This is a genomic window from Mesorhizobium sp. WSM4830, assembly GCF_055811495.1.
Genome location: NZ_JBVVQI010000009.1, coordinates 1 through 54,447 on the forward strand (window position 1 = coordinate 1; position 54,447 = coordinate 54,447).

The following is a 54,447-nucleotide window of genomic DNA, read 5'->3' on the forward strand; positions in this document are numbered from 1 at the left end:
GCGTATCATCAACGACGATAATCAGAAATCGCTGTTTCCCGCCATTTGAAGAGGGGGTGCATAATGAATCAGTCTTCGCTCTCGGAAGAAAGTCCTGGCTGTTCTGCGGTTCCGATCGCGGCGGACAGCGCGCTGCCGTTCTCTACAGCCTGATCGTCAGCGCCAATATGAACGATATCGACCCGCAGGCCTGGCTCGCCGACGTCCTCGCCCGACTGGCCGCCTATCCGGCCCATCGGATCGATGATCTGCTGCCGTGGAATTGGAGATCCGCAAAACTGCAGACCCAACCAGCGGCGGCCTGATCATGCAGCGCAATAAGGTGCATCACGTCTACACCGTCGAACGTGTCGCCAGGGACCTCGGCGTCAGCGAAGCGCTCGTCCACGAACTGACCCTCGGGCTGGAGCCCGAGGACGGCGTCATCTGGGTGTACGGCGCCAACGATGACGACGGGATCTTGGCCTTCACCGATGAAGGCATCGAGGAGGTCAAACTCCTCCTCCAAGAATATCATCGCGTCTCCCCATCGAAAGCTTGACCCCAGCACACCGGTGCTCAGGTCCTCATGGCCACCAAATACGCACGTCTGCGGTCTTCACCGGATGGGTACCGATCCTCAAAGGCAGCTGTTCGAGGACGACATCCATTTCGGGTGGTGCAGGCACGTAAGAGTGGCTAGTGATGAAACCAAGAACACCAAAGCCAGTTGCGTCTAAACGATACTGCGCGAGGCGAATGAACTTTACGTAGTCATCCTGCAACCACTTACCTTGTCCAGCCTTTAGCAGTTCTGGCCATTCGCGTTTATAGTCATGAACAAGATCGACGACCCACCTCACATTGTTGTTTTTTGAATGTCCAGCGTATGGAGGGTTCCCCACCACCACGGTGAACGAGGTCTGGTCTTTGGCATCGTTGGCCTTTTGCGCTTCATGAGCCAGTGCCTCAGCCATGAAGGTGAACTGCAAATCCAAATCTTGGGCCGGCTCCAGTGCATTGGTCAAGAATATCCGCGCTCGCTCGTCTGACCCAAATTTATACCCTGTCTCAACTAGTTTGAGCCCAAGCTTCATATGCGCGATGGCATAGGGCGCCATCATTAGCTCGAAGCCAGTAAGCCTTGGCAATAAATGTTTCGGGACGTAGTCGTTCCAAGCAACTTCTATCGCGGATTCGGACAGTCCCTCGTTTTTCCAGTGAGTGACCATCCGGCCATAAACAAGATCTATAACCTCCACGAGAAATGTTCCCGTACCCGTTGCAGGGTCCAGAATCTGGACAAAGGCGGAGTTCGGATCGACGTGATTGGGAATCATGATATCCTTATTACGCGCTGCCAGCTCTTGCCACGTCGTGGTATCGGCCAAACCAAGAGGCAGTTCGAATTCTTTGCGCAGTACTTCATCGACACCGCGCACAATAAAATTAACGACCGGCCGCGGAGTGTAGAAGACGCCCCGCTGCATTCGCAGCTTTGGATCGTAGGCCTTCAAAAAGTGCTCGTAAAAGTGGATTACCGGATCCTCTTTGGGATTTCGGTCGCCAAAGTCGCGCAGTACGGCGTCCATGTTGGATCGGTTTAAGACGTTGACGACGTCTCGCACCCCGAGTTCATCGAAGTCCATGCCCCTCCGGGCATCCCGCCCACCCAGCGACAGGAAAGATGCGAACAACTCCTTGAGGAAAGGATTGGTCTTTGGAATCATATCAGCGAGGTTGTCCGCCACCAGATCGGCGCCTGGCCGGGATATCTTCGCCGCAAGGAGGCCATAGGAAATGGTCTGAGCGAACATGTCCGCGAAGCCATCTTCCTGCAGATCATGAATCAAATTCTTGCGGAAAGCATCTAGCAATTGCCGCATCGGGCCGGCATTGGTTTCGGCGGCCAACAGTTCGTTCGCTCTTGCCCTGATGTTTGAGGCAAGCACGGCAAGCTGTCTGGCGAGATCCTGCGAGGTGCGCGCGACCTCGCCCAGACGCATTTCGAAGGCTGCGTTCCAGGTCTCCCGCCACGCGCCTTTGTCGCTAGGGTTGTCTGGCCAGCGCAAACGACGGCTTAAGACCTGCCCAACGTAGTCGTTGTGCAGCATTGTATCCCTTGCATTCCAGCCTAGCACATTAAGCACCGGCAGGTCTCCAGCAGCGTCTGAGAAATGGGCCAAGGCGATTTCACGGTCGCCGGATCGGCCAAAGTTGGTCACGAAGATCAGATCGTGCAGGTTCCAAGTCTGCCGATCCGGTGTCTGGGCACCGGCGCGCTTCTTCACAACAAGGGCCCGCAGGATACGGCGGAGCACGGTGACCGAGATGTTTTTTTCTTCAAACGAGATAAAGAAAATGCCCCAGGGCTGACCCGTAGTCAGTGGCCGCAACTGGTGAATCTCGCGGATTTTTGCGACTTCGTCTTTTTTCAGTCCGAGATCGTCCGCGTCGTATTCGAAAACAATGTCGTCGAAGCCATAGTCATCACCAATTGGCCAGTCCAGCTTATCTCGAAGCAGGTCGATCAGTTTCGGAAAACTTGTCACCCGCGCCAGTTGTGTGGCGGCAATATCGTCCATTGATTGACTCCCCCACGGAACCCAGCCTAGCTAAGTTCCATCCATGCCTTTAGAATTGGCTTAACGCCTAATGGCGCCTGCACCTTGCGCAAATAGGTCTTTGTAATGTGCCTTTCGACCAGCGTGCGAATATCGGACAGAGCCGGTCGCTCCATCTTCGTTAGCCGGGGTGTTTCGGGTGTGGAGCGGATCAGGTCTATGATGCCCGACGCCTCCTCCCTGACGGCGTCCGCGAGGAGATCATAGAGATACCATTTCACGTCGCCGCTGTTCGTGGTCCACTCGTCTTCGCCCGACTTTGAACTCGCATCCTTGTCAAAGGCTGGCCGTGCGTAGCAGAAAAAGACCGCCTTGCTCTTAGGCTTCGGATGCTCCTTGCCCGAGAAGATACCGTCAGGAAATGCCATAACCGATTCGGTCAGACCTGGGTAATCGCGCAACAGGTCCTGCCATTCCAGATGCATCGTCTCGTCGGCAGTGATCGTGCCTTCCATCTGCTCGTCGAAATTCCTCAGATCCTCGTAGTCATCGTCCTCGCTGAGAAGTTTACGCCCCTCGATGCCAAGCGTTTTGGAAATGCGGAGGGTCTTGTGCGACACCCTTTGATAGAGACGCAGAAGGTCGTCGAGCTCACCAGGCGGCAGGAAGTTCCAATACCCTACGGTGCCCCGCAGCAACTTCTGGTCTGGATGATCCCTGGCGATGCGCTTTTCGATCTCCGCGTTCATGCGCCGATCGACACGGCCAATGCGTTGCATCAGCCGCACTGGGTTCCAATGGAGATCATAGTTGATCAGCCGTGTTGCGTCCTGAAGGTTGAGGCCTTCGGACAGCACATCGGTCGAGATGAGTATTCGAATTTCTTCACGGCCCGCTTTCGCCAAAGCTCCACTGGTGCTTTCGTTGTAGTATGGTGAAAAGCGCTCGATGATGCGGGCGCGATCTCCCGAGGTGTTGCTGTCGATTTGATCGACGCCCTTGATGCCGGCCAGTTTAAGCTGCTCCGCCAGGTATCGCGCTGTGTCGCCGAATTCGGAGAAGATCAGCACCTTGTGCTTACTGGCCACCGGGTCTGTGTTCAGAAGCTTGATCAGCTCAGTGAGCTTCTTGTCTTGGCTCGGTTTGAAATTTTCAAGTTCATCGAGAAAGTCAGCAATCTGTTCAAGATCCTGCAGTGTATCCTGTAGAATCTCGTCGACTGCGAAATCGTCCCGCGGGAGCTTTTCGACCGCATCCAGCAGCTCGGGGGTGACCAAATCATCCTCCTCTTCCTCGGATAGCAGGTCGAGTTGTGGAGAATAGTCCAGCAGCTTGGCGTTCTTGCGCTTCCAGCGCTCCAAGGAAGACTTCTCGTGCGCCGTCTCGGCATGTATCTCAGCCCACGCAAGCAGCTTCTGAAGCAGTCGCCAGCACGACTGTCGAAAAGCTTCGGCCGAGCTTTCGAACCGCTTCAAGAAGCTGGTCCGAATGAGTGCAACCACTTGCTGCCGCCGCCCGCGTTCGAGCGCTGGGATAACATCAGGATCTCCGCCTTTGTAGTAGGCGTAAGGATTGTAGATGCCGAGAACGAAAAGCGGGGCTTGCTTCTGGAAGGCGGCTGCCACCATGTCCAGGAGCTTGCCATATGTCTGCTTGACCGAGTAGTTGATCACTTTCGGTTTGCGAGGCTCGGGGAATAGAACTTCGCCGGAACCCTCTCTCACCATGCTCTCCTTCACATAGCGCCGGCTGCGCTGGACGACGAGGGCATCGAACAAAGGATCCGCGAACAATTTGGGTGCGGCATCTGCAAGATTGAGGTCCAGCTGTTCTTCGCCTGCCGCACCGTAAATCTCCTTTTCGATAGCCTTCTCAAGCTGCCGGATGTGGCCGGGCAGCGAATGGATACCGAGTGGTGCCTCGGCGAAATGGTCTGTTTTGTGTTGGGAGAACAGCTCAACCATGTGCTGAAAGTCGAGAAGACTGTTGTTGATCGGTGTGGCTGTGAGAAGGTAAATCTGCTTGTCCTTGGCTATATCGTAAAGCCGCCAGTAGCGTGATCTGCGGCCTTCACCCTCGCTGCCCCTAGTACCGGTATTCCGGAAATGATGCGCCTCATCGACGATAATGATGTCAGCTTGGGTTCTAACTTGCTCCAGCTCATCCGCCATCTTGTCACGCGTCAGGTCAGTGTGGCTGAAGATCTTGAGGTGACTGAACCCCTTGAAGACATCAGGCAGGCGCTTTGCCAGCTCTCGTTCCCAGACGGGGCCCTTTGCCGCTTTGGGCACGAATAGCGCGACATTCAGCTGTTCGTGCTTCACGAAGCGCTCGATCAACATCAGCCCGACAAAGGTTTTGCCAAGGCCTACGCCATCACAGAGGAATGCTCCGCCGTACCGTTCGGCTCGCTTAAGAAGAGAGGCATATCCGTCGCGTTGATACTTTGCCAGAGCCGGATAAATTGACGATGAGTTCGTCTCCCATTCGCCCGCAGTTTCTTCGTGCCCCTCGAAATATTGCTGCAACGCTCGTGCGTAGACATCGAAAGGGGAGTAGCTACGAGTATGGCGCTCCACAACTGACAGGATATCGGGAGTAACGTCTTCGGCCTCGTCCCAGCGCTCTTCAAACCACTCTTGCAAAACTGCAACGGGAGTGCCTGTGATTTGAACGTTCAGCTCAATGTTTTCGGTTAACCCTGGCAATGTGAGGTTTGACGAACCAACGAGGGCCGAAGAACCCACGACCTCCAGAATTCCATGTGTGATGTAGGCCTTCGCATGGAACTTGTCTTTTCGATATACTCGGCATTCAATTTGACCTGATGCGATAGCGGTCACAATCGACCCGACTCCGCTCAGGAAGTGGTTCCTTAGCTTCTCCTGCTCAACGCTGAAGTCCAATTTTTGCTGGATGCGCTCAAGCCCAGCTTCGAACGCCCTCTTGGTACGTCGCGAGACATCATCCCCCATAAGGATGCGTATCTTTCCAACCTTCTGCCATTCGCCCTCTAAAGCCAGCAAGGCGCCGATCTCAAAATAGCCGGTTGCGATATCAATCGCCTTCGAGATCTGGCACCAATCGCGCAAGTACCTGAGAGCCTTCCATTCCTCGGCACTGTTGTCGACGATGAATAGCTCACTGCCTGACTTGTGACTCGATCTCTTGGGCATTCAGCATTCCGCCGTTGTGAGACTGGATCGCAACCTATTGCGTCATGATTAGGTGAAGCAAACCTACTCTAGGTGCCTTGTGCATCCTGCACCTTGCAATCACAAACGCTGGAGAATTGAGCGCGGAATGGTGAATACAACATGCATGTTACCTCAACCACACGACGGAAAGCAAAAGAACGGGCCCGAAACAAAAAACCATAGATAATTCTGTGGAAATTGGCGCACCCGACAGGATTCGAACCTGTGACCTCTGCCTTCGGAGGGCAGCGCTCTATCCAGCTGAGCTACGGGTGCCTTCAGGATCGGTGATCCCAAAAACGAACCAGCCGGTAAACCGGCCAGCCCCGGCTTCTTAGCGGAAGCAGGCGCCGGCTTCAACGGGCAATCGCGGGCGGGCCCAACTTGCCGTAGCAGCCTTGGGAACAGAACACTGTCCCGTCCGGCGGCTGCGCCTGCTCATTCTGTCACGGTAAGCACTGCCTTGCCGCTGATGCTGCGCTGCCGCAGCGCGTCGAGGGCCCGGCCGACGTCCCGCCACGGCACGGTCAGGACCACGCGCGTTTCCAGCCGGCCGGCTGCGATCAGCGCAAGCAGCGAGGCGATGTCGGCGCCGACCTCCGGACCGGAAGCGTAGTAGGCGAAGGTCTGCAGCCGTGCGCCTTCGTGACCCGGAACGAACTGGCGGAAGCCGATCGGCGTGAGTTCGCCGCTGCTCGAGCCGAACATGACGATGGTCCCGCCGGGCGCCACCCGTTCGATGGCGTGGGCGAGGCTGTCGCCGCCGACCGATTCGGTAATCAGCGAGAACAGTCCTTCGGCGAGCCCGATCGTTTCGACGACCTGCTCGGCTCCGAGGCCGCGGAGATCTTCGGCATGCCGGGCGGCGGCGACCGCCGTCACCGACGCGCCCTGCTGGCGGGCGATCTGGATCTGGAAACGGCCGACCGCGCCGCTTGCGCCGGTAATCAGGACCCGCTGGCCGGCCAGGTCGCCGCCGTGGCGCAGGGTTCGCAGCGCGGTCGTGCCCGCGACCGGGACAGTCGCGGCGGCGACGAAGCTGACCTCGTCCGGCAGGACGGCGAGATGGTTTGTTGGAACGGCGACATTTTCAGCCCACCCGGCCTCGTCGACCAAAGCTGCAACCCGGGCGCCGACGGCCGGCCCGGAGCCATCGGCCGCGGCGCGCTCGACGACCCCGGCGACGTCCTGGCCAGGCACCCAGCCGTTCCGGCGGATCTTGAGCAGGCGCAGTTCGCCGCGGTTCAGCGAGACAGCCCGGACTGTAACCAGCGCCTCGTGCGGGGCGGGCTCGGGCTCGCCAAGCTCGGCGAGTTTCAACCCGGTGGCGCTATCGGAAGATGTGATTAAGCCGAGCATGGTTCGTACCTTCCTGCTGCCTAGCGGACGCCAGCCTGTCTTCGTGCGCCGGGCTTGTTGGTCCGATGTTCAGAACGCAAGCAGGGCATGGCTAACTGAAAGCCCGCCTGCCGGCTCCTGTGTTACTCATCCAGCGGCCTAAACTATCGACTTTCCTGTTTGAGTAATTTAGCTATCCTGGCATTTCATCGCTAAAATCGGTCAATATGAGACAGCCCCTCCGTTACCCCTGGCCTTTCGATCCGGATGATGTCCTCGCGCCGGCAATCGCAGTGCGCGTTGACGTTACCGAGACCAGGGCAGAGGCGCCGGACCACAGCCACCGCAAAGGGCAGCTCGTCTTCGCGCTCGGCGGTGGCGTTACATGTCGCGTCCCCAGCGGCCTGTGGATGGTGCCGCCTCATTGCGCGGTGTGGATTCCGGGCCGCATGGAGCACAGCAATATTGCGACCGCCAATGCCCGGATTTTCTTCGTCTATATCGAGCCGGGAGCTGCCGACCTGCCGGACCGGTGCTGCACGCTGTCGATCTCGCCGTTGCTGCGCGAGCTCATCATCGAGCTGGCGGATCGCGGTGAGGACGATGACGCGAGGGGCGAGCTCCTGACCAGGGTACTGCTAACCGAACTGCCGCGCATGCCTGTCCAGCAGCTACATTTGCCGATCTCGTCCGAGCCGCGCTTGAGGCGCATCGCCGCGGCGTTGGCGCAAGATGCTGCCGACCGCAGCACCCTGGCGGAATGGGCCAATCGCGTTGCGCTCAGCGAAAGCAGTCTCGCACGTCTCGTGGTCAAGGAGACAGGGCTGACCTTCGGGCGCTGGCGCCAGCAATTGCACCTGATCGTCGCATTGCGCGAGTTGGCCTCCGGCGCCAGCGTGCAACAGGTTTCGGCCGATCTCGGCTATGAATCGGTCACCGCCTTCATCACCATGTTCAAGAAAGCGCTTGGCAAGCCGCCGGCAAAGTATCTCAGCAGTGTCGCGCAAAACGGCGGTTCAGCGTTTGTCGCCTGATGAGCACCCCAATCCGCGCCCACCCGGACGTCGACCGTCACTGTTCCTCGGCATACAGCAGCCGCGTCTTTGCCTCCGAGGTCGGCAACAGGCTGCGCTGGATCAGCGCCTCGACATGGTCGTTGCGCTGGCGCGCGCTGTCGGCACCCATCACCACGATGATCAGCCTGTGCCCGTCCGCATCATAGGAGGTGACGATGTTGAAGCCCGAAGCCCTGATGTAGCCGGTCTTGATGCCGTCGACGCCGCGCACCCGGCCGAGCATGTCGTTGTGGCCGCGCACCAGCCTGCCGCGGAACATGAAGTCGCTTTCGGAGAAATAGTGGAAATGCTGCGGGAAGCGGGCGTGCAGCGCCATGCCGAGCACCGCCATGTCGCGCGCGCTCGTGTGCTGGTCGCCGTCCGGCAGGCCCGAGGCATTGCGGAAAACGGTGCTGCTCATGCCGATTTGGCGCGCCTTGGCGGTCATCATGCCGGCGAACGCTTCTTCGCTGCCGCCGAGATATTCGGCAACGGCGACCGCCACGTCATTGGCCGATTTGACGACGATGGCGCGGATCGCCGAATCGACGTCGATGGTCTCGCCGCGCCTGAACCGCAGCTTGGTCGGCGGCTGCCGGGCGGCGTTGTCCGACACCGGAATTTGCGTCTCCTTGCTGATGCGGCCTGAATCCAGCGCCTCGAACAGAAGGTAGAGCGTCATCATCTTGGTCAGTGACGCCGGATAACGCGGCGCCGTCGAATTTACCTCGAACAGCGTCTTGCCGGTGCCGGCATCGATGACCATCGCGGCATATTTCTGCGGCGGCGCCGGCACCGCCAGCACGCTGTCGGGAGGCGTGACAGTCGTGCAGCCGGCAGCAAACAGCAGCAGCGCCAGCGCCGCGACGCATTTGTGGATGAACGAAAAGAAGCGGAAGGCGGACAAGTCGGTTCCGAAGGCAGGCTGTTTCTGAGACGAGGCGAAGCTATCTTAACGCAAAGGCACAGTCCATTTGGTTAATATCGGTCTGGGCCTGGATTGGTGCCCTGTCCACAGGCCGACGTGGCGCCGTCTGATGCGAATTGCCGGCCGCACCGCTTGCGCAACCGGCGGCGAGTGGGCTTTGCTGGCGCCGGCAGAATCGGTAGGTGCACATGGATACGGTCACGATCACGGCAAAAGGCATTTCGGTATCGGTCGATCTTGCCGTCGGCCATCTCGCCGACATGGCGATCGATATCGATGGCCGTCGGCTGAAGCCGCTGCATCGCGCACCCTGGGTCGACGAGCCGCGTGAGACGCTGCCGAAAGACCTTCCTGAAGGGACGGTCCACCTGTCCGGCGATTTCCTCTGCGCGCCGTTCTCGGTCAGCGACGTCGAAGCGGCACCTTTGCATGGCTGGCCGGCCAATAGTCCCTGGGACGTCGTCGCCAGCGCGGCAACGGCCGATGGCTGGCGCGCCGTCTTGCGGCTGCAGCGCCCGGTCATGGGCGCGACCGTCGACAAGATCCTGACCTTGCGCGACGGGCATCCCTTTCTCTATCAGGAGCACGTCTTTTCCGGCGGCGCCGGCGCCATTCCCGTCGCCCATCACCCGATGACGGTGATGACGGCCGGCGGCAGGTTGGCCTTCTCGCCAAAGCGCCTTGCCGCGACGCCTAGCGAGGCGCCGGAGCCCGATCCGGCTCGCGGCCGCTCGTTGCTCGCCTACCCGGCGCGAACCGCCGACCTGACGCGTTTTCCCGCCGCCGACGGCGGCACGATCGACCTGACCACCTATCGCATGGACCATGAGCGTGAAGACTTCGTCACGCTGGTCGAGGCCGATCATGACGGGCCGGGCTGGACCGCGCTGGCGCGCCAGGCGGAAGCCGATCTCGTGCTGGTGCTGAAGAACCCGGCCGAACTGCCGGTTACCATGCTGTGGGTCAGCAATGGCGGGCGCGATTATGCGCCATGGAGCGGCCGCCACCGCGGCGTGCTCGGCATCGAGGACGGCCGCACGGCCGTCGGCCACGCTGCATCGCTCGGCGACAACTGGCTGAAGCATGAAGGCGTGGCGACCGCCTTTGCGCTTTCTGAAGGGCGCAGCTTTTCGTTCCGCCATGTCATCGGCGCACTGCCATGGCCATCCAGCGAGCCGCCGCGCGACGTCACGACCTTACCGGGTCGCATGCGCATCCTGGCCGCCGACGACGCCGTGCGCGACATCGGCTTCGACAGCGATTTCCTGCGGATCGGCCAATCCGTTGCGGCCTGATTGGCGCTTCAGATTGCGGATCTCATCGACGGTTTCGCCAATCACCAGCGTCATAGGAAGGGCGCCAACATTTCGGCCAGCCCTTTCTCCCCGTCACTATACGGGGAGAAATGCCCGGCAGGGCAATGAGGGGCGGCGCGGATGTCGACAATTGGTACGGATTTGAAATTCCCCCGAACTGCCGCCAAGATGGACCCGAAAAATTGTAGCGCGGAATCACTCATGTCAGAGATCGCTCATCTCGCCGCCACCATCTTCAAGCGCGCCAGCAAGGCACCGCGCTTCATCGTTGCCATTGCCGGTCCGCCCGGCGCCGGCAAATCGACATTGTCGGCAGGCTTGCACGATCTGCTGCCGGAAGGCACGGCGGAAGTCGTGCCAATGGACGGCTTCCACTACGATGATGTCGTGCTCGAGCGACGCGGCCTTCGCGCGCGAAAAGGTGCCCCGGAAACCTTTGATTTTGCCGGCTTCGAAACGCTGCTCAAGCGCATCCGCGCCGGCGAGCCGGATATTGCAATCCCGGTCTTCGACCGCAGCATGGAGCTGTCGCGCGCCGCCGCTGCGATCATCGCCGCCGAGACCAAATTCATCCTGGTCGAAGGCAATTATTTGCTGCTCGACGAAGAGCCATGGACGCGGCTGGCGGCGTTGTTCGACTTCTCGATCTTTGTCGATGTGCCGCGCGCCGAGCTCGAGCGCCGACTGCTGGAGCGATGGCACGAGCACGGCCGGTCCGAAGAGGACGCGCGCGCCTGGATTGCTTCCAACGACATGCCGAACATCGATCGGGTGCTTGCCCGTCGGCGGCCCGCCGACCTGGTGGTCGGTGAACAGGCCTGATCTGTAAGGACTGTTCGGCCGGAACCTTAGCACTTTCAGGCCGTTATCCCGGACACGGCAATCGTGCCGCATGAGGGAACAGTTCGATGGAAACCATGGCAAGAAAGCCTGCGCCCGCCAAGGGCAGGGCAACACGATCAAAAGCCACTCGAGCGAAAACCGGCGCCGGCCCGGCAGCGGCGGCCCGCTCCAAGGAGGCGGCAAAGCCCAGCTTTGGCAAGGCAGCGCCGAAAAAGGTGATGCCTGCTGCGAGCAAGGCCGCAGCTCCCAAAGCCGCCAGCCCTAAAAAGCCGGCAAGCAGCAGAGGATCGATCGCAGGCAGCGCAATGCGCACCGTCAAAACGACGGCCAACGTCGCCGCCGGTGCCGTGCTAGCGACCGCCAAAGGTGCGGCCTCGCTTGCCGCTTCCGTAGTCGGCAAGAGCTCGAAACGCCGGACCAAGGCAAAATAGCCGGTCCAGTCAGGCTTTCGATCAGGCTCTGGCCGGAATGGTGAGGCCCCTCTGTACCGCCGGCCGGGCGAGGCCACGCTCCAGCCATGCGCCCACGCTGGGGAAGTCGTCGAAACCGACGAGTTCCCGTGCCTCGTAAAAGCCGATCAGGTTGCGCACCCATCCAAGCATCGAAATGTCGGCGATGGTGTAGTCGTCGCCCATGATCCAGCTGCGGCCCTTGAGCCTCGTTTCGAGGACGCCGATCAGCCGCCGCGACTCGTCGCGATAACGTTCCAGCGGGCGCTTGTCGGCGATTTCGCGGCCGGCGAATTTGTGGAAGAACCCGACCTGGCCGAAGATCGGCCCGATCGAAGCCATCTGGAAGAACACCCACTGGATCGTCTCGTAACGCAGCGTTGCGTCTGCCGGGACCAGCTTGCCGGTCTTGTCGCTGAGGTAGAGCAGGATGGCGCCGGATTCGAACAAGCCGATCGGCTTGCCGCCCGGGCCGTCCGGATCGATCATCGCCGGTATCTTGCCGTTCGGGTTCAAAGACAGGAATTCCGGGGTCCAGCTCTCGTTCTTGCCGATGTCGACGGCATGCGGCTCGTACGGCAGGCCAAGTTCCTCCAGCGCGATCGATATCTTCACCCCGTTCGGCGTCGGAAACGAATACAGCTGGATGCGGTCGGGGTGGCTCGCCGGCCAGCGCGTGGCGATCGGAAACGCGGACAGATCGGTCATCGAAACTCCTGGTCGGGGACCGCGCCGAGCGGCACGGTCATGGCGGGTCGCAGAGAGTTAGGCGCGACGCCTGGCGCGATCAATATGCGCATGGAAAGTTTCGCCGGCCCCGTGAAGGACCGCAAGGGGTGCGGTTACACGGCCTTGACCGCCAGCACCGCATTGGTGCCGCCGAAGGCGAAGCTGTTGCTGATCGCGGTGCGCACGGTGCGTTCGCGCGCCACGTTCGGCGTGATGTCGAGATCGCAGTCGGCGTCGGCTTCCCGATAATTGGCGGTCGGCGGCACGATGCCTTCGCGGATCGCCATCACGCAGGCGATCATTTCCAGCGCGCCGGACGCGCCGAGACAGTGGGCGTGCATCGATTTGGTCGAGGACACCGAAAGTTTGTAGGCGTGGCCGCCGAACACACGCTTGATCGCCGCCGTCTCGATCTGGTCGTTGGCCTTGGTCCCGGTGCCATGCGCGTTGAGATAGTCGACGTCCTCCGGATTGAGGCCGGCATCGACGAGGCAGAAGCGCATCGCCGCCTCCGGCCCTTCGATGGTTGGGGCGACGATGTCGGAGGCGTCGGCGGAAAGGCCGACGCCGGCGATTTCGGCAAGGATGGCGGCGCCGCGCGCCATGGCATGCTCATATGTTTCCAGCACCACCATGCCGGCGCCTTCGCCGAGCACAAGCCCTTGGCGGTCAGCCGAAAACGGCCGGCAGGTGTCCGGCGACAGGACCCGCAGGGCCTCCCAGCCCTTGAGGATGCCCCAGACCAGCGGCGCATCGGTACCGCCGGCGACCATGACGTCGGCCCGGCCGAGCCTGATCTGATCGACCGCCGAGGCAATGGCGTGGTTGGATGACGAGCAGGCAGAGGTGATGCCGAACACCGGCCCGCGCAGACCAAGATTCATGCTGACGTGGCCGGCGGCAGCGCCCGGCATTACTTTCGGCACGGTGAAGATGCCGGCGCGGTTCTTGCCTTCGAGCAGGATGGCGCGATAGTTCTCTTCGATTGCCTCCCAGCCGCAGACGCCGACGCCGACGATGGTGCCCATCCGGTAGGTGTTGGCCGCGTGCGGGTTCAATCCCGCCTGCTGTGCCGCCTCCCGCGCGGCGATCGTCGCCAGAAGGCTGAAGCGGTCCATCGAAACGACCTGCTTGCGGTCGATGCCGTGCTCGGGAAGCGCCTTGATTTCGCAGCCGACCTTGACCTTCAGATCATGCAGCAGCGGATTGTCGATCGCGCCGATTGCCGAACGGCCGGCGCGCATCTCATTCCAGATTGCCGGTGCATTGGTGCCGAGGCCACATAATCCGCCGATGCCCGTGATGACGATGCGCTTGTGCATTCAGTCAGGCTTTTTTCGCGATCAGCGCGCGAACCGCCTCGACCATGTCGCCGACATTCTTCAGATTGCTCCAGGCATCGACGGTGTTCATCTCGATTTCGATGCCATACTCTTCCTCGAGATCGAAGATAATTTCCGTCAGTTCCAGCGAATGGATGCCAAGGGCAGTCAGTTCGGTACTGGTGGTGATTTCCTCGCCGCCCGGCTCGGCGTGAGCCTTGATCTTGGCGATGATATCGTTTGCCAGCTGGTCAGCCATTCGGTTTCTTCCCCAACTCTGTCGTTTCCCGACGCCAACTGATCAGCGCCCCTTTTGTCCTCGATTACGTCGTCATCGTCGCCCTTTACCCCCGCCAGGCGCCGGTGACCGTACCAAGGTGGCTCCCTCTATAGAAACCGAAACGCTGTCAAGCAACAAGCTATATATCGACAAAGCCGCCGCAGTGCTTAACGTTGGTGTCGTGGATACGATCGCATATAGCTTGACCTCAGTCCCGCCGGCCCAGCGTGTTGCCGGCGTCGCGCGGCTTGCCTGCGACTGGAACGGAGGCCGCACGCGCCTTCGGCGCCTGTACCAGGACGGTTCGGCCAAGATCCGCATGCCGGCGGTCTCGGCCGATCCGCTCGAAGCCGTCCTGATCAACACCGCCGGCGGGCTAACCGGTGGCGACCGTCTCGCCTGGGAGGTCGATGTCGGTGCCGGCGCCGCCGCAACCATAACAACGCAGGCCTGCGAGAAAATCTACCGCGCCGCATCCGACCGTGCCGAAGTGCGGGTGCAGCTGACCGTCGGCGAAGGCGGCGACATTGCCTGGCTGCCGCAGGAAACCATCGTCTTCGACCGCTCGGCCTTTGCCCGCACGCTTGACGTGGAGCTTGCCGCCGGAGCCGAGGCGCTGATCCTGGAGGCTACCGTCTTCGGCCGCCTGGCCATGGGTGAACGGGCTTCGCAAGGCCAATTCCACGACCGCTGGCGCGTCCGCCAGGACGGGAAGCTAGTCCATGCCGAGGAGTTCCGCATCGGGCCGGACATTGCGGCCACCTTGAACCGTCCGGCGGTTGGCGGCGGTGCCGTCGCCGTGGCGACGCTGCTGATGGTGTCGCCGCGGGCAGAGGCTTTGCTCGAGCCGGCCCGGGGCATGGTCGGCGGCCAGGGCGGCGTCAGTTTCTGGAGCGTGCGGAAATCTGGCAAGCTTCTTGCGAGGCTGTTCGCCGAGGACGGCTACCAGCTCCGCAAGCGGCTGGTGCCGCTTGTCGAATTGCTCAACGGACGGGCGGGCCTGCCCAAATTATGGTCACTTTGATTTCGATTGTACCACCGCAGGAAAACGCATGAATCTAACGCCGAGGGAGAAAGACAAGCTGCTGATCGCCATGGCAGCGATCGTGGCCCGCAAGCGGCTCGAACGCGGCGTCAAGCTCAACCACCCGGAAGCGATCGCGCTGATCACCGATTTCGTCGTCGAGGGTGCCCGCGACGGCCGCGCGGTCGCCGAGCTGATGGAGGCCGGCGCCCATGTGGTCACCCGGGCCCAGGTGATGGAGGGCATTGCCGAAATGATCCACGATGTGCAGGTCGAGGCGACGTTTCCCGACGGCACCAAGCTGGTGACCGTGCACGAGCCGATCAGATAACACCGCCAAGGAGAGGAAATGCTTGAGCTGCGCCCCAACTGCGAATGCTGCGACAAAGATCTGCCGCCCGATGCGACGGATGCGGTGATCTGCACCTTCGAATGCACTTTCTGCGCCGACTGCGCACAAAACGTGCTCGGCGGCGCCTGTCCGAATTGCGGCGGCAACTTCTCGGCCCGCCCGATCCGTCCGGCAGCGCTGCTGATGAAATATCCGGCCTCCACCAGACGTGTGCTGAAGGCCGAAGGCTGCGACCCCCGCAAGGCCGCCTGATCCGGCGACCGCGAAATGGAAGGCAATCAATGATCCCCGGCGAAATCATCACGGCAAGCGGCGAGATCGAGCTGAACAAGGGTCTGGCGACGGTCACCTTGAAGGTAGCCAACAGCGGCGACCGGCCGATCCAGGTCGGCAGCCATTACCACTTCTTCGAGACCAATGAGGGACTGAGGTTCGATCGCGACAAGGCCCGCGGCATGCGGCTCGACATCGCTGCCGGCACCGCCATGCGCTTCGAGCCGGGGCAGGAGCGCGACGTTACCCTGGTGCCGCTCGGCGGTAAGCGCGAGGTCTACGGTTTTCAGCAGAAGATCATGGGCGCGCTGTGAGATCGAAGGCGTCGAGCAGTTTCGGCTCAGCCGGGCGGCTTGGCCGCCGCGTAAATGACGACCTTTCCCGGATCGTCGAATTCTACCGCCAGAACGTCCTCGGTCTGCACACGCCGCGAGTCGATGGCGTTGAACAGCAATGCGTTCGCCTCGATCTCCTTGCGCAGCTCGGCAATGTCGTCCCGATGTTGCCTGACCTTGTTCTCGATCGCCGGCGGCGGGCCGCCTTCGGTGCGCGCGGCGTCGGTAAGAAACACGATATCGACCTTGTCGAGCTTGGATGTCTTGCGCACGGCGGCGATGTTCTCACGCGTGCGGTCGATCGCCGAGCTGACCTTGCCGGCTTCCGCATTTGTCTGGGTCTCTTCCTGGCCGACCTCCGAGCCGACGATCCGGTTGACGGTCTCGGCGCTATCAAGGCTCTGCGCGTTCAGCGCCGCGTGCGGGACGCTGGCTGCCAGAAACGCGGTCGCGGCAATCCCATGCAGCCATCTGGTGTCGGACAAGGTGGTGATCGCCATCGCTCGTTCTCAGGGTCCTTTTCGAGTCTCGTGTCAGGGCGACAGGACCGAAACGTAACGTCCCCCGTGAAGGTTCCCTTTGCGATGCGGCGGGCTGACCGGGCGCCGGCCCGCCGCCTCGTCTCGTCAGCTCGCTTTCTTGGTGATCAGCGTCAGCGCGCCATTGGTGCTCATGCTGGCGGCGATCACCTGCGCCGAGGTGAGCCCCTTGGCTTCGAGCGCGGATTTGACCTGCGGTGTCGCGTCGATCGAGCCGCGCAGTTTCTGCAGATCGGCGTCGCTGCGCTTGGCGATCACCTCGTTGACCTTGGCTTGAGTGTCCGCCGGCAGATCCTTGATATCGACGACGTTGATCGCCTGGATGGTGGGCGCCTGCGGCTGCGCCCCGGGCGCGGCAGGAGCAGGCGCGGCCGGCGCCGGACTGGGCTGCTGCGCAGGCTGTTGCTGGGCGCTGGCGGCGGTTGCGAGCACCAGCGTGGCGGCGGCTGCCAGAAGGGTCGTTTTGCGCATGGATGTTCCTTTCCATCGATTGGCAAATGGTCGTTTTGGGGTGACCTGGCCACCTCAACCGCCAAATGGGATCGGAAAGTGTCGCTCAGCGGGTCATTGCGTGACCATAGGATGGCGGCAATGTGGGGCCCGCCTTCGACAAGCGGTATTTTCGGGCTGTATTTCGGGAGCAATTGCTGATGGCTAAAATCACCCGCGCCGCCTATGCGCAGATGTACGGCCCGACCGTCGGCGACAAGGTCCGGCTCGCAGACACCGAGCTGTTCATCGAAGTCGAAAAGGATCTCACCCTTTACGGCGAGGAGGTGAAATTCGGCGGCGGCAAGGTGATTCGCGACGGCATGGGCCAGAGCCAGGTTTCGCGCGCGCAAGGCGCGGTCGACACCGTCATCACCAATGCGCTGGTCGTCGATGCCACCGCCGGTATCGTCAAGGCGGATATCGGCCTCAGGGACGGCCGTATCGCCGCGATCGGCAAGGCCGGCAATCCGGATACTCAACGCGGCGTCACTATCATCATCGGCCCGGGCACCGAGATCATCGCCGGCGAGGGCAAGATCCTGACCGCCGGCGGCTTCGACGCGCATATCCACTTCATCTGCCCGCAGCAGATCGAGGAAGCGCTGATGTCGGGCATCACCACCATGCTCGGCGGCGGCACCGGCCCGGCGCACGGCACGCTGGCCACCACCTGCACGCCTGGGCCGTGGCATCTGGCGCGCATGATCCAGTCTTTCGATGCCTTTCCGATGAATATCGGCCTGTCGGGCAAGGGCAACGCGTCGCTGCCTGCCGCGCTCGAGGAGATGGTGCTCGCCGGCGCCTGCTCGCTGAAGCTGCACGAGGACTGGGGCACCACGCCGGCTGCAATCGACTGCTGCCTGTCGGTCGCCGACGATTACGACGTGCAGGTGATGATCCACACCGACACGCTGAACGAGTCCGGCTTCGTCGAAAACACGGTCGCGGCCATCAAGGGCCGCACCATCCATGCCTTCCACACCGAAGGCGCCGGCGGCGGCCACGCACCTGATATCATCAAGGTCTGCGGCCTGCCCAACGTCATTCCGTCCTCGACCAATCCGACCCGCCCCTACACGGTCAACACGCTGGCCGAACACCTCGACATGCTGATGGTCTGTCACCATCTGTCGCCGTCGATCCCCGAAGACATCGCCTTTGCCGAGAGCCGCATCCGCAAGGAAACCATCGCCGCGGAAGACATTCTGCACGACATCGGCGCCTTCTCGATCATCTCGTCGGACAGCCAGGCCATGGGCCGTGTCGGCGAAGTGGCGATCCGCTGCTGGCAGACCGCCGACAAGATGAAGCGCCAGCGCGGTTCGCTGCCGCAGGAGACCGGCGACAACGACAATTTCCGCGTCCGCCGCTACATCGCCAAATACACCATCAATCCGGCCATCGCGCATGGCCTGTCGAAGGACATCGGCTCGGTGGCGGTGGGAAAACGCGCCGATCTTGTATTGTGGAACCCGGCGTTCTTCGGCGTCAAGCCGGACATGGTGCTGATCGGCGGCATGATCGCCGCCGCCCCGATGGGCGATCCCAACGCCTCGATCCCGACTCCGCAGCCGATGCACTATCGGCCGATGTTCGGTGCCTACGGCAAGGCGATGACCAATTCGTCGGTGACCTTCGTTTCGAAGGCCGCGCTCGATTCCGGCCTGCGCGGCAGGCTCGGCGTCGACAAGCAGATGGTCGCGGTAGAGAACACCCGCGGCGGCATCGGCAAGCATTCGATGGTGCTCAACGACGCCACGCCGCATGTCGAGGTCGACCCCGAGACCTACGAGGTCCGCGCCGACGGCGAGTTGCTCACCTGCGAGCCGGCCACCGTGCTGCCAATGGCGCAACGCTACTTCCTGTTCTGAACCATCGGCGCTAGAACGACCGATGTAGAACATGCCGCGCCAGGCCTATGGACCAGCAACTCCCCTATGCCCACGACATTTTCCCGCATATCCGCATTGTCCTGGGCATGGTGATCGGCCTTGGCGTCACACGGCTGCTGTCGGGGCTTGCCCGCATCGTCCAGCATCCCGGCCAGTACCGGCTCTATCCCGTGCACCTCGCCTGGGTTGCGTCGGTGCTTCTGATGCTGGTGCATTTCTGGTGGTGGGAGTTCGGCCTGTTCCAGATCGAGAACTGGACCTTCGGCAAATACCTGTTCATCATCTTCTACGCCGTCACGCTGTTCCTGCTCTGCGCGTTGCTGTTTCCGGATTCGATGCTGGACTACACCAGCTATGAGGATTTCTTTTATTCGCGCCGGGCCTGGTTCTTCGGCCTGCTGGCGGCGACTTATCTGCTCGACGTGATCGACACACTGCTGAAAGGGCCGGCGCATTTCGCCCATTTCGGCGTCGAATATCTGATCCGCACGCCGGTTTTCGTCGCGCTTTGCGTCATTGCGATCCTGCTGCGCGACCGCCGCTTTCACATCGCCTTTGTCGCCGGCGCGCTCGTCTATCAGATATCGTTTATCCTGCGGCTCTTCGACACGATTGTTTGAGCGCCATTGGGGTGGCTGATCGGATAGTCTAGGCTTTTTGGGAGAGGCAGTTTTTACATGAAGCTCGATATCCGCACTGACTTCACCAAATTCCCGCGCGCCGTCTCCGTCCTGGCCGCAGGTGAAGCCGGAACCACCACGCCGTATGACAGCGCAGTGCTTGCCCATGACGAGCGGCATCTGCGCCGTCGCGCCATCGAAACGGCCCGTAGCGACAAGGTGCTGGTCGACCTGCCCGAACCGGTGACCTTGAACCATGGTGACCGGCTGGTGCTGGAGGATGGCCGTCACATCGAGATCATCGCGGCCGAGGAGCCGCTCTACGACGTCCGGGCCAGCGACCCTGTCCATCTGGCCGAGCTTGCCTGGCACATCGGCAACCGCCACCTCGCAGCCGCCATCGAAGCTGGGCGCATCCTCATCCTGCGCGACCATGTCATCAAGGCGATGCTGGAGGGATTGGGCGCCATTGTGAGCGACGTCTCCGAGCCGTTCAAGCCGGTGCGCGGCGCCTATTCCGGGCATGGCGGCCAAGGCCATGCTCATGCCGAGGCGCATGCGCACAGCCACGCCGAAGCGCATTCCCATAGCCACAGCGAAGCGCATTCCCACAGCCATTCGCACGACCATGATGACCATGACTGACCAGCCTTCCAACGTGGCCCAGCCTTCCAACGTTGCATTGTTGCGGCTGATGGCGTGGCTGTCGCCTTCCTTCCCGGTCGGCGGCTTTTCCTACAGCCATGGCCTGGAGCAAGCCGTGCATGCCGGGCTGGTTGCCGACAGCAAAGACCTCGCCGCATGGCTGGAGACGCTGGTCGAGATGGGTTCGGGCTGGAACGATGCGGTGCTGTTTGCCGAAAGCTGGCGCCGGGCACGCGAAGCCGACGACCTCGATGAAATCGTCGCCCTTGCCGAAGCTCTGGCAGGCTCGCGCGAGCGTCATACCGAGACGATGCTGCAGGGCGCCGCCTTCCTGAAAGCGGCCTCCGCCTGGCCGTGCCACGTGCTGGATCGCCTGCCGGCCGAATGTGCTTATTGCGTCGCCGTCGGTGCCGTCGCCGGCGGCCACGGCATTGCGCTGCGGGACGCCCTGGCGGCCTTTCTGCAGGCCTTCTTCTCCAATCTCGTCCAGGCTGCGATCCGGCTTGGCATCGTTGGCCAGAGTGCCGCGATGTCGCTACTGGCCGCCTTCGAATCGCTTGCCCTGGCTACGGCCGACCGCGCCGCCGGCTCGACAACAGACGACCTCGGCGGCTGCGCCTTCGTCTCGGATATCATGGCGATGAAGCACGAGACCCAGTATTCGCGGCTGTTCCGCTCATGATCGTCCTCGCTTTCGCGCTCTCGCTCGTCCTGCTGCTGATCACCGCACTGCATGTCTATTGGGGCATTGGCGGCATCTGGCCGGGCAGGGACGCTGCCTCCTGCGCCCGCGCCGTCATCGGCTTTCATGGCGTCGACGAGATGCCGGCACCCTTCGCCAGCTTCGCCGTCGCCGCATGTCTCGGCCTGGCGACACTGTGGCCGATGGCGCTCGAGGGCATCTTTGCCACGCCGTTTCCCAAGGCCGGGCTTGCCGCCACGTCACTGCTCATCGCACTGGTTTTCCTGGCGCGCGGCATTGCCGGCTTCACGCCCTGGTGGCGCCGGCTGACGCCCGAACAGCCTTTCTCGCGGCTCGATCTGCGTTACTATTCGCCGCTGTGCCTGCTGATCGGGCTTGGCTTCGCCATTCTTGCCTTCACGGAGTTCCCCGCATGATATCGCCCAACGGTCCACTTCGCATCGGCATTGGCGGTCCGGTCGGCTCGGGCAAGACGACGCTCACCGAAAAGCTCTGCAAGGCGCTGCGTGACGAGTTCTCGATCGCCGTCGTCACCAACGACATCTACACCAAAGAAGACGCCATGATGCTGGCCCGGCTGCAGGCACTGCCCGAGGATCGCATCGTCGGCGTCGAGACCGGCGGCTGCCCGCACACCGCCATCCGCGAGGACGCCTCGATCAATCTGCAGGCGATCGCCGAGATGACTAAGAAATTCCCGGATCTCGACATCGTCTTCATCGAATCGGGCGGCGACAATCTCGCCGCCACCTTCTCGCCGGACCTTGCCGACCTGACGCTCTATGTCATCTCGGTTTGCCAGGGCGAGGAGATCCCGCGCAAGGGCGGGCCGGCGATCACGCGGTCCGATTTCCTGGTCATCAACAAGAGCGACCTTGCGCCCTATGTGAACGTCAATCTCGACGTCATGGAACGCGACGCTGCCCGCATGCGCGGCAAGCGGCCGTTCGGCTTCACCGACCTGTCGCGCGGCAAGGGACTGCAGGAAGTGATCGATTTCATCGTCGAACAGGGCGGGCTGAGAGCCGGCACCGCCACCAGCACGGCGGCGTAAGGCGACAGCGCTCGCCTTGCACCAAACGAAATCGGTTGCGGGTGTTCCAGCCGCGCGGCATGCTCGCTCCATTCGCGGAGACATACGATGAGCATCACGCGCCTGCAGAAGGAAGTGCTGACCAACCTGCCGTTCTATGAGGAGCGCGTCGACCTCGCTTGCGCCTTCCGCTGGACGGCGCGGCTCAACATGCACGAGGCGGTGGCCAACCATTTCTCGCTGGCGGTCAACGACGATGGCTCGCAATTCCTGATGAACCCTAACCAGGTGCATTTTTCGCGCATCAAGGCGAGCGATCTGCTTCTGATCGACGCCGATGATCCCGACACGCTGGCCGGTCCGAATGCGCCAGATCCGACGGCGTGGGGCCTGCATGGCGCCATCCATCGCAATGTGCGCCATGCGCGCTGCGTCATGCATGTCCACTCGATCCACGCCACCGTGCTTGCCTCGCTCGCCGACTCGACGCTGCCGCCGATCGACCAGAACTCGGCGATCTTCTTCAACCGCCATGTCGTCGACGCTCATTATGGCGGGCTGGCCTTCGAGGAAGAGGGCGAGCGCTGCTCGCAGCTTCTTGTCGACCCGAAGGTCAAGGTGATGGTGATGGGCAACCATGGCGTGCTTGTCATCGGCGACAGCGTCGCCGACACCTTCAACCGCATGTTCTATTTCGAGCGCGCCGCCGAAACCTATATCAAGGCGCTGTGGACCGGCCGGCCGCTGCGGGTATTGTCGGATGAGATCGCCGAAAAGGCGGCAAGGGAACAGGAAGACTATCCCGGCCAGGCCGAACGCCACCTCTCCGAACTGAAGGCGATCCTCGACGAGCAGGAACCTGGCTACCGGAACTGAGCGCCCGTTAAAGCTTTAAAGTCCCAGTTCGGCCCGCAATTCGTCGGCGCTGTTGATGACAATCGCGCCCGGCGGCCCTTCCATGGGCGCCTCTGGCCAGAAGATCGTCTTCATTCCCGCCGCCAGCCCTGCCGTGGCGCCGGTCACGCTGTCGTCGACGGCCACGGCCTCGGCGGGATCGACGTCGGCCAGCCAGGCGGCGCGCAGGAAAGGTTCGGCGTGCGGCTTGCCTTCGCGCACGTCGTTGCGGCTGACCGTCTTCATGCCGGCATAGACGAGGCCGACGGCGCGCAGATTGGCATCGACGATCAGCTTGTCCGAGTTGGACACCACCGCTTGCGGCACGCCAAGCGCGCGCAGCTCGTTGAAAATCTCGATCGCGCCGCTGCGAGGCGTCAGCGTTTGCGCCATGGGCAGATAGTGATCGTATTTGCGCACGATCCAGTCGTCGAAAGGCAGGTCGAGGCCGAACTCGTCGCGCAGCATTTCGTAGACCGGCCATGCGGCAATGCCGAGCACCCGCTCATGCAGGTCGGCCGGCGGTGCGATGCCGACGCTGTGCAGTGCCGCAATCAGCGCCGCCTCGTGCAGCGGCTCGCTGTCGACCAGCGTGCCGTCCATATCCCAGAAAACCGCTCTCGGCGTCATGCAAGGCTCCATTCTCCAAAAATCCCCTTAAAGGGTTTAGCTCTGGAGATAAACCGCCGCATCTCCGCTAGAACCGAGATTGGTGCTACTCGACAGCCTTGCTGTTGCAGCGAGACTGGGTCGATCCCTTCACTTCGCTCGAAACGCAGAGTTCCAGACCTAGGCAATTGCTCTTGCAATAGGCAATTGCGCGCAAGTTCATTCCCTGCGAAACTATGGCACTCCGCCACTTATGCTCGGCGGGTTGGGAGGCACGAACTTGAATTCGCGGCAGGATAGCGGCGGCAACAGGCTGGACGACGCGGCGCGCGCCGGCTGGCTCTATTATGTCGCAGGCAACACCCAGGACCAGATCGCCGCTACGCTTGGCATCTCCCGGCAGACGGCGCAGCGGCTGGTGTCGCTCGCGGTCTCCGAAGGGCTGATCAAGGTGCGCGTCGACCATCCGATCGCCAATTGCCTCGACCTTGCGGCAAGGCTGAAATCGCGCTTTGCGCTTGATCTGGTCGAGGTGGTGCCGAGTGATCCCGCCTCCTCCTCCACCGTCATCGGCGTCGCCGAGGCAGCGGCGGCCGAGATCGAGCGGCGGCTGCGGTCGCCCACACCGATCGTCATGGCGATCGGCACCGGCCGCACGCTGAAGGCCGCGATCGAGCAGCTGCCGCCGATGGAATGCCCGCAGCACAAGGTGGTATCGCTGACCGGCAATATCTCGCCGGACGGCTCGGCCGCCTTCTACAACGTCATCTTCACCATGGCCGACAGGGTCAAGGCGCGCTCGTTTCCGATGCCTTTGCCGGTCATCGCCTCCTCGCCGGAGGAGCGCGAGATGCTGCTCAGCCAGCCGATGATCCAGCCGACGCTGGCGCTTGCGGCCGAGGCCGACGTCACTTTTGTCGGCATAGGCGATCTCGGCCCGAAGGCGCCGCTCTACGAGGACGGCTTCATTTCGGAGGGTGAATTGAAGGCGCTGCAGAAGGCCGGCGGTATCGCCGAGATCGTCGGCTGGGTATTCGATCGCGACGGCCGCATGATCGAGGGCATCACCAACGACCGGGTGTCGTCGGCGCCGCTGCCGTCGCGCGAAAAGTCGCTGGTGATCGCGCTTGCCATGGGCGACCGCAAGCTGCCGGGCATCTTCGCCGCCGTCAACCGGCGGCTGGTCAACGGCCTCATCACCGATGAGCGGACCGCCGCCGCCTTGCTGGCGGGTGCATGATCTCCGAGCCGCTGGCGGTCGGAAACGATCATGTGAAATTGAAACGCAGCTGAATCCCCGATAAAAAGAGCGACACTACTGGTGCCGGCCGCAAGGATCGTTGCCGTCGAGGAAGCCCATGTCGCGCTGCAGATGCGGCGGCAGTTCGCGGACGTCGAGGTAGGCGCGTTTGCGCGCCGTGTGTCTCGCCAATCCCCGCGCCAGCCGTGAAAACCAGCCATGGGCTGGAGCAAGAAGCAGCTTTTCCTGTATTGTGGTCATGATCGTCAGCCTTCACTATCTCTAGGCGTAATTGATCTTCAGCACGGAATATCGGTAGGACCGGCCGGTGCCGCCAATCAAACGTCGATCACTGCCCATAAGGAGGGCTTATGCCGGAGCTCAATTCACGACAGCTGGTTTCGCAGCTTCCTCCGCTTCAGGCGATCCGGGTGTTCGAGGCGGTGGCGCGGCATCTCTCCTTCACCAAGGCCGCCCAGGAGCTTGGCATGACGCAGGCGGCCGCAAGCTATCAGATCAAGCTTCTGGAGGAGCGCGTTGGCGCGCCCTTGTTCCTGCGCCAGCCAAAACAGATCGTGCTGACCGAACCCGGCCAGCGCCTGGCGCCCGCGGTCAGCGAGGCATTCGCGCTGTTGAGCGGCGCCTATGCCGCCGCGCGCACCGGCGCCGACGGCGTGCTTTGCGTTTCGACGCTGCTGACCTTTGCCTCCAATTGGCTGGCGCAGCATCTCGGTTCGTTCCAGGTCGCGCATCCGTCGCTGGCGGTGCGCGTCGATACTTCGAACAGGGTTGTCGATTTTGCCAGAGAGGATATCGACATCGCCATCCGCTCCGGTGGCGGCAACTGGCCGGGCGTCGAGACCCATATGCTTTTCAGGGCCGATTTCACGCCCGTTCTTAGTCCAAAGCTCGCGGCAAGCATCGGCGGCGTCAAGGAGCCGGCCGACCTGCTGCGGCTGCCGATCCTCGACCCGGGCGACATCTGGTGGCGGGACTGGTTTGCCGCCGCCGGCCTGCCGGTCGAGGAGCTGGCCAAGCGCCCCGGCACCAGCATGGGCGCACAGGCCTATGAGGCCAATGCCGCGATTGCCGGCCACGGCGTGGCGATCGTTACCAAGGCGCTGTTCAAGACCGAACTTGCCGACGGCCGCCTGATCCAGCCCTTTGATCTGGTTGGTGACGACGGCCATGCCTATTGGCTGGTCTATCCGACGGCGCGGCGCAACGTGCCGAAGATCCGCGCCTTCCGCGATTGGATCCTGAGCGAGATCGCTTGCCAATAGGCTGAATCCCAGCAAGCCCGATAGCAAAGCTCCGGGCCCAATCAGCCCGGTCGATCCTTCATCAGACATGCCGCAAACGTCCCAGGCTTGCCGCTGCACGATACCGGCGTGCTGCGCTGCAGCAACGAATCCGTCTTGACATAATTCAGCGCAAGTGAGTAATTGCTCACAGCCAAGGCAAATGCTCATCTTGGTTTATGGGAGGAATTTTGATGAAACTTCGCACGTTCACCCTAGGCCTGTTCTCGGCCAGCGCGCTTGCGTTCGCCGCGCATGCCGAATCCATCACCATCGCCACGGTCAACAATGGCGACATGGTCCGCATGCAGAAGCTGACCGACGACTTCACCTCGAAGAATCCCGACATCCAGCTGCAGTGGGTCACGCTCGAGGAAAACGTCCTGCGCGAGCGCGTCACCACCGACATCGCCACCAAGGGTGGGCAGTACGACGTGATGACCATCGGCACCTACGAAGTGCCGATCTGGGCCAAGCAGAACTGGCTTTTGCCGCTCGACAAGCTCGGCGACGATTACGACGTCAAGGACATCATTCCGGCCATAGCCGGCGGCCTGTCGGTCGACGGCAAGCTCTACGCAGCGCCGTTCTACGGCGAAAGCTCCTTCGTCATGTACCGCAAGGATCTGATGGACAAGGCCGGACTCAAGATGCCCGACGCACCGACCTGGGACTTCATCAAGCAGGCCGCCGACAAGATGACCGACCGCGCCAACGGCATGAACGGTGTCTGCCTGCGCGGCAAGGCCGGCTGGGGCGAGAACATGGCCTTCCTGACCGCCATGTCGAACTCCTTCGGCGCGCGCTGGTTCGACGAGAATTGGAAGCCGCAATTCGATCAGCCCGAATGGAAGAACACGCTGCAATTCTATGTCGACCTGATGAAGGCCGACGGCCCCGAGGGTGCGTCGTCCAACGGCTTCAACGAAAACCTGGCGTTATTCCAGCAGGGCAAATGCGGCATGTGGATCGACGCCACCGTCGCTGCCTCCTTCGTTTCCGACCCGAAGAACTCCACCGTCGCCGACAAGGTCGGCTATGCGCTGGCACCGGACAATGGCCTCGGCAAGCGCGGCAATTGGCTGTGGGCCTGGTCGCTGGCCATCCCCGCTGGCACCCAGAAGGCCGACGCCGCACAAAAGTTCGTGTCCTGGGCAACCAGCAAGCACTATGCCGAGCTCGTCGCCTCGAAGGAAGGCTGGGCCAACGTACCGCCGGGAACGCGCTCCTCGCTCTATGCCAATCCCGAGTACCAGAAGGCAGCGCCTTTCGCCAAGATGACGCTGGACTCGATCAACTCCGCCGATCCGACGCACCCGACCGTCAAGCCGGTGCCTTATGTCGGCGTCCAGTTCGTCGCCATTCCTGAGTTCCAGGGTCTCGGCACCACTGTCGGTCAGCTCTTCTCGGCGGCACTTGCCGGCCAGTCGAGCGTCGACGATGCCTTGAAGCAGGCGCAGGACGCGGCCACCGCGACGATGACCGAGGGCGGTTACATCAAGTAAGCTCCTCCCGGTGCCGGCCGCGTATCATGGCCGGCAACGGCCGCCCGAATCCCAGTTCGGGCGGCCAGCTTTACACCGCTGAAAAACTTGGCTGACCTCGAAGGGTGACCGTCATGGCTACTCAGCAGACCCGTTCGCTTGCCCGCTTCATGATGGCGCCATCCGTGGTGCTGCTGCTGGTTTGGATGATTGTGCCGCTGGCATTCACGCTGTGGTTCTCCTTCCAGCAGTACAATCCGCTCAATCCGATGCGCGACGGCTTCGTCGGCTTTTCGAACTACGCGCTGTTCTATTCCAACCCGGCATTCCTGCAGTCGATCCTCAACACGCTTACCATCGTGGTCAGTGTGCTCTTGATCACCGTCATCGGCGGCATCGCGCTGGCGCTGCTGATCGATCAGCCGATGTGGGGGCAGGGCATCGTCCGCATTCTCGTCATCTCGCCATTCTTCGTCATGCCGCCGGTGGCGGCACTCGTCTGGAAGAACATGATCATGCATCCGCAATACGGCGTCTTTGCCGACATTGCGCGCTTCTTCGGCGGGCAGCCGATCGACTGGTTCGGACAGCATCCACTCACGGCGGTCATCATCATCGTTGCCTGGCAATGGCTGCCGTTTGCGACGCTGATCCTTTTGACGTCGCTTCAGTCGCTCGACGGCGAGCAGAAGGAAGCCGCCGAGATGGACGGCGCCGGCTTTGTCAGCCGCTTCATCTATTTGACGCTGCCGCACATGTCGCGCGCCATCACCGTCGTCATCCTGATTCAGACGATCTTCCTGTTGTCGGTCTATGCCGAGATCCTCGTCACCACCAATGGCGGCCCGGGTTATGCCTCCACCAACCTGCCCTTCCTCGTCTACCAGAAGGCACTGCTGGAGTTCAAAATCGGCCAGGCGTCAGCCGGCGGTGTCATCGCCGTCATTCTTGCCAACATCGTTGCCTTCTTCGCCATGCGCGCCGTCGGCAAGAACCTGGACAAATAAGGGAGGAAATGATGGCCCGTGCAGTCACCACCCGGCACAAGACGATCGCGACCGCGGCCGCCTGGATTGTCGCTCTGCTGATCTTCTTCCCGATCCTCTACACGATCATCACCTCGTTCAAGTCGGAGCAGGAGGCCATCCAGGGCTTCAACCTAGTGCCGTCGGGGACAATGGAGAGCTATTCCGAAGTCCAGGCACAGAACGGCTATTTCAAGTTCTTCCTGAACTCGGTGTTCCTGTCGGTCGGCTCGACCATCCTGGCTTTGCTCGTCGCCATACCGGCGGCATGGTCGATGGCGTTTTCGCCAGGCAAATGGACCAAGGACATCCTGATGTGGATGCTTTCCACCAAGATGATGCCGGCGGTTGCCGTGCTGTTCCCGATCTATCTGATCTTCCGCGACACCGGACTGCTCGACAGTCGCATCGGCCTGATGATCATGCTGATGCTGATCAACCTGCCGATCGTGGTCTGGATGCTCTACACCTATTTCCGCGAGATCCCGGGCGAGATCCTGGAAGCGGCGCGCATGGACGGCGCGTCGCTCTGGAACGAGATCATCTATGTGCTGACGCCGATGGCGGTGCCAGGCATCGCCTCGACCATGCTGCTCAACATCATCCTGGCCTGGAACGAGGCGTTCTGGACGATCCGGCTGACCACCACCGAGGCAGCGCCGCTCACCGCCTTCATCAGCTCTTTCTCCAGCCCGCAGGGGCTGTTCTGGGCCAAGCTTTCGGCCGCCTCGACGCTGGCGATCGCGCCGATCCTGATCATGGGCTGGTTCAGCCAGAAGCAGCTGGTACGCGGCCTAACGTTCGGGGCGGTGAAGTAACGGAAACTGCCTGACAGAAAACGACGAAATAGCCCTTCGGGGGAGGAAAACATGGGAAACATCACGCTCAAGAACGTCTCCAAATCCTTCGGGGCGACGTCCATCATTCCCGGCCTCGACCTGGTCATCGAGAACGGCGAGTTCGTCGTCTTCGTCGGCCCGTCAGGCTGCGGCAAGTCAACGCTGCTGCGTCTGATCGCCGGCCTGGAGGACACCAGCGGCGGCACCATCAATATCGATGGCCGCGACGTCACCGGTGAGGCGCCGGCCAAGCGCAAGCTGGCCATGGTGTTCCAGTCCTACGCGCTCTACCCGCACATGACGGTGGCCAAGAACATCGCTTTCCCGTTGAAGATGGCGGGCGAGGACAAAGCCACCATCGACAAGAAGGTGAAGGACGCCGCGCGGATCCTGAACCTCACGAACTATCTCGATCGCCGTCCCGGCCAGCTCTCAGGCGGCCAGCGGCAGCGCGTCGCCATCGGCCGCGCCATTGTGCGCCAGCCATCGGCCTTCCTGTTCGACGAGCCTTTGTCCAATCTCGATGCGGCGCTGCGCGGCACCATGCGGCTGGAGATCAGCGAGCTGCACCACCAACTCAAGACAACCATGGTCTACGTCACCCACGACCAGATCGAGGCGATGACCATGGCCGACAAGATCGTGGTGCTCAATGCCGGCAATATCGAGCAGGTCGGCTCGCCGATGGAGCTCTACAAGACGCCCAAGAACCTGTTCGTCGCCGGTTTTATCGGTTCGCCGAAGATGAACCTGATTGAAGGCGCGCCGGCCGCCAAATATGGCGCCAGGACAGTCGGCATCCGTCCGGAACATATGAACATTTCGAAGACGTCAGGCGACTGGAAGGCGACGGTCGGCGTTGCCGAGCATCTCGGCTCCGACACGTTCCTGCACGTCCAGGCGGATGGTGTCGGGCAGCTGACGGTACGCGCCGACGGCGAATTGCCCGTCCATCACGGCGACACGATCTACCTGACGCCGGACAAGACCAAGCTGCATCGTTTCGGCGCCGACGGCAAGGCGATGCTGCAATGAGGCTCGGAGGTAAATCGGCGCTGATTACCGGATCGGCGCGCGGCATCGGCAGGGCATTTGCCGAAGCCTATATGCGCGAAGGGGCGACGGTTGCGATTGGCGACATCAATCTCGAAGCCGCCGAGAAGACGGCTTCGGAAATCGGCCGCAATGCCTACGCGGTGAAGCTGGACGTCACTGATCTCGCGTCTATCGATGCGGCCGTCAAGGCGGTCGAAGCCAGGGCCGGCGGCCTCGATATCTTGATCAACAACGCTGCCCTGTTCGACCTGGCGCCGATCGTCGAGATCAGCAAGACAAGCTACGACAAATTGTTCTCGGTCAACGTCGCCGGCACGCTGTTTACGCTGCAGGCCGCCGCCCGTTCGATGATTGCCCGCGGCAAGGGCGGCAAGATCATCAATATGGCAAGCCAGGCCGGGCGCCGCGGCGAGGCGCTGGTCGCCGTCTACTGCGCCACCAAGGCGGCGGTCATCTCGCTCACCCAGTCGGCAGGGCTCGACCTGATCAAGCACCGCATCAACGTCAATGCCATCGCCCCGGGTGTCGTCGACGGCGAGCATTGGGACCATGTCGATGCCTTGTTCGCCAAGTTCGAGAACCGGCCGAAGGGCGAAAAAAAGAGACTGGTCGGCGAAGCCGTGCCTTATGGCCGCATGGGCACGGCGCAAGACCTCACCGGCATGGCGGTGTTCCTGGCCAGCGACGAGGCCGAATATATCGTTGCCCAGACCTATAATGTCGATGGCGGCCAGTGGATGAGTTGAGGGGGCGAAGGCGCTCTTCTCCCCGTCTCCTCCACGGGGGGAAGAGCCGTCCCGCTAAAGGGTAAAAACAGATGACCGTGAAACTCTCTTCTTCCAACCTCACCAAGCTGCCGCCCAAGGTCGCCGGCCCGAAATACGATCGCGCCGCGCTCAAGGCCGGCATCGTGCATTTCGGCGTCGGCAATTTCCATCGCTCGCACCAGGCCGTCTATCTCGACGACCTGTTCAATTCCGGCGTCGGCCACGACTGGGCCATTGTCGGCGCCGGCGTCTTCGAGGGCGAGAAGGTCGGCCGCGGCAAGCTGCAGGAGCAGGACTGGCTGACCACCGTGGTCGAGCAGGACAGCGGCCATATGAGTGCGCGCGTCACCGGCGTCATGATCGATTTCCTAATGCCTGGCGACGCGATCGCAATCGTCGAGCGGCTAGCCGATCCGGCGATCAAGATCGTTTCCCTGACCATCACCGAGGGCGGCTATTTCATCGATCCGGCTTCCGGCGTCTTCAATCCGACACACCCCGACATCGTTGCCGACGCTGAGCCGGGGGCGACGCCGAAGACCGTCTTCGGCCTTATCCTCGCCGGGCTGCTGCGCCGCCGTGCCGATGGTATCGTGCCCTTCACAATCATGTCCTGCGACAACATCCCCCATAACGGCCACGTCACCTCGGATGGCGTCATCGGCCTTGCGCGGCTGATCGACGAGGATCTGGCAAACTGGGTGAGCGAAAAAGTTGCCTTTCCCAATGGCATGGTCGACCGCATCACGCCGGCCACCACCGACCGCGAGCGCCGCATTCTCTCCGGCGAATTCGGCCTCGACGACAATTGGCCGGTGTTTTGCGAACCGTTCAAGCAATGGGTGCTGGAGGACCGTTTCACCGACGGCCGCCCGCCGCTGGAAAAGGTCGGCGTGCAGTTCGTCAGCGATGTCGCGCCCTATGAGCTGATGAAGATCCGCATCCTCAATGGCGGCCACGCGACCATCGCCTATCCGGCCGGGCTGATGGACATCCATTTCGTCCATGAGGCAATGCAGGAGCCGCTGGTACGCGGCTTCCTCGACAAGCTCGAGCATGACGAAATCATCCCGACCGTGCCGCCGGTTCCGGACACCGACCTCGAAGATTACTACCAGCTCATCGAGCACCGATTCTCCAACCCGAAGATCGGCGACACCATACGGCGGCTTTGCCTCGACGGCTCCAACCGCCAGCCGAAATTCATCATTCCGACCATCGCCGACCGGCTGAAGGCTGGCAAAAGCGTCACCGGCCTGGCGCTGGAGTCTGCGCTCTGGTGTCGCTACTGCTTCGGCACGACGGATTCCGGTGCCGTCACCGAGCCCAACGACCCGAACTGGGGCCGGTTGCAGGCGACGGCCAAGGCGGCCAGGGACATGCCTGCCGCCTGGCTTGCCATGGAAGACATCTATGGCGATGTCGGCCCCTCGCGGCCGTTCGCCGAAGCGTTCGGCCATGCGCTCAAATCGCTGTGGGCGGACGGCGCGCGCGCGACACTGACGCGCTATCTCGCCGGCGACCTCTGAAGCCGATCCAGCGCGATGACGCCTGAACTGGTCATTTTCGACTGTGACGGCGTGCTGGTGGACAGTGAGATGCTGTCCGTCTCGGCATTGCTGGAGATGATCGCGCTTGCCGGCGGCAACGTCAGCGAGGACATTGCCTACGAGCGCTTCCTCGGCAAGAGCATGAAGAGCGTCCGCGAAATCCTCGCAAGCGACTTCGGGCTCGATCTCACCGACCAGCATCTGACCGAGATGCGCTCCGAACTGATGCGCAAGTTCCGCGAGCAGCTGAAACCGATGCCAGGCATCGCACAGGTCCTGCCGAAGCTCGGCGTGCCGTGCTGCGTCGCCTCCTCCGGCACGCTGGAGCGGATCCGCTATGCGCTCAAGGTTACGGGGTTGCTTGGGCTGCTGGAGCCGCATTTGTTCAGCGCTGCCATGGTGGCGCGGGGCAAACCGGCGCCCGATCTCTTTCTCCATGCAGCCGATACAATGAGAGCGGCCCCGCGAAACTGCCTCGTCGTCGAGGACAGCCCGGCCGGCATCGAAGCGGCGCGGGCGGCCGGCATGCGCGTCCTTGCCTTCACCGGCGGCTCGCACACCGGCAACCCGGCATTGAAAGCGCGGCTTGCGTCGAGTGAGCCGGACTTTATATTCGCTGACATGCTGCAATTGCCCGATCTGATTGCAGGCCTGGGAGCGAGAGCAAGAACACCTTGACCAACAGTTTCGTTTGCGCGGTCGATGTCGGCACCGGAAGCGCCCGTGCCGGCATTCTCGACACCGGTGGCGCCTTGCTCGGCCGCGCCGAGCACCCGATCGCCATGCAACAGCCGAAGGCCGACCATGCCGAGCACGATTCGCAGGACATATGGTCGGCGGTGTGCATGGCCGTCCGTGCTGCCCGCGAAAAGGCGCGCGTGAAGGCCGAGGATATCGTCGGCATCTCCTTTGACGCCACCTGCTCTCTGGTGGTGCGGGACCGGCATGGCGGCCAGCTCAGCGTGTCCGTCACTGGCGAAAGGCGCTGGGACACCATCGTCTGGCTCGACCATCGCGCCATTGCCGAGGCCGACGAATGCACCGAAAGCGGCCATGCCGTGCTCGACTATATCGGCGGCGTCATGTCGCCGGAAATGGAGACGCCGAAGCTGATGTGGCTGAAGCGCAACCTGCCTGGAACATGGAACGAAGCCGGCTATCTATTCGACCTCACCGACTTCCTGAGCTGGAAGGCAACCGGCTCGCTCGCCCGTTCGCAATGCACGCTGACAGCCAAATGGACCTATCTGGCCCATGAAGCGACCGGCTGGCGGCGCGACTTCTTCGAAGCGGTCGGGCTCGGCGACCTTTTCGAGCACGGCAATCTGCCGGAAAAGGCAAGCCCGGTCGGCGCGGATATCGGTCCGCTCGGCGCGCAAGCCGCGGCGGAGCTTGGCCTGACCGAAAAATGCCGGGTCGGCGCCGGCGTCATCGATGCCTATGCCGGCGCGCTTGGCGTGCTCGGCGGCTTCGCCGGCGACGCGAAGGACATCGGCCGCCATCTGGCCCTGATCGCCGGCACGTCGAGTTGCGTCATGGCGATGTCGCCCGATCCGCAGCCTTTCGCCGGCGTTTGGGGTCCCTACTATGGCGCCGCCCTTCCCGGCCTGTGGCTGTCGGAAGGCGGCCAATCGGCGACCGGCGCGCTGCTCGATCACATCATCCGCTGGCATGGCGCCGGCGGCGAGTCGGATGCCGCCATGCATGCCAGGATCGCACGCCGCGTCGCCGAGCTGCGCGCCGCCGAGGGTGGCAACCTCGCCGCCAGGCTTCACGTACTGCCCGATTTCCACGGCAACCGCTCGCCGCTCGCCGACCCGCATGCCGTCGGCGTCATCAGCGGGCTGACGCTGGATGCCTCCTTCGACAGCCTGTGCAAGCTCTACTGGCGCACCGCCGTCAGCATCGCGCTTGGCGTCCGCCACGTGCTGGAAGCGCTGAACGAAAACGGCTATCTGATCGACACGCTGCACGTTACCGGCGGCCACACCAAGAACCCGCTATTGATGGAGCTCTATGCCGACGCCACCGGCTGCACGGTGGTCGAGCCGCTGGCGGACGAGGCGGTGCTGCTCGGCACCGGCATGATTGCCGCCACCGCTGCCCGGCTTTTTCCCGATTTGAACGCTGCCTGCGTCGGGATGCAGCAAGGCGGCAAGACACGAGAGCCCAATCCGGCTGCTGCCGGCCGGTTCGACCGCGACTATCGCGTGTTTCTCGAGATGCATCGGCAAAGGCAGGCGCTGGACACGATCCGATAGGGCCGAACGGCCTCGAGGCAGCTATCTCTGGTTCCAGCGCCGGACTACCGGTTCGTCAAAATCGTGCTCGTAGCCGAGCACGCTTATGCTGGCGGTGTCCAGCACGAAAAGCGCGCCGCCTTGCGGCGGCAGGCCGAGCCAGCGTGCGGCCAGCACCCGCAGGAAATGCGAGCTTGAGAAGACCAGGACGTTGCTGCCGGCCTCGCGCAACTCGCTGACGATCCCGTCCGCCCTCGAGCCGACATCCGCGGCCGACTCGCCACGCGGGCAGCCGTCGCGAAATAGCCGCCAGCCGGGACGCTCGGCGAGGATTTGCTTGGTGGTCAATCCCTCATAGGCACCATAATCCCACTCCGCCAGATCGTCCTTCTTCACGCCTGACGCGCCGAAGCCGGCCAGCGCACAGGTGTTGAAGGCGCGCTGCGACGGGCTCGACCACACCGCCGAGAAGGATAGACCCTTTAGCCGCTCAGGGATCCGCCTCGCAGCGTCCTCGCCGGCCGGCGTCAGCGGTATGTCGGTCCGGCCGGTATGTTTTCCGGACGCGCTCCATTCCGTCTCGCCATGCCGAACCAGATAGATTTCGGGAAACGCGCTCATCAGGGTGCCTTTTCAAATGAATCCGCCGTGACCATAGCGGCTTCCATAGGCTCTCCAATAGCGCGCATTGAGCTGACTGGCTTAACCCTTCCGCAAGTCAGCCTCTTGCCACCAGTGCCCATTTGATAGACAACCCCTCTTAATGCGGAATCCGGCCGATCTTGGCCATTTGCCGCGCTGAGACGCGGCTTCCGGCTCTTGCCGACGTGCCGCAATCGGATAGGCGGAAAACTAGAATGTCTGCGATCGAAGCCGACGCTCGCGCGCCGGAAAACCTTTGGCGTCGGGAAATCAGGGCGATGCTGGCGCTCGCCTGGCCGATGGTGCTGACCAATCTCGGCCAGACCGCGATGACCGCTACCGACGTCATGATGATGGGGCGGCTGGGGCCGGACACGCTGGCCAGCGGTGCGCTTGGTGCCAACCTCTATTTCATGCCGCTGATCTTCGGGCTCGGTCTGATGCTGGCGACCTCGCCGATGATGGCGACCGAGCTCGGCCGTCGCCGCCACTCGGTGCGCGACCTGCGCCGCACCGTGCGCCAGGGCCTGTGGCTGTCGATCCTCATCTGCATTCCGATCTGGGTCTTTCTCTGGCACGGCGAGAGCGTGTTGCTGGCCATGGGTCAGGAGCCGGCGCTGGCGCACCAGGCCGGCGTCTATCTGCGCTGGCTCGAATGGGCGGTGCTGCCCTTTTTCGGCTACATCGTCCTGCGCTCGTTCATTTCGGCGCTGGAGCGGCCGGGCTGGGCGCTGATCATCGTCTTCGTTGCCGTCGCCTGCAACGCCTTCTTCAACTGGCTGTTCATGTTCGGCAATCTCGGCATCCAATCGATGGGCATTGCCGGCTCCGGCCTTGCCACCACACTGTCCAGCACATTGATGTTCGCCGGCATGGCGGCGGTGGTGATGCTTGAGAAGAAATTCCGGCGCTATCGTCTGTTCGGACGCTTCTGGCGGGCCGACTGGCCGCGCTTCAAGGGCCTGCTGCAGCTCGGCCTGCCGATCGCGGGCCTGCTGGCCTTCGAGGTGACGATCTTCAACGCGGCGGCCTTTCTCATGGGCCTGATCGATGCGGCTTCGCTTGCCGCCCATGCGATCGCCATCCAGATCGCCTCGATCACCTTCATGGTGCCGCTCGGCCTCAACCAGGCGGTGACGGTGCGCGTCGGACTTGCCCACGGCGCCGGCAATCCGGAAGGTGTCAGCCGGGCTGGCTGGACCGCCTATGTCGTCGGTGTCTCCTTCATGGCGCTGATGGGGCTGGTGATGATCCTGTGGCCGCATCTCCTGATCGGCGCCTTCATCGACCTGGGCAATCCGGCTAATGCCGAGGTGGTGGCGCTTGCCGTGTCGTTCCTCGCTTTTGCCGCGCTGTTCCAGGTTTTTGACGGCGCGCAGGCGGTCGCCAGCGGCATGCTGCGCGGCCTGCACGACACCAAGGTGCCGATGATCTATGCCGCGATCGGCTATTGGGGCATCGGGTTGCCGCTCGGCGTGCTGCTGGCCTTCCGGTTCGGCTTCAATGGCGTCGGTATCTGGATCGGCCTGTCGTCGGGACTGGCGGTGGTGGCGGCGCTCTTGCTGGGGCGCTGGCTGCGGCGGGACAGGATCGCGCCGCCGCTGGTATTCGAGCGTTGAGGCAAAGCGGCTGCCGGTTCGTCTGGTGGTCGTCGTGTCCTGCCATTGTGGCAGATTAACCGGCATCTCCAGACCGGCTCACGAAACGTCCGATATGTGCCATGAGCGGAGCTTAGACTAACACCGAGGCAATGGACGTCTCACTAGGGGACGTGAGCGGCCTGGCGGGTTTCGGCCGGGATTGCGATAAGCCGCCGTTCTTAATCGGCGGCGGTGTTGGCTCTTACAGCGTTCCCGCATCGGCCCGTCGAACGAGTTCGTCGACCACCAGACGGACCCTCGGGAGCATGGTACGGGTGGTTGGCCAGACCGCGTTCAGTGGCGATTGCACCTGGTATTGATCTGGCAGCACTACGGCCAGTTCACGCCGATCGATGTAAGCCTGGACAAGTGACTGCGGCATTTGACATAGGCCGAAACCGGCAACGGCCATTTCGATGACCACCTCGCCGTCGCTTGCTTGGTGAGTTGCCGGCGGGTCAAAAGACTGGACACGACCTTCCTCATCGAGAAAGCGCCAGGAAACTGGTCGGCCAGGCCGGCTTCCTAGAATACAGGCATGGTGGTGAAGGTCACTCTGGCTCACCGGCGTGCCAGACGCTTCCAAATAACTGGGCGCCGCACAAAGGAGAAGGCGTTGTGATCCGAGCGGCCGGGCAGCAATGTCGGTTCGATCCGGTAGCTCACCGAACCGAAGGCACAGGTCTACCCCTTCCTCAACAGGATCGATGATCCGATCCGAAAAGCTGGCGGCCAAGCGCAGATCCGGGTGTGCCGTGAGGATGTCCAGCAGGATCGGCATGGCGATCCGACGGCCAAATGCCGCCGGTAAGTCCACACGCAGCACACCCCGCACCGTGCTTGCCCTCGAGCGCGCAACCTCCTCCGCTGACCGTAGCTGATCAAGGGCGGCCTCGGCTTGCTCGAGGTACGCCGCGCCCTCGGGTGTTAACGACAGTCGACGTGTGGTCCGATGCAGCAGCTTGACGCCAAGCCGACTTTCCAGTTGTGTCACCGATTTAGCGACCGCTGACTTGGTGATGCCGAACCGAGCAGCCGCCGCAGTGAACGATCCGGATTTCACCACGCTGATGAAGACTTCAACGCCAGCAAAGGTGTTCGTGGGAGCCATCTGACGCGCCTCAATTGACAACCTCAAATCTACGATCTGACGACCTGCAGCGCAATTGTCTCCGAAACGCTGCGCGGCCATATGTGCTCTCTGTCCAAGGAGTTGCAGATGTCCCGTTTGTTCGACCCGTTGAGGATTGGTGCGATTGAGCTGCCGAACCGCATCATCATGGCCCCACTCACCCGCAAGCGCGCTGGCGTCGATCGCGTGCCGAATGCCATGATGGCAGAATACTATCGGCAACGGGCCGGCGCGGGCGTGATCCTGAGCGAAGCGACCTCGGTGTCCCCACAAGGCGTCGGTTACTGGGGGACGCCCGGTATTTGGAACAATGCCCAGGTCGAAGGCTGGCGGCACGTCACCCGGGAGGTTCACGAAGCCGGTGGCCGCATACTCCTGCAGCTCTGGCATGTTGGCCGCATATCCGACCCCGAACTCCTCGAAGACAGGCTTCCGGTGGCACCGAGCGCAATCGCCGCGGCTGGTCACGTCTCGGCATTACGACCCAAGCGGCCGCATCCTGTTCCACGTGCTTTGGAAACAGAGGAAATCCCCGGCATCGTCGATGACTTTCGACAGGGCGCCGAGCGTGCGAAGGCGGCTGGTTTTGATGGGATCGAGTTGCACGCCGCCAATGGCTATCTCGTTGACCAGTTCCTGCAGGACAAGACCAACAAGCGCACCGATCGCTATGGCGGCTCGGTCGAGAACCGCGCCAGGTTCCTCCTCGAGATCGTGGATACAGTGATAGAGGTGTGGGGTGCTGATCGTGTCGGCGTGCATCTCCGACCTCGGGGCGAGGAGCATGATATGGGAGACAGCAATCCCAAGGCGATCTTCGGCTATGTTGCCGACGAACTTGCCAAGCGGAAGATTGCCTTCATCTTCGTCCGCGAGATCGAGGCCGAAGACAGCCTGCTCGGTGAGATCAAGCGACGGTTCGGCGGCCCGGTCATCGCCAACGAGCTTATGACGAAGGAAGACGGGGAGCGGTTTATCGACACCGGCATTGCTGACGCCCTGGCATTTGGTCGAGACTACATAGCTACTCCCGATCTCGCCGAGCGTCTTTGGCAGGGCCTGCCTCTGAACACACCGAACAAGGACACGTTCTACGGCGAAGGCCCTGAGGGTTACACTGACTATCCGAGGCTCTCGCCGATACCTTGAGAGGAGGTCCGCTTAAATTGGTCTCAGCACTGAAAGCGGCTGGGCAGCTTCCCATCAAAGTCCGATCTTGCGACACAGTAAGACCGTCGAGTGAAGCGGTCATCTGTTCGCCGCGGATGACCGCTCCAGCGTCACATTTCAGTTCGTTCTGCCAGGAGCAGCGCGTCTTCGAATGGGATCGACAGCCGACAGATTACCAAACTTCTCGGCCAGAGGCACAAAGCAGTCATGCGCGCCTTCACCTGGGAGAGCCTGCTCGGGGTCAAAAATTGACGAAGGCTAACGTCGTCAAATGACCCAAACAACATGCGCCCCCTCAGCGGGCAGCCGCCCGCTGTTCGAGCGAACGTGCGTATTGCGTCAGCGGAAAGCACATGACGAAGAAGATCAGCGCTACCAGCCCGTAGACTTTGAACGGTTCGAAGGTCGCATTGTTGATCGCGTTGGATGTCCTCACCAGCTCCTCGAAACCGATGATCGAGGTCAGCGCGGTCGACTTGATCAACTGCACCAGAAAGCCGACGGTCGGCGCGCGGGTGATCGAAAACGCCTGCGGCAGGATGATCAGCCGGAGTTCCTGCAGATAGTGCAGGCCGAGGCTGGCACCGGCGTCCCACTGGCCGCGCGGCAGTGCGTCGACGCCGCCGCGCCAGATCTCGGCGAGATAGGCGCTGGCAAAGAAGGTCAGGCCAAGCACCGCCGCGGTCCACGGCTCGATGCGCAGGCCCAGCATCGGCAGGCCGAAGAACATCAGGAACAGCTGCATCAGCAGCGGCGTGCCCTGGAAAAGCGCGATGTAGCCGGAGGCAAGCCGCCGCGCCCATTTATTCTTGGCGATCCGGAAGAACAGCACGATCATGCCGACCACGGCCCCGCCGACAAAGGCGGCCAACGACAAGAGCACCGTCCAGCGCGCCGCCAGCAGCAGGTTGCGCAGAATATCCCAGAAGGTGAATTCGATCATGACACGCCGGCTCCGAGAAGCCGGCGCCCGCCGCCGACCAGCAGCCGGCGCAGCCCAATCGACAGGATGAGATAGACCATCGTCACCACGAAATAGGTCTCGAAAGCCCGGAACGTGCGCGCCTGCAGCATGTCGGCTTCATAGGTCAGCTCGCGCACCGCGATCTGCGAGACCACGGCGGATTCCAGCATCATGATGACGATCTGGCTGGTCAGCGCCGGATAGATCACCTTGAGCGCCTGCGGCAGCACGATCTTGATGAAGACCTGACGCGGCCTGAGGCCAAGCGCCAGTGCCGCTTCCGTCTGCCCGGGCGGCACCGCGTCGAGCCCGGCGCCGACGATCTCGATCGTATAAGCGGCCATGTTGAGCGTCATCGCCAGCATGGCTGCCAGCACCGGATCGAGCCTGACGCCGATGCTGGGCAGCCCGAAGAAGATGAAGAACAGCTGCACCAGGAACGGCGTGTTGCGGATTACCTCGACATAGACGCCGATCGCCCGCTTGAGCAGCAGCGGGCCGTTCCGCCGCCCGGCGGCGCCGAGGATGCTGAGCAACGTTCCCGCCAGCGTGGTCACGGCGATCAACAGGATCGTCGTGGCCGCGCCGTGCGCGATCGCCCCTGTCGCCCCGGCAAGCCAGCCGAAGTCGAGGCTATAGGTCACCGGCGATCAATCCTTGAGATTGGCGGGATCGAGCGGTGTCTTCAGCCAGGCCTTCGAGCTTTCGTCGAGTTTGCCGTCGGCTAGCATCTTGGCAACCGCATCATTGATCGCTTGCTTGAGGCGGTCTTCCTTCTTGTTGAGGCCGATATGCGAGGGCGAGGTGAGAAGCTGGAATTTCTGCTCCGGCTTCAGCGCCTCCTGGCGGGCGAGCACCTGGGCGCCGACATCGTTGCCGACCACCATCAGCTGGGTCTGGCCCGAAATGAAGGCCTGGATGACGGAATTGTAGTTGTCGAAGCGGCGGATGTCGGCCGAGGCCGGTGCCGCCTCGGTCAGCGAGGTGTCCTCCAGCGTTCCGCGATTGACGGCGATCGACTTGTCGGCAAGGTCTTCCTTGCCTTTGACCGCAAGTGCTGCCGGGCCGATGACGGCGATGTAATAGGGCGCGTAGGCGGCGGCGAAATCGATCACCTGCTCACGCTCCTTGGAATAGCCGACGCTCATCAGCAGGTCGACGCGCTTGTCGGTAAGATACGGAATGCGATTCTGGCCGGTCACGCTGACCAGATTGAGCTTGACCTTGAGCTGGTCGGCGATGGATTGCGCGACATCGATGTCGTAGCCCTTGATGCTCATATCGGCGCTGGCCGAGGAGAAAGGCGGGAAGTCGGAAAAGATGCCGACATTGATGGCGCCGGCCTTGGCGATGTCGTCGATCGCGTCGGCATTGGCGGCCTGGGTGGTGAAACCAAGGCCAGTCGCACCGAGCATCAGCACGGCGGCGATGGTTGATTGAAGTTTCATGTGAAGTGTCATTTTTATTCCCCTGCTGGAAGCTTGTTTGTTTGAGTGCAACCGCCGGCTCCAGCGCGGCGGTCGCCTTTGGATTCTCTAGTGGACCATGATCTTCTCTCCGAAAACCGGTTCCCACTTTCGGGATCATGGTCGAACGCGTCAGCCCGCCTTAGTGATTGCCGGGCTGAAGACCATCAGGCTGAGGATCTCGAACAGCACCTGCGCGCCGGCATGCGCCGTGTTGGTGGTTGCGTCGTATTGTGGTGCCACCTCGACGACGTCGCCGCCGACGATGTTGAGGCCCTTCAGGCCGCGCAGCAGCTCGAGCACTTCGCGCGTCGTCAGCCCGCCGACTTCCGGTGTGCCGGTGCCCGGCGCGAAGGCCGGGTCGACGCTGTCGATGTCGAAGGAGACATAGGTCGGGCCGTCGCCGACTATCCTGCGCGCCTTCTCGATAATGGCGGGGATGCCGAGGCCGGTCACCTCTTCGGCATGCACCACGGTCATGCCGGACTCATAGGTGAACTCCCAAAGGTACTCGGCCGAGCCGCGAATGCCGATCTGGATAGTGCGGCTCGGGTCGAGCACGCCGTCCAGCACTGCGTTACGGAACGGCCCGCCATGGTGGAACTTGGTCATGTCGAACAGGCCGCTGGTGTCGCAATGAGCGTCGATATGGATCATGCCCACCGGCGCCTTCTTGCCGACAGCCTTGAGGATCGGGTGGCTGATCGAATGGTCGCCGCCGACAGATAAGGGCAGCACGCCGGCGTCGACGATCTGGTTGGTGCGGCGTTCGATGTCGTCATGGCTGGTCTCCAGCCGGTAGCGGCTCTGGAATGGCACGTCGCCGATGTCGGCGACCTTCAGCTCATGCGTCGGCGCGCATTCCAGCACATGATTGTAGGGGCCGATGCGCTCGATGGCGCGCAGCGCCCTTGGCCCGAAACGGGCGCCCGGCCGGTTGGTGACGCCCAGATCCATCGGCACACCGATCATCGCCACCTGAAGATCGCCGAAATCCGGATTGTCGGGGGCGATTTCACGATAGGGCGCCGCGAGGAAGGTCGGAATGCCGGAATAGGGCGCCAGCCGCGTGCCGCTCTTGGAGAAGATCTTGTCGGCGACACGCTGGAATTTCGGGTCGAACATTTCGCCGCCGTGGCTCTCGCCGTATTTGCGGCGCAACGCTTCGAGCTTGCCGCGGTCGTAACCCATGTCGGTCCTCCATGGCTGGTGAAGCGCGCGGACGGCGGCCTCGATAGCCGCAGCCGTCGGCTGCCTGCAGCTTTCACGTCTTGATGCAATGCCTGGGCAAAGTGTCCTGTAGCTGCATTGAAAAATCAATTGATATTGTTAAGGTGTTTGTTGTGAGAAAATCTCACAGAGTTCAGGTTCCAAATGGCCAAGCGTTTGCCACCGCTCAACCCGCTGCGCGCCTTCGAGGCGACGGCGCGCCACGCCTCGCTGAGCAAGGCGGCGGCTGAGCTCAACGTCACCCATGGCGCCATCAGTCATCAGATCAAGGCGCTCGAACAATCGTTGGGCATCAAGCTGTTCGAGCGTTCCGGCCAGCGGGTGAAGCTGACGCCGCACGGCGCCGAATTGCTGCCGGCGGTGTCGACCGCCTTCGACGGCATTGCCGCCGCCACCCAGCGCATGACACGGCCGGCCAGCACCGGCGCACTGTCGGTATCCTGCGTGCCGGCGCTGCTGTTGCTGTGGATGATCCCGCGGCTGGGCAGCTTCACTTCGCAATATCCGGATATCCGGCTGACGCTGATCCCATCCAATGATGCCAAGGACGTCCGCGCACCGCATATCGATGTCTGCGTGCACTATGGTGACGGCAGCTGGACCGATTGCTGGATGCGCAAATGGTCGGGTCTCGAACTTTTCCCGGTGGTCAGCCCGACGCTGATCAACAACCGCCCGATCCGCACCGTCCGCGACCTCGCCGATCACGTCTTCCTGCATGGCGACGACGGCCGCGAATGGCACACCTGGCTGGCTGCCGCCGACGCGCTAGACCTGGAGCGCGGCCGCCGCCACCATCTTGGCGACGCGCGCATGGCGACCGAGGCCGCGGTCCACGGCCATGGCGTGGCACTGGGCGACACGGTGACCGCAAGCGGACTGCTCGCCAGGGGCCTGCTTGTCGCGCCATTCAGCCTTTCCGTGCCGGCGGTCGACGATTTCTACGTCGTCTGCCGCAATGAGATGCGGTCGGCGCCGATCGTGCAATTGTTCATCGACTGGCTGTTTGCCGAGAAAGAGCAGGCCGACCGCCGCGCCGATGCGCCGGTGGCGGGCCGCATCGGCACTCGTCGCAAGCGTCCGGCGCTCAAGGTGGTCGGCGCCAAGACCGCATCCTGAGGTCGAAACTGCCGTGGGCGCCGCTTGCCGCAGGGGCTTCTTTTTGTCGGGCCAGTCCGCAAAGCGGGAGGCGCTTTCAAAAATTCGATGCTAAGAGGCATTTGGAGCAATTCCGGGAAAAGTGCGCAGCGGTTTTCCGTCCGGAATTGCGCTAGACAAAAAGCTAGAGCGAGCAGCGAAGGCGGCATTGAGAGATGGCAAAGACCGATATAGCGCGGCGCGTCTACAACCACACCTGGAAGCTCGACCCGATCGTCCGCAGCTTGCTCGACACCGATTTCTACAAGCTTCTGATGCTGCAGATGATCTGGGGCATGTATCCCAAGGTCGACGCCACCTTCTCGCTGATCAACCGCACCACGTCAGTCCGCCTTGCCGAGGAGATCGATGAGACGGAGCTGCGCGAGCAGCTCGACCATGCCCGTACCTTGCGTTTCTCGAAGAAAGAGATGATCTGGCTCGGCGGCAACACCTTCTATGGCCGCAAGCAGATCTTCGAACCGGAATTCCTCGCCTGGCTGGAAAATTTCCGGCTGCCCGAATACGAGCTTTCCAAGCGCGACGGCCAATACGAACTCGCCTTCAGCGGTCCGTGGATGTACACGACGCTGTGGGAGATCCCGGCGCTGGCAATTATCAACGAACTGCGCTCGCGCGCGGCCATGCGGGCGTTCGGGCCGTTCGCGCTCGACGTGCTCTATGCCCGCGCCAAGGCCAAGATGTGGGCCAAGACCGAGCGGCTGAAGGCGCTGCCCGGCATCCGCATCTCGGATTTCGGCACCCGCCGCCGTCATTCGTTCCTGTGGCAGCGCTGGTGCGTCGAAGCGTTGAAGGAAGGCATCGGCGAGGCCTTCACCGGCACTTCCAATGTGCTGCTCGCCATGGACAACGATCTCGAGGCGCTCGGCACCAATGCGCATGAACTGCCGATGGTGTTCGCCGCGCTCACCAATTCGGAAAAGGAATTGAAACAGTCGCCCTACAACGTGCTGCAGGACTGGCAGCGCTACTACGGCGGCAATTTGCTGATCGTACTGCCGGACACCTTCGGCACCGCGGCTTTCCTGCGCGATGCGCCGGACTGGGTCGCCGACTGGACCGGCTTCCGCCCCGACAGCGCGCCGCCGATCGAGGGCGGCGAGAAGATCATTTCCTGGTGGCGCGAAAAGGGCAAGGACCCCAAGCAGAAGCTGCTCATCTTTTCCGACGGGCTTGAGGTCGAGACCATCGAGGAAACCTACCGCCACTTCCGCGGCAAGGTGCGCATGTCCTTCGGCTGGGGCACCAACCTGACCAACGATTTCGAGGGCTGCGCGCCGACCGAGACCAACCGGCTAGACGCCATCTCGCTGGTCTGCAAGGTCACCGAAGCCAACGGCAGGCCGGCGGTCAAGCTTTCCGACAATCCGGCCAAGTCGACAGGCGACGAGAACGAGATCGAGCGCTATCTGCGCATCTTCGGCCAGAAGGACCGCGTGGAGCAGCTGGTGAAAGTGTGAGGGGCGGAGGGCTTCTTGGATAGGCCGAGTTCCGTCGCGCCCCCCTCTGTCCTACCGGACATCTCCCCCTCTAGGGGGGAGATCGGCAGCTCCAGCCCCGTCGCCTTATTTTACAGCATTGGAGACTGGCGAAAGCGTAGGCGAAACCCAATCTCCCCCCTTGAGGGGGAGATGTCCGGCAGGACAGAGGGGGGCGCCGTAGAGCGCCATTGTCACCGGTTGGCCCTCGTCGCTTCCCTGGCATTCCCATCCACCCCCGCCTTCGCCCACGCCTCCGACCGCGGCCACGTTCTGCTCCTCCCCACCGGCTACTACGTCGCCGGCGGCGCGCTCGCCGTTGCCGCCAGCTTCCTGATCCTGGCTCTACTCCCGCCGGACTCCCTCGACCGCTTCTGGCGCAAACGCCTGCCGCTTTTCACCTTCGGCGACGGGGCGCGGACTGCCGTCAGCCTGCTATCCTTTGCCGGCTTTGCAATTCTGATTGCCGCCGGCCTGTTCGGCAGCCGCGACCCGCTTTCCAACCCGCTGCCGTTGACCATATGGACATTGCTCTGGGTTGGCCTGGCTCTGTTGCAGGGGCTCGCCGGCGATCTCTGGTCGTGGCTCAACCCCTGGTACGGGCCGTGCCGCGTCGCCTCGCGCCTGTCCGGCGGAACGCAGCCGTATCTGCTCCCCCGGTGGCTCGGCTATTGGCCGGCTTTCGTGCTGTTCTTCGCCTTCGCCTGGTTCGAGCTGATCGACCCTGCGCCCGACGACCCGGCGCGGCTGGCCTGGGCCGCCGGCCTCTACTGGCTGCTGAGCTTCGCCGCCATGCAGGTCTTCGGCTATCGCGACTGGAGCCTGCGCGGTGAGTTCCTGACTGTGTTCTTTTCGATGGCCGCGCGCTTCGCCATCGTCGAGCGTAGTGCAGACGGCCGGCTCAAACTCTGCTTGCCGGGCGCCAAGCTACTTGGTGCCGCGCCGCTACCGCTCAGCGGCGTCGCTTTCCTGCTGCTTGCGCTGTCGTCTGTGTCCTTCGACGGCCTGTCGAAAACCTTCTTCTGGCTAGGCGGGTTCGGCATCAATCCGCTGGAGTTTCCTGGACGCACCGCTTTGATCGGCATCGGCAGTTTCGGCCTTGTGCTGAGCTTTGCCGTGCTTGCGGCCGTGTTCGCGCTTGCTGTCTTTCTTGGCCAGCACCTTGCCGGCAGCAAGCATTCGCTCGGTCACGCCGCCGGGCTTTTGGTCTGGTCGATTGTGCCGATCGCGCTCGCCTACCACTTCGCGCATTATCTGACGGCGCTGCTGGTCGACGGCCAATATGCGATTGCCGTTCTCTCCGACCCGTTTGCGCTGGGCTGGAACCTGTTCGGTACCGCCGACATGTCAATTGAAGCCGGCGTCGTCGCCGGCGCCGGTTCGGCGTGGTGGCTGTGGAACCTCCAGGCCGGCGTCATCATAGCCGGCCACATGCTTGCTGTGCTTGTCGCCCATGGCTTGGCCTGGCGGCTGCATCCCGTTCCGGCTCGCGCCACGCTCAGCCAGTTCCCGCTCACCGTGCTGATGATCGCCTATACCGTCCTCGGCCTGTGGCTGCTTGCGACGCCGAGCGCCGGATGAACGAGGTGCGCGATGGCCGTCGATCGAGCCTTGGGGAAAGCTCGCTTGCCACGTCACAGCTTTGGTGATTTAGTTTGTACACATGCAATTTTCGGCCCTCTTAACAAGAGTGGCCCGCCTCGCTACAGCCATTGGTCAAAGCTCAAAAACAAGGGGAACTGCCGTGACTGACAAGAATGGGTTTTTCGATCTCTCCAGATCCGCTCTCACCCGCCGCACGGCGCTCAAGGGGCTGGCCGCGGGCGCCGGCCTCGCCGTCGCGCCTGGGTTCGTGCGCTATAGTCAGGCGCAAAGCTCGGCGCCGATCAAGATCGGCTTCCAGTGCCATCGTACCGGTATCGGCGCCGCCTATGGCCGCTGGTACGAGAAGACCACGGCGGCTGCAGTCAAGGCGATCAACGATGCCGGCGGCATCAACGGCCGGCCGGTCGAGGTGATCATCGAGGACGACGGCACCGATCCCGGCCGGGGCGCCGAAATCGTCGGCAAGTTCGCCTCCCAGCACAAGACCGACATCGTCTACGGCACGCTGTTTTCGCATGTTGTCATCGGCTCGGCGCCGGCCGCCGGCGAGGCCAAGATGCCCTATTTCGTCGTTAGCGAAGGCCACCACGTCGCGTCGACCAAGTTGAACCGCTACGTCTTCCAGCCCGGTATCACCGATGTGAAGAGCCAGATCCAGTCGATGGCGCCGTGGATTGCCGCCAACGCCGGCAAGAAGGTGACGCAGATATTCCCCGATTTCGCCTTCGGCTATGACCATCGCGACTACCTGCCGCCGGCGCTGAAGGCGCAAGGCGCCGAGGTTATCGCCCAGATCGCTATTCCGCCGACGGAATCCTCCTTCACCAAATATTTCCCGCAGATCCCCGCGGAGACCGAGGTGATCTACCACGTCATGGTCGGCCCGGCGGTGCTCACCTTCGTCAAGGAGCTCGGCGAGTTCTACGGCTCCAATCGGCCGCAGCTGTTCGGCTTCATCGATTCGCTCGAAGCCACCGACATCAACAGCCCCGGCCTCGAATTCCTCGACGGCAGCCATTTCTGGGAAGGTTCGCCGCGCTATGCGCAGCCCGATGACTCCCCCGCACAGAAGGCCTACCGCGCCGCCGTCGGCATCGACGACAATGGTGCCGCCGTCGGCGATCCCAAGGACGTCTCCACCGCGGCGCACATGTTCGGCTGCTGGGAAACGCTCTACGTCGTCAAGAAGGCGATGGAGGATGCCGGCTACAAGGGCCCGGAAGACCGCGCCAAGCTGGTCGAGGCGACCGAGGCGTTGACCGAGTTCGCCGAGGGGCCCGAGCATCCGCAGGGACCGAAAACCTTCAACGGCAAGATCCACCAGTGTTTTGGTATCCAGAACATCTCCAAGGTCGAAGGCGGCCGGCTGAATGTCGTCCACAAGACCAAGATCGAGGACGGCCTCTACGAGCCGGAAGGGGATTACACCACGCAGGCGCTGTGAGCTTGGCAGCTGCAGCAAGCGTGAGCGCCAAGACACCCCCCTCTGGCCAGAGGGGGGTGCTTCGCGCATCCGCCGGTACTTAGCCGATGCACTTCGGACCCCACCTGCTCCTCGCCGCCCTCGAAGGTCTCGTCACCTCCGCCGTGCTGGCGCTGACGGCGCTTGGCCTGTCGCTGGTGTTCGGCGTCATGCGCGTCGTCAATGTCGCGCATGGCGAGTTCTTCATGCTGGGCGCGGTGCTTGCCTGGGCGATCTCTACGGCGATATCCGGCCATCCGGCGCTCGGCTTCCTGGCCGCCCTGGTGCTGGCGCCGCTGATCGTCGGCCTGATCGCGCTGGTCGCCGAACGGCTGGTGCTGCGCCGGCTCAACTACAATCCGGAAGCCACCATCGTCGCCACCATCGGCATGCTCTACATCATCCAGCAATTGGCGCTGACCTTCTACGGCCCGGAGGCGCGGCCGGTGGAGCCGCCGTTCAGCTACCGCATCCTCCTGCCGTGGTTCGGTTATTCCGGCTACAAGTTGTCGGTCATCGCCGCATCCGCGCTGCTTCTGGTCGCGACCTGGCTGGTGCTGACGCGCACCAAAATCGGCCTCGTCATGCGCGCCACGCAGTATGACAGCGAGACGGCGCAGGCCTTCGGCATTCCGGTGACCAGAGTCTATGCCGGCGTCTTCGCGCTCGGCGCCATGCTGGCGGCTGTGGCCGCGGTGCTGATCGTGCCGATCAGCCAGGCGCATTATCTGATGGGGCAGGACCCGCTGCTGCTCTCGTTCATCGTCGTCATCATCGGCGGCCTTGGTTCGTTGCGCGGCACGGTCGTCGCCGCGGTGCTGATCGGCCTTTCCGACGGCATCATCTCGGTGTTCTTCTCACCGACGCTGGCCAAGATCATCGCCACCTTGCTCGTCGCCATGGTGCTGGTGTTCCGGCCGCAGGGCCTGTTCGGGACGACGTCGCGATGAAGGATGCTTCGCCGGCAAAGCCATATGCGCTGCATCTCGGCGTCATCGCCCTGCTTTTCGGGCTTAGCTTCATCCTGCCGGAATACCATCACGGCCTGCTCGCCCGCATCATGGTGCTGGCGGTCTTCGCCATGGGCTATAATCTGCTGTTCGGCTATGTCGGGCTGCTCAGCCTCGGCCATGCCATGTTCTTTTCAGCCGGGCTCTATGGCGCCGGGCTTGCCGTCATCCATCTCGGCTGGAGCGTGCCGGCCGCCTTCGCAGCCGGGCTTGCCTGCGGCGCGCTGCTCGCGCTGGTGATCGGGCTGCTGGCGCTGCGCACCTCCGGCGTCGCCTTTATGATCGTCACCATGATGTTCGCGCAGGTATTCTATCTCGTCATCCTCTATCTCGCTGCCTGGACCGGTGGCGACCAGGGCATGGTCGTACCGCAGGCGATGCGGGTCCTTGTCCTGGGCAGCACGGCATTCGACCTCACCAACCCGACCGTGCGTTATATGAGCGCGCTGGCACTGTTCTCGATCGTGCTGCTCATAATCCTCGCCGTGGTCCGCTCAGGCTACGGCCGCGTGCTGGTCGCCATCCGCGAGAACGAGGAGCGGACCAAGATGCTTGGCTACGATACATTTTCCAACAAGCTTGCCGCCGTCGTCATCTCCGGCAGCATCTGCGCGGCGTCCGGCGCCGCCTATGCGCTGCTGTTCGGCTATGTCGGCTCGAGCTTCGCCTCGGTGCAATATTCCATCCTGCCGCTGCTCTGGGTCCTGCTGGGCGGTGCCGCCACCACGCTCGGTCCGCTGATCGGCACGCTTTTCATGTATTACGTCATCGACGTCGCCAGCGGCTACACCTCGGCCTATCTGCTGATCGTCGGCATTGCGCTGATCCTGCTGGTGCTTTTCTTCCCGAAAGGCATTCTCGGCAGCATCCGCCAGCGCTGGCTGGGTTGGCTGCCATGATGCCACTTTTGACCACCAAAGGCTTGTCGCGCAGTTTCGGCGGCTTGCGTGCCGTCGACGGCGTCGACTTCGCGCTGATGCCGGGCGAGATCCGTGCCGTCATCGGCCCCAACGGTGCCGGCAAAACCACCTTCGTCAGCCTGGTCAGCGGCCGCATCCAGCCCTCGTCGGGCACGATCGTTTTCGATGGCGCCGACATCACCAGCCTGCCGGCCTACGCCAGGGTTCGCCTTGGCATCGCCTACACGTTCCAGATCACCAGCGTCTTTGCCAATCTCAGCGCCTACGACAATGTTGCCCTGCCGGTGCAGCGCACGCTGACCGACGGCCGCTCGAAGGGCGCGGTCCACATCGGCGTCATGGCGGCGCTCGAGCGCACCGGCCTTGCCGACCGGGCGCAAATGCCGGCCGGGCAATTGTCCTACGGTCACCAGCGGTTGCTGGAAGTGGCGATGGGGCTGGCACTGAAGCCGCGGCTGCTGATCCTCGACGAACCGACGCAAGGGCTGGCCGACAGCGAGATCGACAATTTCATCGAGCTGGTGCGCGAGATCGCCGATAGCGCCACCGTGCTTTTGATCGAGCACAACATGCCGGTGGTCATGCAGCTCGCCGACCGCATCACCGTCTTCAACGCCGGCAGGATTTTAGCTGAAGGCACACCCGAGCAGATCCGCGCCAATGCCGCGGTGCAGGACGCCTATCTGGGGACGACCCATGGCTGAGGCCCAGTCCAAGGCACTGACGATCTCCGGGCTCGACTGCTTCTATGGCGAGGTCCAGGTGCTCTATGGCCTCGATCTCGTGTTGAACGAGGGCGAGGTGCTCTGCCTGTTCGGCCGCAACGGCGCCGGCAAGACGACGACGCTGAAGGCGATCATGGGCCTGGTGCCGGCAAGCGCCGGCTCGATCAAGCTCGAAGGGCGGGAGTTGACAGGCCTGCCGGCGCATGAGGTGCCCAAGGCCGGCGTCGCCTACGTGCCGCAGGGCCGGCGGCTGTTCGCCGAGATGACGGTGGCGGAAAACATCGAGATCGGCCTGATGGCCCGCAACAAGGGCAAGGCGACGCGCGAAAACGTGCTCGATCTTTTCCCGCTGCTGCGCCAGCGCCTCAGGCAGCGTTCCGGCACGCTGTCCGGCGGCGAGCAGCAGATGCTGGCCATGGCGCGCGCCTTGTGTCTGGAACCGCAGGTGCTCCTGCTCGACGAGCCGACCGAAGGGCTGATGCCGTCGATGATCGCCAAGATTCGCGAAACCGTTTCGAAACTGCGAGCGCTCGGCGTGTCGACAATTCTTGTCGAGCAGCGCGTCGATGCCGTGCTGTCGGTCGCAGACCGCGTTTGCTTCATCGAAAACGGCCGCAACCGCGAGACGGTTGATGTCGAGGAACTGCGTGCCGATCCCTCGGCGGTCCGTCGCTATGTTGGCGTCGGATGATCAGGCAAAGAACAGCAAACCGGCAAGCAGGAATGTCGGGATCAGCACGGCACCCGACCATGCCATATAGCCAAAGAAGCTCGGCATCTTGATGCCGCGATGCCGGGCAATGGCATAGACCATGAAATTCGGCGCATTGCCGACATAGGTGTTGGCGCCCATGAACACCGCGCCTGCCGAGATCGCTGCCAGCGTCGAGGCGAGTTCGGTCATCAGATGCTGCGCATCGCCGCCAGCCAGCTCGAAGAACACCAGATAGGTCGGCGCATTGTCGAGGAAGGACGACAGCGCCCCGGTCAGCCAGAAATAGGCAAGGTTGTCGGGCGCGCCGGTCGGCGAACTGACCAGCAGCACTAACGGCGCCAGCGCGCCGTCGAGGCCGGCCCGCAATATGGCGACGACCGGCACGATGCAGATGAAGATGCTGGCGAACAGCTTCGCCACCTCGGCAATCGGCCCCCAGCTGAAGGCGTTTGCGCCGCGAAACTCCTTCGGCGAGACGACAAGCGAAGTGAAGGCCAGTATCAGTATGGCTGCGTCGCGCACCAGGTTCTGCAGCTCGAGGCTGACGCCCTGGAAAGAGAAGCTCACTCCCGGCTTCCAGGCAGCGGAAATCAGGATCGCGGCAATTACCCCGGCCAGCAGCGGGATGTTGGCCAGGCCGCGAATGCGCACCTTGCTGTCGGGCGTCGGATCCTTGATCTTCGGCGCGCCTTCCTCCCGGTGATGCATGACGATGTCGATCGCCAGGAAAACCACCAGCAGCACGCCGGCGACGAACAGCGTCTCGGGCAACACGTGAACTGTCGTCCAGAAGAAATCGACGCCGCGAAGGAAGCCGACGAACAGCGGCGGATCGCCGAGCGGCGTCAGCGACCCGCCGATGTTGGACACCAGGAAGATGAAGAAGATGACGACATGGGCGTTGAAGCGCCGGTTGTCGTTGGCGCGGATAAGCGGCCGGATCAGGATCATCGAGGCGCCGGTTGTGCCAATGATCGAGGCAAGCACAGCCCCGCCCAGCAACAGCCCGGCATTGACCAGCGGCGTGCCGTGTATGTTGCCGGCAACGAAGATGCCGCCCGAAATGGTGAACAGAGCAAACAGCAGGATGATGAACGACATGTATTCGGTGAGCAGCGCATGCAGCACCGCCTGCGTGGCCGACGGGATGCCGAAGGCGATGGCCAGTGGCCCGATCACCAACGCTGCCCAGAAGGCAGCGATCTTGCCGTAATGGTGCTCCCACGCATGTTGGAAGAGCAACGGCCCGGTCGCGATGCAAAGCAACAGCCCGGCAAACGGCAGCACCCACCACAGCGACATGGCGGCGCCCGGCAATTCGTGCGCTTCGGCCGCAAGAACCGCTCCCGGAGAAAGGATTGCGGCAATAAGTGCAGCACTTGCCGTCCACGCCGCAAACCGCATGAAGCCCCTCAAAAGTCTGTCAGGTAGTTCGGCTGGGCGTTCAAATCAGTGCCACGCCGGCATCGCGCATCCGGGCCAGCATCCTCTCCATGGAGCCGTTGAGATCGATGCCGCGGCAGGCGTCGAGCCGCACGGACGTCGCAAAACCGAGCTTGACCGCGTCGAGCGCCGAAAAGGCGACGCAGAAATCCGTCGCCAGGCCGACCAGAGTCAGCGTATCGATGTTCCGCTCCCGGAGATAGCCGGCAAGGCCGGTCGGCGTCGTCCGGTCGTTCTCGAAGAATGCCGAATAGCTGTCGATCGCAGGGCGGAACCCCTTGCGGATCACCAGCTCGGCCTTGCTCCAGGCGAGGCCCGAATGGAAATCCGATCCCAGGCTGCCCTGGATGCAGTGATCCGGCCACAGTGTCTGGTGGCCATAAGGCACATCGATCGTTTCGAACGGTTGCTTGCCGGGGTGGCTGGAGGCAAAGCTCGAATGGCCGGCAGGGTGCCAGTCCTGCGTCAGCAGGACGTGCTCGGTCCGCCGGATCAGGTCATTGACCAAGGGCACGATTTCGTCGCCACCGGCCACTTCCAGGGCGCCACCCGGGCAGAAATCATTCTGCAGGTCGATGACGACAAGCGCTTCGTCGGCCATGGAGCCTCCTTATTTTCTTGGTCTTGAGCTTAGGCTCCAATGAAAACGCGACCGGACGCAGAAACTTGACCAGATGGCCGGCTGCGTCAACCTCTTATGGCATAACAAATGCGTTCCGGGCGCACCGGTGGCAACAGCCGTGCAAACTCTGGCTTTGACAATTCCTGCCGGCT

Annotated in this window: 57 protein-coding genes and 1 tRNA gene; 37 read left to right on the forward strand and 21 right to left on the reverse strand. The window is 62.7% G+C overall.

Translation table 11 applies throughout. The annotated features are described in order from the left end of the window. Nucleotides 1-305 (forward strand): transposase domain-containing protein (locus tag AC0L2Y_RS13575; protein WP_473556820.1); only part of this gene is annotated, 305 nt, incomplete at its 5' end. 2 nt (nucleotides 306-307) lie between these two features. After that, nucleotides 308-541, forward strand: a complete 234-nt coding sequence (locus AC0L2Y_RS13580; protein WP_473556823.1) for a hypothetical protein — start codon at nucleotides 308-310, stop codon at nucleotides 539-541. A 25-nt stretch (nucleotides 542-566) separates the two neighbouring features. Here the strand turns inward: AC0L2Y_RS13580 and AC0L2Y_RS13585 are convergent, their stop codons facing one another. The 4 genes from AC0L2Y_RS13585 to AC0L2Y_RS13600 form a co-directional block, all read right to left on the reverse strand. After that, nucleotides 567-2,564, reverse strand: a complete 1,998-nt coding sequence (locus tag AC0L2Y_RS13585; protein ID WP_473556825.1) for an Eco57I restriction-modification methylase domain-containing protein — start codon at nucleotides 2,562-2,564, stop codon at nucleotides 567-569. Between the two features lie 26 nt (nucleotides 2,565-2,590). Then, nucleotides 2,591-5,719: a helicase-related protein gene (locus tag AC0L2Y_RS13590; RefSeq protein WP_473556827.1), complete on the reverse strand. Its 3,129-nt coding sequence runs from the start codon at nucleotides 5,717-5,719 to the stop codon at nucleotides 2,591-2,593. 220 nt (nucleotides 5,720-5,939) lie between these two features. Continuing rightward, nucleotides 5,940-6,016, reverse strand: a tRNA-Arg gene (locus AC0L2Y_RS13595). 162 nt (nucleotides 6,017-6,178) lie between these two features. Then, nucleotides 6,179-7,099, reverse strand: coding sequence for a zinc-binding dehydrogenase (locus AC0L2Y_RS13600; protein WP_473556829.1), 921 nt, complete (start codon nucleotides 7,097-7,099; stop codon nucleotides 6,179-6,181). 206 nt (nucleotides 7,100-7,305) lie between these two features. Here AC0L2Y_RS13600 and AC0L2Y_RS13605 point away from each other — a divergent pair, with 206 nt between their 5' ends. Continuing rightward, nucleotides 7,306-8,112: an AraC family transcriptional regulator gene (locus AC0L2Y_RS13605; RefSeq protein ID WP_473556831.1), complete on the forward strand. Its 807-nt coding sequence runs from the start codon at nucleotides 7,306-7,308 to the stop codon at nucleotides 8,110-8,112. 37 nt (nucleotides 8,113-8,149) lie between these two features. Here AC0L2Y_RS13605 and AC0L2Y_RS13610 read toward each other — a convergent pair whose 3' ends face one another. After that, nucleotides 8,150-9,040, reverse strand: coding sequence for a D-alanyl-D-alanine carboxypeptidase family protein (locus tag AC0L2Y_RS13610; RefSeq protein ID WP_473556833.1), 891 nt, complete (start codon nucleotides 9,038-9,040; stop codon nucleotides 8,150-8,152). A 209-nt stretch (nucleotides 9,041-9,249) separates the two neighbouring features. On the opposite strand from AC0L2Y_RS13610, the gene AC0L2Y_RS13615 reads away from it, so the two are divergent. Next, nucleotides 9,250-10,356, forward strand: a complete 1,107-nt coding sequence (locus AC0L2Y_RS13615) for a hypothetical protein (RefSeq protein ID WP_473556834.1) — start codon at nucleotides 9,250-9,252, stop codon at nucleotides 10,354-10,356. A 222-nt stretch (nucleotides 10,357-10,578) separates the two neighbouring features. After that, nucleotides 10,579-11,199, forward strand: coding sequence for a nucleoside triphosphate hydrolase (locus tag AC0L2Y_RS13620; RefSeq protein WP_473556837.1), 621 nt, complete (start codon nucleotides 10,579-10,581; stop codon nucleotides 11,197-11,199). A gap of 43 nt (nucleotides 11,200-11,242) precedes the next feature. On the opposite strand, the gene AC0L2Y_RS13625 is transcribed toward AC0L2Y_RS13620, so the two are convergent. Next, nucleotides 11,243-11,533: a hypothetical protein gene (locus AC0L2Y_RS13625; protein ID WP_473556839.1), complete on the reverse strand. Its 291-nt coding sequence runs from the start codon at nucleotides 11,531-11,533 to the stop codon at nucleotides 11,243-11,245. Here AC0L2Y_RS13625 and AC0L2Y_RS13630 point away from each other — a divergent pair. Next, entirely contained in the window at nucleotides 11,526-11,651 is a 126-nt protein-coding gene (locus AC0L2Y_RS13630) for a hypothetical protein (protein ID WP_352911920.1), read from the forward strand. The genes AC0L2Y_RS13625 and AC0L2Y_RS13630 overlap by 8 nt on opposite strands. A gap of 21 nt (nucleotides 11,652-11,672) precedes the next feature. Here AC0L2Y_RS13630 and AC0L2Y_RS13635 read toward each other — a convergent pair whose 3' ends face one another. From AC0L2Y_RS13635 to AC0L2Y_RS13645, 3 genes are all read right to left on the reverse strand, one after another. Beyond that, nucleotides 11,673-12,377: a glutathione S-transferase family protein gene (locus AC0L2Y_RS13635; RefSeq protein WP_473556841.1), complete on the reverse strand. Its 705-nt coding sequence runs from the start codon at nucleotides 12,375-12,377 to the stop codon at nucleotides 11,673-11,675. A gap of 134 nt (nucleotides 12,378-12,511) precedes the next feature. Next, nucleotides 12,512-13,720, reverse strand: a complete 1,209-nt coding sequence (locus tag AC0L2Y_RS13640) for a beta-ketoacyl-[acyl-carrier-protein] synthase family protein (protein WP_473556844.1) — start codon at nucleotides 13,718-13,720, stop codon at nucleotides 12,512-12,514. A 4-nt stretch (nucleotides 13,721-13,724) separates the two neighbouring features. Next, nucleotides 13,725-13,979 carry an acyl carrier protein gene (locus AC0L2Y_RS13645; protein WP_023677013.1) on the reverse strand — a complete coding sequence of 85 codons (255 nt, stop codon included), beginning with the start codon at nucleotides 13,977-13,979 and terminating at the stop codon, nucleotides 13,725-13,727. A gap of 223 nt (nucleotides 13,980-14,202) precedes the next feature. Between AC0L2Y_RS13645 and AC0L2Y_RS13650 the strand changes: the two genes are divergently transcribed. Genes AC0L2Y_RS13650 through AC0L2Y_RS13665 form a run of 4 tightly spaced genes read left to right on the forward strand, consistent with a single transcriptional unit; the run spans nucleotide 14,203 to nucleotide 15,963 of the window. Beyond that, complete coding sequence (locus AC0L2Y_RS13650; RefSeq protein WP_473556846.1) at nucleotides 14,203-15,024, forward strand: urease accessory protein UreD; 822 nt, start codon at nucleotides 14,203-14,205, stop codon at nucleotides 15,022-15,024. Nucleotides 15,025-15,052: 28 nt separating this feature from the next. Further along, nucleotides 15,053-15,355: an urease subunit gamma gene (locus AC0L2Y_RS13655; protein WP_023677011.1), complete on the forward strand. Its 303-nt coding sequence runs from the start codon at nucleotides 15,053-15,055 to the stop codon at nucleotides 15,353-15,355. A gap of 18 nt (nucleotides 15,356-15,373) precedes the next feature. Next, nucleotides 15,374-15,628, forward strand: coding sequence for a DUF1272 domain-containing protein (locus AC0L2Y_RS13660; RefSeq protein ID WP_473556849.1), 255 nt, complete (start codon nucleotides 15,374-15,376; stop codon nucleotides 15,626-15,628). A gap of 29 nt (nucleotides 15,629-15,657) precedes the next feature. Further along, nucleotides 15,658-15,963: an urease subunit beta gene (locus tag AC0L2Y_RS13665; protein WP_352567600.1), complete on the forward strand. Its 306-nt coding sequence runs from the start codon at nucleotides 15,658-15,660 to the stop codon at nucleotides 15,961-15,963. Between the two features lie 26 nt (nucleotides 15,964-15,989). On the opposite strand, the gene AC0L2Y_RS13670 is transcribed toward AC0L2Y_RS13665, so the two are convergent. Then, nucleotides 15,990-16,484: a hypothetical protein gene (locus AC0L2Y_RS13670; RefSeq protein WP_352567599.1), complete on the reverse strand. Its 495-nt coding sequence runs from the start codon at nucleotides 16,482-16,484 to the stop codon at nucleotides 15,990-15,992. Between the two features lie 126 nt (nucleotides 16,485-16,610). Beyond that, the gene (locus AC0L2Y_RS13675; protein ID WP_023677006.1) at nucleotides 16,611-16,994 is read right to left on the reverse strand and encodes a hypothetical protein; all 384 of its coding nucleotides are present in this window, start codon (nucleotides 16,992-16,994) and stop codon (nucleotides 16,611-16,613) included. A gap of 179 nt (nucleotides 16,995-17,173) precedes the next feature. Between AC0L2Y_RS13675 and ureC the strand changes: the two genes are divergently transcribed. The 7 genes from ureC to AC0L2Y_RS13710 all read left to right on the forward strand — a co-directional run bounded on the left by ureC (nucleotide 17,174) and on the right by AC0L2Y_RS13710 (nucleotide 22,784). After that, the gene (gene ureC, locus AC0L2Y_RS13680; protein WP_473556851.1) at nucleotides 17,174-18,886 is read left to right on the forward strand and encodes an urease subunit alpha; all 1,713 of its coding nucleotides are present in this window, start codon (nucleotides 17,174-17,176) and stop codon (nucleotides 18,884-18,886) included. Between the two features lie 47 nt (nucleotides 18,887-18,933). Further along, nucleotides 18,934-19,527: a hypothetical protein gene (locus AC0L2Y_RS13685; RefSeq protein WP_473556854.1), complete on the forward strand. Its 594-nt coding sequence runs from the start codon at nucleotides 18,934-18,936 to the stop codon at nucleotides 19,525-19,527. Between the two features lie 57 nt (nucleotides 19,528-19,584). Then, nucleotides 19,585-20,172, forward strand: a complete 588-nt coding sequence (gene ureE, locus AC0L2Y_RS13690) for an urease accessory protein UreE (RefSeq protein WP_473556856.1) — start codon at nucleotides 19,585-19,587, stop codon at nucleotides 20,170-20,172. Next, the gene (locus AC0L2Y_RS13695) at nucleotides 20,165-20,854 is read left to right on the forward strand and encodes an urease accessory protein UreF (protein WP_473556858.1); all 690 of its coding nucleotides are present in this window, start codon (nucleotides 20,165-20,167) and stop codon (nucleotides 20,852-20,854) included. Before ureE ends, AC0L2Y_RS13695 begins: the two co-directional genes overlap by 8 nt. Continuing rightward, a complete protein-coding gene (locus AC0L2Y_RS13700) occupies nucleotides 20,851-21,291 on the forward strand; it encodes a DUF3995 domain-containing protein (RefSeq protein WP_473556861.1) in 441 nt (146 codons plus the stop codon). The genes AC0L2Y_RS13695 and AC0L2Y_RS13700 overlap by 4 nt, the downstream gene beginning before the upstream one ends. After that, entirely contained in the window at nucleotides 21,288-21,929 is a 642-nt protein-coding gene (gene ureG, locus AC0L2Y_RS13705; RefSeq protein ID WP_473556862.1) for an urease accessory protein UreG, read from the forward strand. Before AC0L2Y_RS13700 ends, ureG begins: the two co-directional genes overlap by 4 nt. 87 nt (nucleotides 21,930-22,016) lie before the next feature. Further along, entirely contained in the window at nucleotides 22,017-22,784 is a 768-nt protein-coding gene (locus AC0L2Y_RS13710; protein ID WP_473556864.1) for a class II aldolase and adducin N-terminal domain-containing protein, read from the forward strand. Nucleotides 22,785-22,799: 15 nt separating this feature from the next. On the opposite strand, the gene AC0L2Y_RS13715 is transcribed toward AC0L2Y_RS13710, so the two are convergent. After that, nucleotides 22,800-23,432, reverse strand: coding sequence for an HAD family hydrolase (locus AC0L2Y_RS13715; RefSeq protein WP_473556866.1), 633 nt, complete (start codon nucleotides 23,430-23,432; stop codon nucleotides 22,800-22,802). A 259-nt stretch (nucleotides 23,433-23,691) separates the two neighbouring features. On the opposite strand from AC0L2Y_RS13715, the gene AC0L2Y_RS13720 reads away from it, so the two are divergent. Continuing rightward, complete coding sequence (locus AC0L2Y_RS13720; RefSeq protein WP_473556867.1) at nucleotides 23,692-24,651, forward strand: sugar-binding transcriptional regulator; 960 nt, start codon at nucleotides 23,692-23,694, stop codon at nucleotides 24,649-24,651. Nucleotides 24,652-24,726: 75 nt separating this feature from the next. On the opposite strand, the gene AC0L2Y_RS13725 is transcribed toward AC0L2Y_RS13720, so the two are convergent. Beyond that, a complete protein-coding gene (locus tag AC0L2Y_RS13725) occupies nucleotides 24,727-24,912 on the reverse strand; it encodes a hypothetical protein (protein ID WP_352567510.1) in 186 nt (61 codons plus the stop codon). Between the two features lie 110 nt (nucleotides 24,913-25,022). Between AC0L2Y_RS13725 and gcvA (AC0L2Y_RS13730) the strand changes: the two genes are divergently transcribed. The 9 genes from gcvA (AC0L2Y_RS13730) (at nucleotide 25,023) to AC0L2Y_RS13770 (ending at nucleotide 34,934) form a co-directional block, all read left to right on the forward strand. Next, entirely contained in the window at nucleotides 25,023-25,934 is a 912-nt protein-coding gene (gene gcvA, locus AC0L2Y_RS13730; protein WP_473556871.1) for a transcriptional regulator GcvA, read from the forward strand. A gap of 212 nt (nucleotides 25,935-26,146) precedes the next feature. Further along, the gene (locus tag AC0L2Y_RS13735) at nucleotides 26,147-27,457 is read left to right on the forward strand and encodes an ABC transporter substrate-binding protein (RefSeq protein WP_473556873.1); all 1,311 of its coding nucleotides are present in this window, start codon (nucleotides 26,147-26,149) and stop codon (nucleotides 27,455-27,457) included. 113 nt (nucleotides 27,458-27,570) lie between these two features. Further along, the gene (locus AC0L2Y_RS13740) at nucleotides 27,571-28,443 is read left to right on the forward strand and encodes a carbohydrate ABC transporter permease (RefSeq protein WP_352567507.1); all 873 of its coding nucleotides are present in this window, start codon (nucleotides 27,571-27,573) and stop codon (nucleotides 28,441-28,443) included. 11 nt (nucleotides 28,444-28,454) lie between these two features. Then, the gene (locus tag AC0L2Y_RS13745) at nucleotides 28,455-29,279 is read left to right on the forward strand and encodes a carbohydrate ABC transporter permease (protein WP_352567506.1); all 825 of its coding nucleotides are present in this window, start codon (nucleotides 28,455-28,457) and stop codon (nucleotides 29,277-29,279) included. Between the two features lie 51 nt (nucleotides 29,280-29,330). Further along, complete coding sequence (locus AC0L2Y_RS13750) at nucleotides 29,331-30,335, forward strand: ABC transporter ATP-binding protein (protein ID WP_352567505.1); 1,005 nt, start codon at nucleotides 29,331-29,333, stop codon at nucleotides 30,333-30,335. Then, a complete protein-coding gene (locus AC0L2Y_RS13755) occupies nucleotides 30,332-31,102 on the forward strand; it encodes an L-iditol 2-dehydrogenase (protein WP_352567504.1) in 771 nt (256 codons plus the stop codon). Before AC0L2Y_RS13750 ends, AC0L2Y_RS13755 begins: the two co-directional genes overlap by 4 nt. A gap of 71 nt (nucleotides 31,103-31,173) precedes the next feature. Then, the gene (locus AC0L2Y_RS13760; protein WP_473556876.1) at nucleotides 31,174-32,652 is read left to right on the forward strand and encodes a mannitol dehydrogenase family protein; all 1,479 of its coding nucleotides are present in this window, start codon (nucleotides 31,174-31,176) and stop codon (nucleotides 32,650-32,652) included. Between the two features lie 15 nt (nucleotides 32,653-32,667). Further along, a complete protein-coding gene (locus AC0L2Y_RS13765; protein WP_473556879.1) occupies nucleotides 32,668-33,351 on the forward strand; it encodes an HAD family hydrolase in 684 nt (227 codons plus the stop codon). Further along, nucleotides 33,348-34,934: an FGGY-family carbohydrate kinase gene (locus tag AC0L2Y_RS13770; protein WP_473556881.1), complete on the forward strand. Its 1,587-nt coding sequence runs from the start codon at nucleotides 33,348-33,350 to the stop codon at nucleotides 34,932-34,934. The genes AC0L2Y_RS13765 and AC0L2Y_RS13770 overlap by 4 nt, the downstream gene beginning before the upstream one ends. A 21-nt stretch (nucleotides 34,935-34,955) precedes the next feature. Here the strand turns inward: AC0L2Y_RS13770 and AC0L2Y_RS13775 are convergent, their stop codons facing one another. Continuing rightward, nucleotides 34,956-35,537, reverse strand: coding sequence for a histidine phosphatase family protein (locus tag AC0L2Y_RS13775; protein WP_473557199.1), 582 nt, complete (start codon nucleotides 35,535-35,537; stop codon nucleotides 34,956-34,958). Nucleotides 35,538-35,770: 233 nt separating this feature from the next. On the opposite strand from AC0L2Y_RS13775, the gene AC0L2Y_RS13780 reads away from it, so the two are divergent. Further along, the gene (locus AC0L2Y_RS13780; protein WP_473556883.1) at nucleotides 35,771-37,174 is read left to right on the forward strand and encodes an MATE family efflux transporter; all 1,404 of its coding nucleotides are present in this window, start codon (nucleotides 35,771-35,773) and stop codon (nucleotides 37,172-37,174) included. Nucleotides 37,175-37,397: 223 nt separating this feature from the next. Here the strand turns inward: AC0L2Y_RS13780 and AC0L2Y_RS13785 are convergent, their stop codons facing one another. Then, nucleotides 37,398-38,387, reverse strand: a complete 990-nt coding sequence (locus tag AC0L2Y_RS13785; protein WP_352711633.1) for a LysR family transcriptional regulator — start codon at nucleotides 38,385-38,387, stop codon at nucleotides 37,398-37,400. A gap of 27 nt (nucleotides 38,388-38,414) precedes the next feature. On the opposite strand from AC0L2Y_RS13785, the gene AC0L2Y_RS13790 reads away from it, so the two are divergent. Next, nucleotides 38,415-39,476, forward strand: coding sequence for an alkene reductase (locus AC0L2Y_RS13790; protein WP_473556886.1), 1,062 nt, complete (start codon nucleotides 38,415-38,417; stop codon nucleotides 39,474-39,476). A 316-nt stretch (nucleotides 39,477-39,792) separates the two neighbouring features. Here the strand turns inward: AC0L2Y_RS13790 and AC0L2Y_RS13795 are convergent, their stop codons facing one another. From AC0L2Y_RS13795 to speB, 4 genes are all read right to left on the reverse strand, one after another. Beyond that, a complete protein-coding gene (locus AC0L2Y_RS13795; protein WP_292662377.1) occupies nucleotides 39,793-40,440 on the reverse strand; it encodes an amino acid ABC transporter permease in 648 nt (215 codons plus the stop codon). Further along, the gene (locus AC0L2Y_RS13800; RefSeq protein WP_473556889.1) at nucleotides 40,437-41,105 is read right to left on the reverse strand and encodes an amino acid ABC transporter permease; all 669 of its coding nucleotides are present in this window, start codon (nucleotides 41,103-41,105) and stop codon (nucleotides 40,437-40,439) included. Before AC0L2Y_RS13800 ends, AC0L2Y_RS13795 begins: the two co-directional genes overlap by 4 nt. Nucleotides 41,106-41,111: 6 nt before the next feature. Continuing rightward, a complete protein-coding gene (locus tag AC0L2Y_RS13805) occupies nucleotides 41,112-41,921 on the reverse strand; it encodes a transporter substrate-binding domain-containing protein (protein ID WP_473556890.1) in 810 nt (269 codons plus the stop codon). Nucleotides 41,922-42,059: 138 nt separating this feature from the next. Then, nucleotides 42,060-43,118 (reverse strand): agmatinase, encoded by a 1,059-nt coding sequence (gene speB, locus AC0L2Y_RS13810; protein ID WP_473556893.1) that lies wholly within the window; start codon nucleotides 43,116-43,118, stop codon nucleotides 42,060-42,062. A 183-nt stretch (nucleotides 43,119-43,301) separates the two neighbouring features. Between speB and gcvA (AC0L2Y_RS13815) the strand changes: the two genes are divergently transcribed. The 8 genes from gcvA (AC0L2Y_RS13815) (at nucleotide 43,302) to AC0L2Y_RS13850 (ending at nucleotide 52,206) form a co-directional block, all read left to right on the forward strand. Further along, complete coding sequence (gene gcvA, locus AC0L2Y_RS13815; RefSeq protein WP_473556895.1) at nucleotides 43,302-44,276, forward strand: transcriptional regulator GcvA; 975 nt, start codon at nucleotides 43,302-43,304, stop codon at nucleotides 44,274-44,276. A 194-nt stretch (nucleotides 44,277-44,470) separates the two neighbouring features. Then, nucleotides 44,471-45,775 carry a nicotinate phosphoribosyltransferase gene (gene pncB, locus AC0L2Y_RS13820; protein WP_473556898.1) on the forward strand — a complete coding sequence of 435 codons (1,305 nt, stop codon included), beginning with the start codon at nucleotides 44,471-44,473 and terminating at the stop codon, nucleotides 45,773-45,775. A gap of 171 nt (nucleotides 45,776-45,946) precedes the next feature. Then, on the forward strand, nucleotides 45,947-47,374 hold the full coding sequence (locus AC0L2Y_RS13825) for a hypothetical protein (RefSeq protein WP_473556899.1): 1,428 nt from the start codon (nucleotides 45,947-45,949) through the stop codon (nucleotides 47,372-47,374). A 163-nt stretch (nucleotides 47,375-47,537) separates the two neighbouring features. After that, entirely contained in the window at nucleotides 47,538-48,842 is a 1,305-nt protein-coding gene (locus AC0L2Y_RS13830) for an ABC transporter substrate-binding protein (protein WP_473556901.1), read from the forward strand. An 86-nt stretch (nucleotides 48,843-48,928) separates the two neighbouring features. After that, on the forward strand, nucleotides 48,929-49,810 hold the full coding sequence (locus AC0L2Y_RS13835) for a branched-chain amino acid ABC transporter permease (RefSeq protein ID WP_473556904.1): 882 nt from the start codon (nucleotides 48,929-48,931) through the stop codon (nucleotides 49,808-49,810). After that, the gene (locus tag AC0L2Y_RS13840; protein ID WP_473556905.1) at nucleotides 49,807-50,769 is read left to right on the forward strand and encodes a branched-chain amino acid ABC transporter permease; all 963 of its coding nucleotides are present in this window, start codon (nucleotides 49,807-49,809) and stop codon (nucleotides 50,767-50,769) included. Before AC0L2Y_RS13835 ends, AC0L2Y_RS13840 begins: the two co-directional genes overlap by 4 nt. Beyond that, complete coding sequence (locus AC0L2Y_RS13845) at nucleotides 50,766-51,494, forward strand: ABC transporter ATP-binding protein (RefSeq protein WP_473556908.1); 729 nt, start codon at nucleotides 50,766-50,768, stop codon at nucleotides 51,492-51,494. Before AC0L2Y_RS13840 ends, AC0L2Y_RS13845 begins: the two co-directional genes overlap by 4 nt. Next, nucleotides 51,487-52,206: an ABC transporter ATP-binding protein gene (locus AC0L2Y_RS13850; protein WP_473556910.1), complete on the forward strand. Its 720-nt coding sequence runs from the start codon at nucleotides 51,487-51,489 to the stop codon at nucleotides 52,204-52,206. Before AC0L2Y_RS13845 ends, AC0L2Y_RS13850 begins: the two co-directional genes overlap by 8 nt. On the opposite strand, the gene AC0L2Y_RS13855 is transcribed toward AC0L2Y_RS13850, so the two are convergent. Next, complete coding sequence (locus tag AC0L2Y_RS13855) at nucleotides 52,207-53,634, reverse strand: sodium:proton antiporter (protein WP_473556912.1); 1,428 nt, start codon at nucleotides 53,632-53,634, stop codon at nucleotides 52,207-52,209. A gap of 40 nt (nucleotides 53,635-53,674) precedes the next feature. Beyond that, complete coding sequence (gene pncA / locus AC0L2Y_RS13860; protein WP_473556915.1) at nucleotides 53,675-54,274, reverse strand: bifunctional nicotinamidase/pyrazinamidase; 600 nt, start codon at nucleotides 54,272-54,274, stop codon at nucleotides 53,675-53,677. Nucleotides 54,275-54,447 lie beyond the last annotated feature (173 nt).

What these genes read in the sequence shown, in the direction of transcription:
- AC0L2Y_RS13750 (WP_352567505.1), top strand. Translation starts at nt 29,331, where the DNA reads ATGGGAAACATCACGCTCAAGAACGTCTCCAAATCCTTCGGGGCGACG.
- AC0L2Y_RS13735 (WP_473556873.1), top strand. Translation starts at nt 26,147, where the DNA reads ATGAAACTTCGCACGTTCACCCTAGGCCTGTTCTCGGCCAGCGCGCTT.
- AC0L2Y_RS13630 (WP_352911920.1), top strand. Translation starts at nt 11,526, where the DNA reads ATGCGCACCGTCAAAACGACGGCCAACGTCGCCGCCGGTGCCGTGCTA.
- AC0L2Y_RS13835 (WP_473556904.1), top strand. Translation starts at nt 48,929, where the DNA reads ATGCACTTCGGACCCCACCTGCTCCTCGCCGCCCTCGAAGGTCTCGTC.
- AC0L2Y_RS13685 (WP_473556854.1), top strand. Translation starts at nt 18,934, where the DNA reads ATGGACCAGCAACTCCCCTATGCCCACGACATTTTCCCGCATATCCGC.
- AC0L2Y_RS13825 (WP_473556899.1), top strand. Translation starts at nt 45,947, where the DNA reads ATGTCCGGCAGGACAGAGGGGGGCGCCGTAGAGCGCCATTGTCACCGG.
- AC0L2Y_RS13790 (WP_473556886.1), top strand. Translation starts at nt 38,415, where the DNA reads ATGTCCCGTTTGTTCGACCCGTTGAGGATTGGTGCGATTGAGCTGCCG.
- AC0L2Y_RS13665 (WP_352567600.1), top strand. Translation starts at nt 15,658, where the DNA reads ATGATCCCCGGCGAAATCATCACGGCAAGCGGCGAGATCGAGCTGAAC.
- AC0L2Y_RS13840 (WP_473556905.1), top strand. Translation starts at nt 49,807, where the DNA reads ATGAAGGATGCTTCGCCGGCAAAGCCATATGCGCTGCATCTCGGCGTC.
- ureC (WP_473556851.1), top strand. Translation starts at nt 17,174, where the DNA reads ATGGCTAAAATCACCCGCGCCGCCTATGCGCAGATGTACGGCCCGACC.
- AC0L2Y_RS13590 (WP_473556827.1), bottom strand. Translation starts at nt 5,719, where the DNA reads ATGCCCAAGAGATCGAGTCACAAGTCAGGCAGTGAGCTATTCATCGTC.
- AC0L2Y_RS13765 (WP_473556879.1), top strand. Translation starts at nt 32,668, where the DNA reads ATGACGCCTGAACTGGTCATTTTCGACTGTGACGGCGTGCTGGTGGAC.
- AC0L2Y_RS13670 (WP_352567599.1), bottom strand. Translation starts at nt 16,484, where the DNA reads ATGGCGATCACCACCTTGTCCGACACCAGATGGCTGCATGGGATTGCC.
- gcvA (WP_473556871.1), top strand. Translation starts at nt 25,023, where the DNA reads ATGCCGGAGCTCAATTCACGACAGCTGGTTTCGCAGCTTCCTCCGCTT.
- AC0L2Y_RS13585 (WP_473556825.1), bottom strand. Translation starts at nt 2,564, where the DNA reads ATGGACGATATTGCCGCCACACAACTGGCGCGGGTGACAAGTTTTCCG.
- AC0L2Y_RS13785 (WP_352711633.1), bottom strand. Translation starts at nt 38,387, where the DNA reads ATGGCCGCGCAGCGTTTCGGAGACAATTGCGCTGCAGGTCGTCAGATC.
- AC0L2Y_RS13855 (WP_473556912.1), bottom strand. Translation starts at nt 53,634, where the DNA reads ATGCGGTTTGCGGCGTGGACGGCAAGTGCTGCACTTATTGCCGCAATC.
- gcvA (WP_473556895.1), top strand. Translation starts at nt 43,302, where the DNA reads ATGGCCAAGCGTTTGCCACCGCTCAACCCGCTGCGCGCCTTCGAGGCG.
- pncB (WP_473556898.1), top strand. Translation starts at nt 44,471, where the DNA reads ATGGCAAAGACCGATATAGCGCGGCGCGTCTACAACCACACCTGGAAG.
- AC0L2Y_RS13675 (WP_023677006.1), bottom strand. Translation starts at nt 16,994, where the DNA reads ATGCGCAAAACGACCCTTCTGGCAGCCGCCGCCACGCTGGTGCTCGCA.
- AC0L2Y_RS13760 (WP_473556876.1), top strand. Translation starts at nt 31,174, where the DNA reads ATGACCGTGAAACTCTCTTCTTCCAACCTCACCAAGCTGCCGCCCAAG.
- AC0L2Y_RS13600 (WP_473556829.1), bottom strand. Translation starts at nt 7,099, where the DNA reads ATGCTCGGCTTAATCACATCTTCCGATAGCGCCACCGGGTTGAAACTC.
- AC0L2Y_RS13845 (WP_473556908.1), top strand. Translation starts at nt 50,766, where the DNA reads ATGATGCCACTTTTGACCACCAAAGGCTTGTCGCGCAGTTTCGGCGGC.
- AC0L2Y_RS13695 (WP_473556858.1), top strand. Translation starts at nt 20,165, where the DNA reads ATGACTGACCAGCCTTCCAACGTGGCCCAGCCTTCCAACGTTGCATTG.
- AC0L2Y_RS13645 (WP_023677013.1), bottom strand. Translation starts at nt 13,979, where the DNA reads ATGGCTGACCAGCTGGCAAACGATATCATCGCCAAGATCAAGGCTCAC.
- AC0L2Y_RS13755 (WP_352567504.1), top strand. Translation starts at nt 30,332, where the DNA reads ATGAGGCTCGGAGGTAAATCGGCGCTGATTACCGGATCGGCGCGCGGC.
- AC0L2Y_RS13745 (WP_352567506.1), top strand. Translation starts at nt 28,455, where the DNA reads ATGGCCCGTGCAGTCACCACCCGGCACAAGACGATCGCGACCGCGGCC.
- AC0L2Y_RS13715 (WP_473556866.1), bottom strand. Translation starts at nt 23,432, where the DNA reads ATGACGCCGAGAGCGGTTTTCTGGGATATGGACGGCACGCTGGTCGAC.
- AC0L2Y_RS13655 (WP_023677011.1), top strand. Translation starts at nt 15,053, where the DNA reads ATGAATCTAACGCCGAGGGAGAAAGACAAGCTGCTGATCGCCATGGCA.
- AC0L2Y_RS13620 (WP_473556837.1), top strand. Translation starts at nt 10,579, where the DNA reads ATGTCAGAGATCGCTCATCTCGCCGCCACCATCTTCAAGCGCGCCAGC.
- AC0L2Y_RS13795 (WP_292662377.1), bottom strand. Translation starts at nt 40,440, where the DNA reads ATGATCGAATTCACCTTCTGGGATATTCTGCGCAACCTGCTGCTGGCG.
- AC0L2Y_RS13710 (WP_473556864.1), top strand. Translation starts at nt 22,017, where the DNA reads ATGAGCATCACGCGCCTGCAGAAGGAAGTGCTGACCAACCTGCCGTTC.
- pncA (WP_473556915.1), bottom strand. Translation starts at nt 54,274, where the DNA reads ATGGCCGACGAAGCGCTTGTCGTCATCGACCTGCAGAATGATTTCTGC.
- AC0L2Y_RS13635 (WP_473556841.1), bottom strand. Translation starts at nt 12,377, where the DNA reads ATGACCGATCTGTCCGCGTTTCCGATCGCCACGCGCTGGCCGGCGAGC.
- AC0L2Y_RS13805 (WP_473556890.1), bottom strand. Translation starts at nt 41,921, where the DNA reads ATGACACTTCACATGAAACTTCAATCAACCATCGCCGCCGTGCTGATG.
- AC0L2Y_RS13780 (WP_473556883.1), top strand. Translation starts at nt 35,771, where the DNA reads ATGTCTGCGATCGAAGCCGACGCTCGCGCGCCGGAAAACCTTTGGCGT.
- AC0L2Y_RS13660 (WP_473556849.1), top strand. Translation starts at nt 15,374, where the DNA reads ATGCTTGAGCTGCGCCCCAACTGCGAATGCTGCGACAAAGATCTGCCG.
- AC0L2Y_RS13640 (WP_473556844.1), bottom strand. Translation starts at nt 13,720, where the DNA reads ATGCACAAGCGCATCGTCATCACGGGCATCGGCGGATTATGTGGCCTC.
- ureE (WP_473556856.1), top strand. Translation starts at nt 19,585, where the DNA reads ATGAAGCTCGATATCCGCACTGACTTCACCAAATTCCCGCGCGCCGTC.
- AC0L2Y_RS13615 (WP_473556834.1), top strand. Translation starts at nt 9,250, where the DNA reads ATGGATACGGTCACGATCACGGCAAAAGGCATTTCGGTATCGGTCGAT.
- speB (WP_473556893.1), bottom strand. Translation starts at nt 43,118, where the DNA reads ATGGGTTACGACCGCGGCAAGCTCGAAGCGTTGCGCCGCAAATACGGC.
- ureG (WP_473556862.1), top strand. Translation starts at nt 21,288, where the DNA reads ATGATATCGCCCAACGGTCCACTTCGCATCGGCATTGGCGGTCCGGTC.
- AC0L2Y_RS13850 (WP_473556910.1), top strand. Translation starts at nt 51,487, where the DNA reads ATGGCTGAGGCCCAGTCCAAGGCACTGACGATCTCCGGGCTCGACTGC.
- AC0L2Y_RS13740 (WP_352567507.1), top strand. Translation starts at nt 27,571, where the DNA reads ATGGCTACTCAGCAGACCCGTTCGCTTGCCCGCTTCATGATGGCGCCA.
- AC0L2Y_RS13580 (WP_473556823.1), top strand. Translation starts at nt 308, where the DNA reads ATGCAGCGCAATAAGGTGCATCACGTCTACACCGTCGAACGTGTCGCC.
- AC0L2Y_RS13725 (WP_352567510.1), bottom strand. Translation starts at nt 24,912, where the DNA reads ATGACCACAATACAGGAAAAGCTGCTTCTTGCTCCAGCCCATGGCTGG.
- AC0L2Y_RS13605 (WP_473556831.1), top strand. Translation starts at nt 7,306, where the DNA reads ATGAGACAGCCCCTCCGTTACCCCTGGCCTTTCGATCCGGATGATGTC.
- AC0L2Y_RS13700 (WP_473556861.1), top strand. Translation starts at nt 20,851, where the DNA reads ATGATCGTCCTCGCTTTCGCGCTCTCGCTCGTCCTGCTGCTGATCACC.